Below are 57,671 nucleotides of genomic sequence, written 5' to 3' on the forward strand. Positions count from 1 at the left end.
CGGGGGCGTGGTCCACGGCGGACAGGCTAGCTCACCCCATCGAAACTCCCGTTCGGTCCACACCCCTCAAGATCGGAACGACAACAGCCTCTAAGGAGGCATCGCGGGCCAATGTAAGGAAGCCTCGCAGACTGCGGGCCCGTGCTACCCGCCCCCGTGAACCGGCTCGTTCTACCTGGCCGTGCGCTGCTGCCTGCACTTTTCCCGGCCTGCTCCGCCCGGGGCATGCCGCACCGCCGGAAGACGGCACTGCTTTCGGCGTCCTTCAGCCGAGAACAAAGCGTAAGGCAGAACGCAAGGCGGCCCGTGGGCAGAGCGTAAGGCAGCCAGATCTGTTGCGTTCTACGAGCAGGGAGCGCTCGAGCCCTCGCCGGCCTTCCGCCCAGCCGTGCACGCTGCCCGAAATGGGAAAGTAAGTCGGCTCCGACGCTGCTTCTCTGGCAATGACTGGAAGTGGATCTGTTCCCAACTTTTCCTCACTAAGTTGCGGGTTGTCGGCGCTCGCACTGCAGCTTCGTCCGATGCCTCACCCCGCGCACCACCCACAAGGACTGGCGCGGGCACACCGGTGCGGCGCTGCCAGCGGCCTGTGCCCTTCCAAGCACGGCGTCATCCACCTTTTCACCACGGTGACAGCCCCGCCTGTCCGTCACCGTGCACACCGATGAGACGAGATGAGGGAGAAGGACCAATGGGATTCGGGGAGTTGGGTGCCAAGGGCATCGAAGGAGGGCGTGCCCTGGCCGAGAGCCTGGACATCCGGGTCTTCGACGATGTCGAGTGGAGGCGCAGCGATGAGGAACTCCTCCACCAGGCGCTGGGCTATCTGGTGAAGAAGAAGTCCGCGGCAGCTGCGCTCCACGCCCATGGGATCGCCGCCGATGCCGACACCCTCGCAGCGTGGTGGTCAAAGACCCGCACCCCTGACCCCGAGCAGCAGCAGCTCCTGCAGCAGGCCTTCCGCGACCTGCGACGGCGCAACATCGCCCCCTACCTGACCCGACTGTTCAACGCGGACGGCGGCACCCGGATCGAGATCCACCCCGTCGACCAGGAGGCCGTCGAGGCCCGCCACCGACGCGACCTGCGGGTCCGGTGGAAGAACATCTGGCGCTGGAACCCGATCATCGCAGCCTGGGCGCGGCAGGACTCCCTGGAGATGGAGCACCTGTGGCAGGACCTCATGAGCGAGATGGAATCCGACCACCGCTCCTACTACTACGTGCAGCACATCGGCATCATCGGCTGACCCTGCCCCGGCCCTGATTCACCTGCCGTATCCACCACATCCTGAAGGGAGCGCCCCGGTGCCCTCGGCATCGACCCACGCCTCGTCCGACGAGCAGGACCGCGCACCGCGACGTCGGCGTGAAAAGAAGAAGCTGCTGGCGGCTGGAGTCCGCTCCCTGACGGAGCTGCGCCAGCGCGGTGAGATGACCACCGACGATGTGAAGACCGTCGCCCGCAGCGTGGGCGTCAACGAGCGCACGGTGTGGCGACGTCTGGCGAAGGCCCAGAACTTGGGCACCGCTGATCTCCCCGAGCGACCCCGGTTCACGATCACCGAGGACCTGCGGGTCAAGCTCGCCTACCACCACGGGAACGTCAAAGCCGTCCATCTGGAGCTGCTCGCCGAAGCCGACGACGAGCAGGACGTGCCGAGCCTGTCCACGCTGTACCGCGCGGTGAGGCTGGATCTTCCACCGGGCGACCTGGCAGGACTGCGCGAGGGTATCCCCGCCTCCCGGGCACACGACCCCCACCTGCGCCGGCCGCCCACCTGCCGCAACGAGGAGTGGGAAGGCGACCACAAACAGATTCCCGTCCTGGTCTGGGCGGACGGACGCCTCGTCAAACCGTGGGTCACCTGGTTCTGCGACTGCCACACCGGCATGACCATGGGCTGGGCCGTCACGCCGCATTACCCCCACCGGGCATCGATCCTGGCCGCCCTGCGCTCCTGCATCCTCACCGACGAGGTACACGGCCCCGCCGGCGGACTGCCCCGGCGGATCCGCATCGACCGCGGCAAGGACTTCCTCTCCCGGGCCGTCACCCAAGCCATGGGCAGCCTCGGCGTCCAAGTGGACGTCCTGCCGCCCTACACCCCCCGCCTCAAGGGCAGCATCGAAAACCTCAACCGGGCAGCGACCAGCATGTTCTTCTCCACCCTGCCCCGCTACACCAAGTCCCAGAAACTCGATACAAAACGGCGGGTGGGGGACAAGGACCCCGCGCTGACCTTCGAGGCCTTCGTCGACCTGTTCGCGACGTGGGTGCGCACCCGCAACGCCGAACACCGCATGCAGGGCTACGGCGACGTCACCCCACTGGAGAGCTGGCACAGCGACGACACCCCGCTGCGCGAGCCACCGCTGGAGGACCTGCACGTCTTCCTGCTGGAGGAGGAGCGCTCCACCCGCATCATCCACGGCCACGGCATCCGCTGGCAGAACCGCGACTACGTCGGCGCCTGGATGACCGGCCGAACAGGCACCCAGGTCCGTATCCGCTACCAGCCCCACCACCCCCGCACCATCGAGGTCTTCGACGCCCACACCGGCCAGCACCTGGGCACCGCACACCTGGCCGACGAGGCCAGCGAGGAAGAGATCCGGGCCGTCTACGAGGCCCGCGACGAACGGGTACGGCGCCTGCGCCGCGACCTGGCCGAGGCCAAACGCCGCCGCCGTCGCCGCTTCCAGGCCGTCACCCAGGCCGAGCCCGCACGCACCGCCGGGACCATGACCCGCGCCCAGGCCGCCGCCGAACTCTCCCTCACCCGACGCTCGCGGGCCAAGGACGACGGCGTACCCGCCGGATACATGCCCCGCCGCGTCACCCCCGGCGCCCGCTGGGCCATGCCCGCACCTGCCAGCGCCGAGGAGAAGAGCACCGCCCCATGACCCCCACCCCCTCGGGCGAGGTCCGCACCATCAGCCCGCACGGGCACATCCACTGGCGAGGCCGCACCTACAGCGCCCTCTTTGCGCTCGCCCACATCGGTGCCCGTGTCACCGTCGAACCCGGCCCTCACACCGAGGAGATCGACGTCCACGACCCGGCAGCCGACCGCCACCTCGGTACCGCCCGGGCACTGCCCAGTCCACCATCCCTGATCCCGTCCACCCCTCTTCCCCGTAAGGAGCAGACCTCCATGACCACCACCCCCGCCGACGACAGCTACCAAGAACCCGACTTCTACCTCGACCTGCCCGACGCCCGAATCGTCGCCACAGAAGCCCTCCTGGAGGCCGGCGAGAACATCGCCGACACCATCGACGCCCGCGCCATGTCCTGCATCTACGGCGACGCCGGACTGGGCAAGACCTTCTCCGTGCGGGCCGCACTGAAGGAAGTCGCCCCCGACCTCGTCCTGCTCCTACAGTTCCGGGCCCGCCCCACCCCGCGCGACATCCGCATGGAACTCTTCGACGTCCTGCACCTGGAAGGCAAGCCCCCCGCCCACCCCAGCGAGTTCGACCGGCTCCTCAAGCGCGCCCTGGCCCGCCGCCCCTACATCCTGGTCTGCGACGAAGCCCAGCAGTTCAGCCGCGAATGCTTCGAGTTCGTCAGGCACCTGTACGACACCGGCAAGGGAAAGAGCCGCCCTGCCGTCCTCTTCGTCGGCGGCGAGGAATGCTACAAGACCCTCTACAACGAGCCAGCTCTCGCCTCCCGGATCTATATCTGGCAGGAGTTCACCCCCATGGAGCCCGCGGAGGTGGCCAAGAACATCCCCCTGTTCCACCCCGTCTGGGCCAACGTCTCACCCGAGCTGATCAACTTCATCGACCTGGAAGCTGGCGGCGGCACCTTCCGCATGTGGTCCAAGGTCACCCACCATGTGCTCGAGGGCATGAAGCGCCGCGGCCTGAGTGACGTCGACGAGACCCTCGCGCGCTGGGCCATCCGCCGATCCCGCCCCGCCCGACCCGTCCGCCGCGACGACGACTGATGAGCACCACCGCCCTCTCCCGCCGGGCCACCCGTACCACCCCGGTTGCCACCGCCCACGGAACCGTCCGCTTCGCCCGCCACCACCTCGGCCTCACCGGCGCCCGCACCGTCGACACCCCCCAGGTCACCGCCACTGCCACCGCCCTTGAGGCCACCGTCACCGAGCAGGGCATGATGTGCCTGGCCGCCCCCGCAGGGGCAGGCAAGACCTTCACCCTGCACACGGTGCTCGACCAGCACCCCGCCTGGCACGCCATCCGTCTGCTGCCCCAGCCCCAGGCTCGCCCAGGCGACCTCCGCCACAGCCTTCACCACGCCCTGGGCCTGCCCGGACAGCCCCCCAAGGACCCCGGCACCAGCGACGACCTCATCCGCCACGCCCTCCACCACCCACCCCGGCTGCTGGCCATCGACGAAGCCCACCAACTCTCCGCCTCCTGCCTGGAATACCTCCGCTACCTCTACGACGACCCCCACACCCGCATTGCCATGGTGCTGGCCGCCGGCAGCCACCGCCTGCGCGCCCTGCGCACCACGGCCATGCTCGCCTCACGCGTGACCCGCTGGCACCACCTTGACCCCCTCGATGCCACCCAGATCACCACCGTCATCCCCGCCTTCCACCCGCACTGGAAGAACACCGACCCCGCCCTGCTCCTGCACCTCGACCAGATATGGGCCCACGGCAACTTCCGCCGCTGGGCCGCCCTCACCCACCGCACCACCACCCGACCCGCCCGCACCGACCCCGACGCACTCCTGCGCCACCTCACCCCACGCCCGGAGACGTCATGACCCCCCACCCGCCCCCGCCCGACACGGCCGGACCCGCCGGCTCAAACAACGCCAGCGAGTGGAGCCCGACCTGGCCGCCCCGCCAGAACACCCCGCTTCCCACCGTCACCCTCGTCGTCACCATGCGCGACGAACAGGACTACATGCGCCTGGCGTTCGCCGCCCACCAGCCCCGCCACCGACGCATCACCGTCCACCCCACCCCGCTCGCCGGAACCGGCCCCTACCTGGCACACGACCTGATCCGCGCCCTCGGCAAACACCTGCCCCTCCCCGACAAAGACCATGGCCTGCCCGCATGGGCCACCAACACCAACCGCAGCTGGTGCATCACCGCAGCCTGGATCCTCACCCTGGGCATCAGCCACCTGACCATCTGCCGCGCCCACCGGCTCAGCACAGGACAGTGGGAGCAACTACTGGCACTCAGCGCCCGAACCGGCATCCGCCTGACCCTGCTGTGCAACGGCCCCATCCCGCTGACGACCCTCAGCCTGCTGGACACCATCGACCACCGGCTCCTCGACAACCGACAGGCCGCAGCCGCCCACTGGTGCCCCCCACCCCACCCGCGACATCCCGCCGGCTACCCGTGGTGGCAGCACCGCGCACCCTTCCTGCCGCGCGAGGACGACCTCCAGTTCCGCATGCCACCCCAGCCTCTGAAGCCCGCCGCCGTCGTCTTCACTCCCTCGTCCCTGCCTCCCGGCCCCATCCCGGCCCTGCCTCTGCCCGGACCGCACCAAGACGACGTCCACCCCCACGCCGTCCAGATCGCCGACCGCATCCACACCCGCATCGCCCACCCTGTCCACGCCGCCTGCGTCGCAGTGGCAGCGCTGACCGGATACAACAGTCAGCAGATCAAGGCCCTTCACACCCAGCCGAGCAATGGCCTGCCCGAACTGCCCCCCTGGACAACGGTGCTGATGGACGCTGCCCGCCAACTCGCAGCCCTGCGCGGCCACCCCGACGCCCCCAACCCGCTGTCCGTCCCGCCCTGGGAACACGCCGACATCGACCAGGCTCTCCATGCCTGCCGGCTCCGGCCCACCCCACCCACCCGCCGACTCCGCACACCCTCCGCTCACGTCGCGCGGACGAAGACCGTCGACCAGCTGCGCGGCCGCCCAATTGCCTGAAGGACTCTGATGCTCGACCGACTCCACCTAACTCGGGGCAGTCCGTCGACTCCACCGATCCCGGATCGCTTCAAGCCGGTGCCCGGTGCCACGTGCTGGAAGGCGAGTCGACGCGGCGTTGGGCAAGTCACGGTCCGGGGATCGCGAATTCCACCCAGAGCGGGTAGTGGTCGGAGATGTGCCAGGACAGCTCCGTCAGGGTGCGTTCTCCCTTCAGGTCGGGCACGAAGTTGATGTGGCCGCCGACGGTGGCTTCCAGGGTCAGCACGGGGCGGTGTTTCTGTCCCTTGGTGAACCAGGCGATCTGGTCGTAGAAGTGCTCCGCGCCGGGGTCGTCGAAGATCGTGCGTGCCAGTCCGGTCAGTTGGGGTGCGGGGACCAGGCCGGTGGAGGTGAATGCCTCGAACAGCGGGTCTCCGGCGCGGTCGATGTTGAAGTCGCCCAGCGCGATGAGGTTGTGGTCCCAGCCGAACTCCCGCTCCGCCCACATGGCCAGCCACTTCGCGATGGCCTTCAGTTCCGGGACCCGGCCGGCGGCGCTCTCCCCGAACAGGACGTGCAGGGTGACCAGGGTGAAGGTCTGGCCCTGGGAGAGGAAACTGACGGCGTACGGAGTGCGGGCGAACTGCCGCTCCAGTTCCCCGGCGCTCACGCCCGCGTCCTGCTCGATCGGGACGACCAGCTCGCAGGCCAGGCCGGACGGCTTCACCCGTCGGGTGTCGAACAGGAACGCCAGCCGCTCCCCGTTGCCCTCCTTGCCGAGGGTGACGTCGGTGAGGATGAACGCCCAGTCGTCTCCGAGGACTTTGAGAAGGTAGCGCAGGGCGCGCAGGTTCCCGCGCGTCTCCTGCACCGCGACCACGTCGAAGCGGCGGATCACCGACGCGATCAAGTGGACGTCGGTGAAGTTCCGCTTCGGCGAGGCGCCGTCCGGGGTGGTCCAGGCCTTGGTCAGGTCGGAGAAGGCGCGCAGGTTCCACGTCGAGATCAGGAGGTTGGCGCCGACGCCGTCTTTCTTCGCCGGCACCACCCCGTCGAGGAATGTCTCCCAGCGGTCCACGCGTTCAGCCACCCGTTGCGGCGGCGCCAGAATGTCGGCTTCGGACGGCACGGATCCTCCTCAACACAGGGGGCGTCTTACGAGCCTCCAAGAACGCCCTTGGACGGGACAAGACCCGTTCCAGTGACCTGCCCCATCCAGCCCAACCCCGGCGCTCAACCGTGTCGCCGCGGCGCGACGGCACTGGGTGTGCAACAAGGAGCGTGGGTCCGGGCCGATATGACGAAGAGGGGCACCATTCTGCGCCCCTCCCCAGGGCGTCACTTGCTGGGTGGGACGACGTGCGGATAGCAGTCGTCAAGGCCCTCAACGGTCACGATGGTGATCCGGAACTTGTTCTCCGGGACGTAGTAGTTCCTGGGCTCGTTGGCGATCTTCAGGTACTCGGTGCCGTCTCGGTCAGCTGTCGCACACTCGACACCAACCGCGGTGCGGCGGGGGAGCGTGCCTACCGGTGTCATGCCCGAGGGATCTCTGGGCGTGAGCACATCGGTGTCGCGCGTGAAGGCCACTGTGAGCACAGACGTACGGGTATCCGCCGGAACGTAGAGGGGAAGCCGCGGAGAGGGCTGTGGTACACCCGGGTCGTAGGTTGGCGTCGGAGCTACATGGTGAGCCGACGATGGCGGTGCGGCACGCGGCGTGTCCACCGGGCCGCGGTCCGCTTCCCCACCTCCGGGAGCGCTGAGCAGACTCAAGAGCGAGCCTGCCAGGGCGACGGCCACCGCAAGGCCTCCTCCCAGCCGTAGGGCTCCCGGAACACCTGCCACCCGGCCCGCACGCCTTCCACCCCGCCGGCGATCAGGAGGGGGGCCACCGCCCAGAAGACCTCCCGGACCACCCCGGTGGCGCCGGTTAGTATTAGCGCCTTCACCAGCAGCAGGGCGAGCACCAGCACATACCCGCCCCCGAGGCCCCACCAGAGCAGGCGGACCCGGTTCGGTGCCGCCCGTTCCAGCGGCTTCTCGGTCACCAGCTCCGCCCCGCTCGGCAGAGTTCACCGCGGCTGACTGCCTCACAGATCAAGGTATGGGCCGATCGTGGCCGCGGTGGCGGCGGATCGGAGGTAGTTCTTGGCCTGGTGGAAGTCGAAGGGTGCGATGGCGGCCGTGTGATCCAGGGAGAGCCCCTTGAAGTAGCGGCTTAGCTGCGGGGGCACAGCCACAGGGTCGCCGGGATCGGCGACGTTCACCCAGCGGCCGACGCCTGGTGGGCGCTGGCCGTTCAGGTGCGGTGTTGCACCCTGGGGGGTGGGGCACAGCCGGTGGAACACGGCCTGTGGGAGGGCCAGCGGCGAGCCCAGTGTGAGGAACAGTTCCGGTTGCAGTTCGGGATGGGCGTGCAGCGCTTCGTAGGCAACGACCGAGCCGAGTGAGTGCGCGATCACGACCCTCGGCTGTTGCCGCGCGATACGCGCGGCGACCTCTTCGCGCGCTGCGAGACGGTTCGGGCAATCGTGCGCCCGCAGATAGGCGGCTACTTCGCGGAACAGCAGGCGGATGAAGACTCTGAGAGGGCCCTCGGCCAGGTCGAACCGTGTTGCCACCCAGGTGGTGATCTGGCGCAAGGGGATCGTGAGATGCCCCTGCACGACGTCCGCGGGAACGCCGAGTTGCGCGGACCATGCTGTCAGCATCTCCTGCTCCAGCGGATCGTTCAGGCCGTCAAGAGGGTCAGCTCCCTGCTCGGCGACGCCGGGGAGGAGCTTGTCGGCGTAGTACGCGAAGTCGAGGTTGATGTTCTCGGGAGCGACGCCCAGTCCATCCGCTAGGTGACGCGTCCAGGCCGCCCCTCGCACTGCTCTCAGCTCTTCCCTCATGCCGCTGGATACGTCTGCACCGAAACTGTTCCCGACTCCGTGAACGGCGACGACGGTAAGGCCGGACGCGGCGTCGCCGGTGAGGGGCGATTGAGCCTCCATCACTTTCTGCCTCTCTCGATGCTGGGCGAGTCAAGTGCATGATGGACCCGTCCGCCCCTTGCAACGCCTGGCTTTGAGCGATCTCGTATGCGGAAACGAACCCGGCGTCTAGGGTCGGTGGCAGGAACCGGCCGCGACAGGGGGGACTGGGCGCACGGATGGGGGAGACAGCCGGGGCGGCGCCTACTGGGCGCCACGAAGGTGCTCCGAGACGGCGTGTCGTACTGTCCTTCGGAATCCCGCTCACGCGTGACGCCGATGGTCTGTCCCCCAGACTGGGCCTTGACCCACTGGACAGCGCACCTGACCAGGCTCAGTGCGTCGCACAGGTTCTGTCTGAGTTCGGGTACGAGGAGTTTCCGCCCCAGCCGGAGCACACCGACTACGACGAGACGCTTGAGAGCCTGGTGACCGCGTCAGACATAGCGGTCTTGATTGTGCACGTCGTGGGGCACGGCGAACTGGCGGATGGCAGCAGCGAGAAGCTGTACCTCCTCGACCACGACGCGATGCGCCTTCGGCGACCTGTCAGCGGCTGGATCGAGAGGATTGAGGATCACCCCGACGACCACCGCCCCGTCACCTTGTTCGTCCTGGACGTCTGCTACGCCGGCGAGGCCGCTGTCACCGCATGGCACGCACGGATGGACATTGCCGAGCGTCGAGCTTGGGTCCTCGCCGCAACGGGACATCGGGACAAGGCATTCGGCTACCGGCTCAGCCGAGCACTGGTCCAGGTCCTCGAGCGCTACCTCCGCGGCGAGTTACGGATTGATCCATCGGTTCAGTACATCCCGGCGAACGCCCTCTGGAAGGAAGTCGAAGCCGCCGTACGCGAGCTCGTGGCCAAGGAGAGGGGCCTGCCGCAGCAGGTCCTGACGAGTCTGGTCCCCAGCCACGCCGACCTCTCGAACCTGCCGTTCTTTCCCAACCCGCGCTTTGCCGAGACTGCCCCAGAGGAGCGCCTGCCCGCGGCAATCGCCCGCCTGGCCGACCTGGCGGTGGACCCCCTGCACTTCATGCGCCGCGCCGGCGGTGCCCAGCCTGTCCAGCGGGACTGGCGCGAAGGGTACTTCAGCGGACGCAGGGAAGACCTGAGCCAGCTCTCGAGCTGGCTGGACGACGAGCACGCCGCTCCAACCCTGTGCGTCGTCACCGGCAAGCCGGGGGCCGGAAAATCGGCGCTGCTCGGCATGCTGGTCTGCGCCGCACACCCGGGCCTGCGTGAATACACCAAGCCGCTCTGGGGAGGCCTCGCCGACACGGTTCCGGGGACGAACGACCGGCTGCTCGTCATTCACGCTCGTCACATGGCGCTGAACGACATGGTGCGGGCTCTGTCCGAGCAGGTACGCCACGTCCTGGCCTTGCTGCCCGAACCGTCACCGGCCGGGGCGGTTCCCGGCCACGACTCGGCAGGCGCCCTTTTCACGCTGCTGCAGGAAAGCCAACAACACTCGGAACGCCCCATCACGATCATCATTGACGCCCTCGACGAGTCGAACGAGCCCGAATCGATCACCCAGGTGCTGCTCTACCCCCTGGCCCGCAGGTACAAAGGGCTCATCCGGCTGCTGATCGCTACACGAAAGGACACCCGGGTCAGCGTCCTGCTCACCCCACGGAACGGCCACGAGTGCCTCGACCTCGACGCCACTGTTCCGGAGGCACTCCGCGACGACCTGTTCGTCTACGTGAAGCGCCTGCTGGCAGCAGCCGGCCCCTACACCACCGGCCCCATGGGACAGGCCCGCAACGCTCTGGCGCAAGCCATCGCCAGACGACTGGCCGACGACCCTCAGGAGCAAGAGACCGATGTACCGGAGTACCTACGCCTGGGGGAGTTCCTCACCGCCGGCCTCTACGTGAACTTCATGCTGTCCAGCACCGAGCACAGCTCCGCCATCGAAGAAGCAGCGCGACTTGGCCACGCCGTCCCACGTAACCTGCCCGACCTGCTGGAGATGGATCTCCAGCGTCACGGTGACCAGCCTCTCCTGCGGGTCGTGCTGACTGCACTGGCCTTTGCGCAGGGACAGGGCATGCCCGAGCGCGTACTGGCCGACGCCGTGGCCTTCGACCCCACCGGCCAGGGCCAAAAGGTGCCGTTGAAGACCCTGTACCACCTCCTGGACAACGAGGCACGCCTCTACCTCAGCCGCAGTGTCGACGAGGACGGCACCACCCTCTACCGCCTCTTCCACCAGGGCGTGGCCGACTGGTGGCGCGAGTCCGCCAGCCACGAAGACCGCCAACAGCTCTACCGAGGCCTTTTCGCCTCAGTGCCGCGCGACGAGAAAGGACAGGCGCTGTGGCATCTTGCCGCGCCATACCTGCAACGCCACCTGCCGCAGCACGCCGCCGACGCAGGCTACCTGGACCAGGTCTTCGAAGACGCCGACTACCTCGTCTTCGCAGATCCGCCAGTCCTCCTTGAACTGCTGCCGCAGGCAAGGGGCGCCCTGCGACCACAAGCCGAGGCGAACGCAGCAACCTACGAAGGCGCCTTCGCCGAGCGAACCTCCACGCCGCTCGACGCCCGCCGCCAACTCTTGGCAATGAGTGCCGCATTCCGCAAGAACGGACCGCTGCAGACGACGCTCGAGCGCTCCACGGACTGGACGGTTCGCTGGGCGGCTCCTGCCAGCTCGCCTCCGACCGCCCTGGCGACCTACACGGCGCAGGGCCACCCCTACGCCGTCACCGGCAACGACCTGGGCTACATCGAAGTGTGGGACGCACACAGCGGAAAGGCCCTGGACCCCTCCCCGGAGGATCCGGGCGAAGCGCAGATGGCGGCGGAGATTCAGGCCCTCACCTTGGTCGACTCCGGGGGCGTCCCCCAGATTGTCACGGGCGGCTACGGCGGCATGCGGATATGGGACCCACTGACCGGCGCACTGGTCGGCGAAATGCCTGGCCACGTCGGATCCGCAACCTCCATGACGGCTGTACAGCTCGCCAACCGTAGCCGCCTCCTCGTCGGCGGCTACGGCGGCTTCAGCGTGTGGGACCTGGCTTCCGCCACACAGACCGGGGAGTTCGTCGCCCATGGAGCATGGGTCGATGCCCTAGCAGCGACGCATATGCACGGCCGCCCCTACGTCGTCGCGGGTGCCGACAACGGGCGTATCCAGGTATGGGACTTAAGCTCCGGAACCGTGGTCCACGACCTCACCGGCCATGCAGGCTGGGTTAAGGCGGCGGCGGTCATCCATCTTGACGGGCATCCCTACGCCGTCTCGGCCGGAGAAGGGGGCACCGTGTTTCTCTGGGACCTGGTCACCGGACACTGCAGAGGGGAGCTGACCGATCACCAGGGCGATGCCGTCACTGACCTCGCAGTGGTCGACCTGCCCGGGCAACCCCATGCGGTGACCGGCCACGTATCAGGCCGCGCAGTGCTGTGGAACCTGGCCACCGGGAAACGCACCGCAGCGTTCCATCTGCCCTCGGCCGTCACAGCCGTGGCCGCGAGTTCTGACGGCGCGATCCTCGCAGCGTCCGCAGACGGCATAGCGGCCTTCACACTCGACATCCTCACCGGCCAGAATGCAGGCCGCGACATGCTCGGCAACCCGCGAGGCCCTGCACCGTGCCAATGACTGGAGACCTCCAACCCCTCCTGGCGCAGGGAGGCGGCCAGCGCTGTGTCCGGAGCAGCGCACGGCCAAGGCGGCAAGCCCGCGGGAGGCTGCCGACTGGGGAAGGATGGCGGGAGTGGACGATGAGCCCTACGGGCACGCGCACGCATTCAAGCGCCACCACAGGCGGTAGCCAGTGACAGCGGGAAGCGAATCGGTTCTCGAACTGCTGCCGATGGTGTTCGCTGCACCACACGACGCCCTCGCGAGGGCGGAAGAGGTGCTCGACGCCGATCCCTCGCCCTTGGACGCCTCCGTGGCCCACCAGGTGATCGGCATCTGGCAGCGGGACTGGGGCGACATGCGGCTCGCCCTGAGCCATCTGCGGCGTGCCCGCGACCTCGCCGCACGCGCCGACTCACCCGACCGGGAGGCGGACGTCCTGGCGGCGCTCGGTGTGGCGCTGGTGCATGAGGGGCGCACACAGCAGGGGCTGGCCGCGCTGGAGCGCGGGATCGAGCGCGGCAGCGGACACACGCGCGCCCGGGTGCTGTTCCGGCGCGCCTACGCCTACTGGGTCCTGGGCCACCACCCGGAGGCGCTGGAGGACGTGCGCCGGGCGATTCCGGTGCTGCGGCAGGTGGACGACGTCATCTGGACGGCGCGGGCGCTGACGCTGCGCGCGACCGTGCATCTGGCGCTCGGCGCGGTGGACCGGGCGGACGCCGACTTCGCAGCTGCCGAGGCGCTGTGGGACGCCACGGGCCAGGAGCACGACAAGGCGGACGCGGTGGAGAGCCGGGGCCTGGCGGCGTTCAGGGTGGGTGACATCCCTGCAGCGCTCCGCCTGCTCGACGAAGCCGAAGAACGCTACGCCAAGCTCGGCACGCCGACGTTCATGCTGAACATCCGTCGCTGCGAGGTGCTGATGGCGGCCGGGCTGGCTCCGGAGGCGCTGGCCGAGGCGGACGCGGCGATCGCCGTGCTCGACAGCATCGGCGGCCATTCCACCCGCAAGGCCGAGCTGCTGCTCGCCGCCGCACGCGCGGCACGGCTCGCACACGACCCGCACACCGCGGTTGCACGGGCTGACACGGCCGTGCGGCTGTTCGCGGGCCAGCGGCGCACCTGGTGGGAGGCGCACGCCCGGCTGGTCCTGATCGACGCCCGCGCGGCTGCCGGCCGCAGTTCGGGGCGGCTCGTGGCCGAAGCGGCGGCGGTCGCCGACCGGCTGGCCTTCCTCGGCGCGCCGGCCGCGCCGGAGGCGTCGCTGCTCGCGGGCCGGATCGCGCTCGGGCTCGGCTGGACAGCGGACGCGGAGCGGCATCTGGGCGTCGCCGCCCGCAGCCGGCACAACGGGCCGCCGCTGGCGCGGATGACGGGCTGGGCGGCGCAGGCACTGCTGGCCCAGGCGGCAGGCTCCGGGCGGGGCGTCCTGGAGGCCTGCCGTCGCGGCATGGACGCTCTCGACGACTACCAGGCGGTACTCGGTGCCTCGGAGCTGCGCGCCACTGCTATCGCGCAAGGCGCGGAACTGGCCAGGCTCGCTCAGCAGGCCAGCCTTGAGTCCGGCAGACCACGCGGGCTGCTGGTCTGGAGCGAGCGCTGGCGGGCAACGGTACTCTCCGCGCCGCCGATCCGCCCACCGGCCGACCCGGAGCTGCAGCGCAACCTGACCTCCTTCCGGGAGATCGCAGCCCGCGCGGAGTCCGCCCGCATGGAGGGCCGTTCCGTACCGGCCCTGGAGCACGAACAGCGGCGCCTGGAGCGGGAGATCCGCTCCCGGACCCGCGAGCTGCGGACTCACGCACTCAGCGGCGGCCAGCGCTTCACCCTCGCCAGGCTGTTGTCCGAACTGGGCGACAAAACACACCTGATGCAATTCCTCGTGCTCGACGGACGGGTCCAGCTACTCCTCTGCGGGCAGGGACGGGTGCGCCGCTTCGAGGCCGGTCTGCTGGCCGAGGCGGAGACCGAGGCCGAGCACGTCCAGGCCGGGCTGCGACGGCTGGCCCACCCGGGCGCGGAGGGACGGCTGCCGGTGGTGGAGGCCGCAGGGCGGCGCCTCGAGGAACTGCTGCTCGGCCCGGCCGCGGCGCAACTAGGCGACGGCCCCGTCGTGGTCGTACCGCCACTCCCGCTGCACCGCGTGCCGTGGGCGCTGCTACCGTCGCTGCGGGAGCGGGTCCTCAGCGTGTCGCCGTCGGCGAGCAACTGGCTGCGCGCGCGGGAGACCGAGCCGCCGCCGGGCGGCCGCCAAGTGCTGGTCCGTGGGCCAGGGCTGGCGACCGGCGGCGCGGAGGTGCCCCACTTGGCCGGCCGAAACGGCGGTGCCGTCGTCCTGGAGCAGGCCGACGCACGCGTGCCGCGCGTGCTGGAGGAACTCGACGGGGCCGCGCTGGCCCACATCGCCGCCCACGGCACCCTCCGCACCGACAGCCCGATGTTCTCCTCGATGCGGATGGCCGACGGGCCGCTCGTCCTCCACGACTTCGAGCGCCTGGACCGCAGCCCGTACCGCATCGTCCTCTCCTGCTCCGACACCGCACGCTTCGCCTCGGCCGGCGCCGAGGAACTGCTCAGCCTGGTCACTGCGCTACTGCCGCTGGGCACGGCCGGGGTGGTGGCGAGTAACGCGCCGGTCAACGACGCCGCGGTAGTGCCCCTGATGCTGGCCCTGCACGAGGGCTTGGCTGCCGGCTCGTCCCTCGCCGAGGCTCTACGAGATGCCCGCGCCATCCTCCCCGCCGACTCGGTCCACCAGGCCACAGGTTGGGCGTTCACGGTGTTCGGCGGGGCCTGACACCGCCTGAGGAACGACCAACCGGGGGGCGAACCCGCCGCGGAGCGCCTTCAGGATTACGGGCCGAGAGGTCCCCCGCGGTGGCCGGGGCGCCAGGTTCGGCTCAAGCTCTACTTGAGCTACCTGTGGCTGCAGAAGGAGGGCACCGCCCGGCAGTTGGCCATCCGGCATAGCGCCTGGGCCACGCTGCTGGACCTGCCCGACCCCGAGAAGGCGGGGGCCCGCCGGATCAGCGACGCACAGGCCTGGCTGGAGGAGCACCGCTTCATCGACGTGCGGCGCACTGGCCGACTCAGCCTCGTCACCGTCCTGGACGAGAACGGCCGCAGAGAGTCCTGGACCGCCCCGGGCGCGGCCGCGAAGAAGGAGAAGGAGACCAGCGACCTCGGTGTGCTGCTGCACCGCTACATCCAGATCCCGCAAACGTTCTGGACCGCGGTCACGGCTTACGCGGCGGGCAGTGTCACCCGCGCCCAGACGGATTTCCCCCGGGCTTGAGCGTCTGTGGTCCAGCCCCAGGTGTTGCTGAGGGCGTTCACGATGGGCAGGCCGCGGTGGCGTTCGGCCAGGGGCTGAGGAGCGGTGAGTCTGGGGCGGAGTTGGCTGGGATCGCGGACGACGCACAGGAGAGTGTGCGGGCGCAGGGCCAAGGCCAGCCATACCCCGGCTTGCGGATCGTCCGTCGTGTCCGTGTCGGGCCGGCCGTGGCGGACGGCGTTGGCGACGAGCTCGGAGGCGATCTGGACCGCGTCGTCGCAGATGCTGTGCAGATTCCAGCGGCGCACGGTCTGCCGGGTGAACTGCCGTGCAATGTAGCAGCAGTGGATGGAGGCAACAGGGATCCGGCGGGCGGCGAAGGGCGTGCTGCCCAGGCCTGAACGGACGGCGAGGTTGGGCGTGGAGGCCAGGGGCTCGCCGAGAAACAGCAGCTCTGGTCTTCGGTCGTCAGTTACGGCAGACGTGGACTGTGGCTGGAATGTGCCCTCACGCCGTGGCGTCATCGTCCGTCCCCCGGAGTCTGGTGCCGTGCGTTTAAGCACGACATGCCGTCTTGACCGTCACTATTCCGGCCCGCTCCTCGTTCCTGCAAGCGCGGCTCTGCAATTGCAGAGCCGCGATATTCGCACGGACAGTCGAACCGACTGTCAGTCATGGAAGGGCAACCACTGGCTGGCGTCGGGCGCGACTCGGAGGGGCAGGGTGAGGTATGCAGCCGGTGGAAAACGGTGCCAGTGCAGGCGCGATCGAAGGGGCACGCTGGCGTAAGAGCCGTCACAGTGGGGGAAACGGCAACTGCGTGGAACTCGCCCGTCTTTCCAGCGGGGACGTGGCGATGCGCAATTCGAGGTTCCCGGACGGCCCCGTCCTCGTCTATACACGCGAGGAGATCGCGGCCTTCCTCGGCGGCGTCAAGGACGGCGAGTTCGACTTCACCCTCTCGTGACCGAGAGTAGAGATATGGCCACTTGCTGACACGTTCGAAGGTCGGCTGCCATAATCGGGCCACTCAACAGCACAATAGGAGTGCCCGTATGGCAGCCGACCCGAAGGCGCCGTCGATCCTCGGATTTCCCCACCGCCCAGAATGGGGCCCGGCAGCGCATCGCAAAGCCCTTGCCGGGCACCTGCGACGCTGCCGCGACCACGCAGGGATCGGGGCCCGGCAGGCCGCTCGGTGCATCCACGCCTCCGAAGCATCCATCAGCCGCATAGAAACCGGCCGGACAGCCCTGAAACCCGCTGAGGTCGAGCGGCTCCTGGACACCTACGGGATCAGTGATCCGCTCGAGCGCGCCAGGATTGCCGACCTGGTCCGGGAAGCAGCCAAACCGGAGGCGTGGCAGCCCTACGCCAATGCAGCCCCTCTCGACCTTCGCCCGCTGCTGGGCATGGAGCCTGCCGCTCGCCGCATCATCTCCTACGAGCCTCAACTGGTGCCGGGCTGGCTGCAGACCGAGGAGTACGCCGAGATTGTGATCCGGGCCGTCCATCCGACAAAGCCGGCGGGGGAAATCGCGGAACGCGTGGCCCTGCGGATGCAGCGCATCGAGATGCTGCGGCGAGCCGTGTCCCCGCCGATCCTGCTGGCCGTGATGGACTCGGAGGTGTTCCGCCGCCGGGTCGGCACACCCGGGGTGATGTACCGGCAGATCAAGCACCTGATCGCGTTGCTGGAGGAACTGCCCTACCGGCTCAACCTCCAGATCGCTCCGCTGACGGTGGGCGCTGCCGGGGCCATCGGGCACCCGATCGTGCATCTGCGATTCTTCACTCCGGAGTACCTGCCCGACATGGTCTACCTCGAGCAATACGAAGGAGCCCTCTACCGGGAGAAGCCCTCGGAGTCCGAGCGCTACCAGGCCATCCTGAACAATCTGTGCGGAGTGGCCAACCCGGCCGAGCAGACACCGGCGCTGCTGGAGCAGGCACTGGCCGCCTGGCGGTGATACGGCATGCGCCTGTGATGAGCGCGCGTCGGTGCGGGCTCAGCGCCTGACGAAGCCCACGCCGCCGTACTCCTCCCACTCCCAACTGAGCTGAGAGGGCACGTCGTCGTGGCCGGGCCGCCACGTGGAGACCTCCACCAGGCCCGGGTCGACCACATCCAAAGGCGTGCAGAAGTCGGCCACGTCCTGCTTCTCCCGCACCCGCCCCCAGTGGCCCTGGGTCTGCTCGTCCATGAAGCGGCTGACGAAGTCACGGACTTGGGCGGAATCGCTGACGAGCTGGCAGACCACCATCATGCTCCCGGCCGGCAGCCGGTCCGCGACCCGGGCGACCAGCTCCGCCGGCCGGTCGCTGTCCGGGATGCAATGCAGTACCGACACGAAGAGCGCCGCCACCGGCTCATTGAGATTAATGAGCCGGCCCACCGGTTCGCTGGCGAAGATTTCATCGGTGTCTCGCATGTCCGCCTGAAGAACGGCTGTGTTCGCATTGCTCGCCAGGAGCACGCCGCCGATGGTGCGGACGATGGGATCGTTGTCGATGTACACCACCCGGCTGGAGGGGTCCACTCGCTGGGCGATCTCGTGGACGTTGTCCTGGGTCGGCAGCCCTGAACCGTGGTCGATGAACTGCCGGATGCCGTATTCGGCGGCGAGTACATGCACCACACGGCGCAGGAACTCCCGGTTGTTCAGCGCGAGTTCCCGCATGCTGGGGACGTGTTTGAGTAGCTCTTCGCAGGCCGCGCGGTCCGCGGGGTAGTTGTCCTGCCCGCCCAGGAGGCTGTCGTACATGCGGGCCACACTCGGAATCGTGACGTCCACCCCGTACGGCAAGCTCACGCGCGTTCTCCCCCTGCCCCCACACGCCCCGGTAGCGTGCGCCCTCAATTACGGAGTGTAGAGATAGATCGCAGTGGCACACCGTGCAACGGTCGGAAAATCACTCCTCGGGGGAGCGCGGCGGCAGACTGGGAAGGTCCCCCGGGCGTATCCCGAGTACCTCGGCGATGCGGTCACGGCTCAGGTGCATCTGCTCGTGCAGGAAGTGCGCGTCATGCTGCAGCCCTTGCACAACCTGACTGTCCGGAACGGCGGTTGGACCACATCCCAGCGCGCGGTCGACGTGGTCGTGCAGGATGCGCCAGGCGCATGCGGCAGGGCCGGCACTGCCCAGAATCACCGTCCAGGACACCGCCAGCTCGGTGAACGCGGCGGTGACGGCCCCTTCGGCCGCCCCGCGTCGGCCGATCCGCAACGAGGCGTACTGCAGGTACGGCTCGTAGTGGCGTTCACGGAAGGCGGTATAGGCCGCAAGCGCAGTGCGCGGGGCCCGATGATCCTGCACTTGGGCGGAAGCGGGCCGCCGTGCGATGACGGTTGCCGGTGCTGACTCCCTGGAGCGGGGCGCAGGGCGGGGGTCGCTCACGGCCCCTCTTCCGGCACGGCGATGTGCGCCGTGCCTTCCGGTAGACGGGGGTCATCGCACATCAGGAACGTGTAATGCACCGCTTCCCACAACGGCTTGAAATCGAGCGGTCGACCCCCCAGCGCGTACACGAGAGCGGCCAGCACTTCCCATTCCGGGACGTCGATGCCTGCCAGGACACGGCGCGCCGTAAGCGCGCTCACCGTTTTCGAGCTGAGGCGCTCGATCCGTTCCGCAGGAGGAGACTTTGCCGCCAGGTACAGTCCCCGCACTGCGGCGTGCAACTGCGCGATGGCGGCCGCAACAGGCTGGCGCCCGGGCGCCGTCATATCGTGCGCCGCCTCGAACAGCACACGCAGTTCGGCCGGATCAGCACCGAAGAGGACCGCCAGCGAGCACGTGAGATCCCAGGTCGGCAGGCGGTCTCCCGACAAGACGCGAGAGATGAACGACGGCGAGAGCATCGTGGAGTCGGCCACTTCCCGGATCGACAATCCGCTGGCCGCGTGCAGATGCGTCAGTGCCGACGCCAACTGGCCGACGGGAGAGATCACTTCAGCGCCTGGGCCGCTGACCGTGTCCTCCGGGGCATCGGCGAGCCGTGCGGGCTGAGAACCACGCCACCGGGCGGGGGCGGCCCGTTTCTCGTTGGCGTGGAGGTCCATCATCCGGGTTACCCGCTCGGGTGCCCATCGTGCGCGCGCTGTCTCCGGAGCGACGTGTGCGTCTCTGGCTACCGACTCCCATTTCTCACCCCGGTGGCGGGCATCTTGCACCGCAGCCGCGGTATAGATATCCAGCTCCCGGCGAATCGCTTCGGCCCTCTCCAGCAGGGTGCCCAGTTCCTCCTGGCGCATCTCGCTGTCCAGCAACTGCTGTGCCAGGCGGCGGACTTCCGCCGCCACCGGACCGCCCAAAGGTCCCTGCAGGGCGGCGACGGCCGGGGTCTTGCGCGCCTGCCGGTTGCGCTGGGCCCGCCGACGGCAGGTCGTGCTGCAGTAGCGGCGACGCCGCCCGGCCCCGATGTTCTGCACCAGTGGGCCCTCACACACCGGACACTGCTCCGGCCGCTGCGACGGATCAGTCGTCACGTTCGAAATCCTTCTCCTGTTTCCCACAAGAGCGGGCAGCACCCGCTGACACTTCTGAACACCGGGTAGGGGCGGGCTGGCGGCGGCTTTCACGGACCAGCCCACCCGGAGGCCGGGTCAGTCCAGTTGTGCCCAGAGGAATTCGATCCGCGAGGTGCGCGCTGCTGCCGCTGCTACAGCGGCGAACGCCACGCATGCGGCAGCGGGCCACTGGCCGGCGGACGGCAGGACAAAGGACAAAGCCAGCACCACGACAGGGCCCAAGCTGACCGTGACAGCGAAGGCACGCAGGCGTGCGTAATGCCGGCCGGTATTGCTACCGTCCAGGCGCGTCCGGGACACCACGGTGCCGTGGACGACATTGGGGTCGGTCATCTTTCTCCTCACGGAATTGACGGCTGGTCAAAATGCGGAGGGGTCCTGGTCTGTTGGTGCCATCCTTAGGGCCAGGGCCCCCATTGGCGTGACCTTAGCGCGCCTGTGGATCGCACGGCCAACAGAGTGAGGCATTAACGGAAGATCCGGCCGCATCGATGTGCGAAAAATCCTCGGCAAGCAAGGATCTGCTCGAATAGGGCTGCACTGAACCGGAATGCGGCAATGCGTGATCGAAATTGACCGCTTCTGGCCGCGAGCTTTCTGATGCAGCGTTTCCCCGCGCGTGAAAAATCAGATGGGGCACACTCCGGCGCGCCCATGGGCGCACGCACGCCCCCGGTTGCATCCAACAGCTGACCGCGACGCAGGCGCGCCTGGGAAACCCTGTGGCGAGCAGTTCGTTGGCCGTGGGCCACGCAGCGACACATTGAGGGGGCTTTGCAAGGCGAGAGCCACCGGGCTGCGCGGTTCCGCACGCAGACGGCGGGCCAACGTCCGCCAGCCTGGTTGCAGGTCACCGGGAGCGGCGGCCAGCATCAGAAAGTCTGCTGCCGACCCGCTGGTGACAGGCTCGGGCTCGATGACAGCGGTTCCGTTGAGAACGTCGCGACACTCGGCTACCGCCTGCTCGTAGGCAGCAGTACGGCAGGTCAGCACCAGAGGGCTGCCGTCCCCAAGAGCCTCGTTGAGCATGCTGAAGACACGTGCCTGGAATCGGGAGGGAATCTCGTCGAGGCCGTCGAGGCCGTCGAGGACCGGCAGAACGCGACGGGAGGCAAGCAACTCACCTACGGCATCTGGCCCGTACGCCCCTGTATCGCGAAGGGCCGGATACTCGGAGACGATCTTCTGCAGTAACCAGGTTCTGAGGTGAGAGTGCTCCAGCACGTCCGAGGAGAGTGACAGGATCACGGGCACCGGTTCGCCCGGTTGGCGAGTGCGCAGCAGAACGAGGACGAGAAGTACAGCCAGCGTTGTCTTCCCCGATCCGGCAGGGCCCAGGATGGCAAGTCGACGCCGCGGCAACCGGCGAAAGGCCGCAGCCGCACCGCTGGCATCATCTGTGCCGCAAACCAGGCCCTCTCCGATCAGGGCGGGGTGATCGGACAGGCCACGCGGCGTGTCGTTCCACCGCACTTCCAAGGGCCGGGGATCTTCCAACTGGCGCAGGGCCACCTCCCGCGCCCAGACGTGTTCAACCGCACGGCCCAGTGCATGCTCGGCAGCGTCGAGTTGCTCCCCAGTCGGCGGGACTTGCGTGCCGGAGTTCTGCCGCGCCCACACGATCAGAGCGGCAACGGCGGCCCAGGCTCCCAGGACGGAAGCGGCGTTGCCGGCATACTCCACACCGCGCCACACCCACATAGCGGCCATACCGGCCGCGATCAGAAGCGACGCTCCCGCCGCAACACCCCAGCGTCACCCCGGCATTGTGCACCTCGATCTGCCCCACGCCCGCGAACACCTGGCACAACGAGCCGGAAAACGGCAGGTGGCGGCCCGGGGGCGGTCAGCACGCCCAAGGCGTCTGCCAGGGTGCAGCCTGACGACCACCAGACGCAGGTCACCGAGCATGCGCCGTAGAACCCAGAACACGGTCCGCAGATCGCAACGCCCGCCGCCCCATCGAGGCGGGGGCCTGCCAGGGGCGCGTTCTCCAGCGTCCACGGTGGGAGTTTGACGCCCTTTCACTGACTGAGTAATTTACATTCCGAATCGGATATCAGAGTTCGCATGAACAAGGGGGATGGTGCGGATGCTGTTGACGACCGGGCAGGCGGCCGAAGAGCTCGGCTGCGCCGTCACGACCTTCCGGCGCCTCGTGCATGCCGGACTGATCCCCGGCCTCTCCCGCCGCGGAGTGCGCGTCATGATCCCCCTCAGCGCCGTGCAGGCCCTCAGCGCGCGCCGCGACGCCCCCCTGCACCACCTGGACAGCCAGGAGGTCGCTGTCTTGCGCGTGGACACTGCCCAGCCTGCCGACGATCCTGACCGCGACTGGATCGGCTTCGCCGCCGGCCTCGCTCCCGACAGCCTTTTGAAGGCCCTGCGCGGCTGGTGGCGGTGCGACGCGGCGAGCGTCGCGGGCGGGGGAGTGCTGCCGGTCACCTTGTCCGGCTATGTGGTGGCGGTGCTGACCGGGCTCCAGCACTGGGAGAAGAACGCCGAGGGCCGTCATGCCTTCCCTGACGCCCGCCTGGCCGGCTACGTCACCGACCTGACCACCCCCCACACCTCGATCACTTCTACCCTCGACAGCGACCGCCGGCTCGCCGAGCTACTGCTGGGCACCAGACTCGCCTCCCACTCGGGCGGGGCCATCGCCTACGTCACCACCCACACCACCGCCCGCTGAACGGTCCGGACAAGGAACACCCGATGGACGCACAGAGCTACAGCACCGCGCTTGCCGATCTGCGCGCCGTGCGGGACCAGATCAAGAAGACCCGGGCCACCCTGGCGAAGCAGGAAGCGGACCGTGACAAGCGGATCATCCAGCTGGCCTCCTACGAGAAGGCGAAGGCCGAGCGGATCGCCCCCGCGGCCGGACTGGGTGTGGCCGACATCGTCGCTCTCGCCCCGGCCCTGGCCCCCGACAGCCTGGCCGCGAACGACCCGCAGCCGCAGGCGCCTACGCCGCCCGCCGCCCAGGCCACCGCCGAATCCGCACCGCGCCCGCCGCAGCCCACTGCTTCCGCCAGCCCCGTTCCACGACCGGACCCGGCCGAGACGAGGGCCCCGCAGCTGCCTGGAGCCTCCGAGACGCCGCGGGATCTGCCCTCCATCCCCGCGGACAGCACCGGCGATGCCTGGTTCTCCCACACCTCGGGTCTCGCCTCCACCCGGCCGAACTTCACCCAGCAGGCTCGCTCCACCGTCTTCCTGGACACCACCACCGGCGTCCTGGTCCACCGCAACCAGACCCACCACCTTGACCTCGCCGACCGGTCGGCCGCAGACATCCTCACCGCCGTCTTCCACACCATCCCCGAGGGCGTGGAACGTATCTACATCACCGCCGGCGACCCCTGGCACCGCGACACCGGCCGCTACCCCTACCTGCGCGACGCAGTCTCCGCCTGGCTGAACGCCCCCACCCCCGGCTGGCGCACCGACACCGGCCGCGGCCGCGACCGCATGGCCGGACACTTCGTCCACGCCCGCAACCCCGTCGGCCGCTACCAGCGCGACAAAGGCGAGCAACACGTGGAGATCCGCTCGGTGGGGGAGTGGTTCGACATCGACGGCGACGACCCGCACACGATCCGCGACGCATTCGTGCTGCTGTGGCAGGCCCTGCGCCGCCACTGGAACGACGCCGTCCTCATGGGCTCCCCCTCCCAGACCGGCCGCGACCTGTGGACCCGCACCATCCCGCAGCGCGGCCAGTACTCCGACGGCTTCCCCGTGCTGTCAGAAGAACTACGCGGCCTGCTGCACGCCACCGCAGGCCAGGGCCGCAACGAACTCATCACCCCGCCCCGGGTCCCGGAGCAGCTGCCCCAACTCGTCGAATACGACCGCACTTTCGCCTACGCCAAGCACACCTGGAAGTCCCCGGTCGGCACCCCCCGCCGCATCACCGCACACACCTTCGCCGCCTGGTCTCAGAAGGAGCAGATGCGCGCCCTTTACGGGTGCGGGCACTGGCAGATCCGCGTGACCGTCCCCGACACCTGGAACCACGTCGGCCTCCTCCCGGCCCCCGCACCCGGAGACCGCGCCTGGCACTACCCGGCCGAACCCGGCACGACCTTCACCACCTGGGCCGGCGGCCCAGAAATCCACACCGCCCTGACCAACCCCCTGACGCCGTGGAAGATCGAAATCCTCGACGGCATCCTGTGGGACGACGGCAAACCCCTGGACGACTGGGCCAAAAAGCTCAAGGAGACCTGGACCAACCTCTCCGCCCAGGCCCACTTCCACGGCGACGCCCAGCAAGCCCGCGCCGCCCACCTCGCCTCCCGAGCAGTGCGCTCCATCCTCCTGTACGGCATCGGAGCCTTCGCCCAGCGCCCCCGCATGGTCACCGGCACCACCCCCCGCAGCCTGGAACGCGACGTGCCGCCGGACGCCGAAATCATCGGCTTCAACGACGAGTTGATCACCTGGCAGAAGCCCACCGGCTTCGCCCGCGACCCCAACGCCCACCCCGAATGGGCCGCCGCGATCTGGTCCGGCGCCCGCGCCGCCCTCCTCTACCAGCGCCACCGCGACGACGACACCCACGCCGGAGCCCTGCACACCCCGCCCGGCACCGTCGTCGCCTTCCGCACCGACGCCCTCTACCTCACCCAGCCCCACAACTGGCCCTACCACCACCAGCCCGGCGACTACCTCCTGCGCGGCCACCTCACCGGCCCCGTCACCGCCCCCACCGCCGAAGAAGAACTCCTCACACTGCGCGATGCCGGACGCGCGGCCCTCACCACGGAACGGGAGGCCTGATGCCGCCCCGCCGCCGCAACCAGACAGGACGCCAGAGCGAGTTGAACGAGGCAGCACAGCTGGCCAACCGGCTCCAGCAGGCCGGCTACACCAAACGCGACATCGCCTGCATCATCAACCGCGACCCCTCCCTGGTCTCGCAGTTCTACACCAAGAACAAAGGCGCCGCCTTCGTCCCCGCCCTCCAGCAGGTCCTGGCCGCAGTCGAGACAGGCGGCATCACCGACCTGCCCGAACTCACCGCCATCGCAGCCCGCCACACCCAACGACGCACCACCGCCTCCGGCGCCCGCGCCCGGGTCCGCACCAAGGCCGTCCTCATCACCCCCGCCGGATCCGGCACCGGCCGCGTCAGCGCCCAGGCCATCGCCTCCGGCGCAGCCCGCCTGCGCCCCCTGATCGCCGAAGCCGCCCGCCTGGGCCTGCGCCTGGCCTTCACCGTCCGCCTAGCCAAGACCGGCTACATGCACCCCTCCGGCAGCCGCACCGACTCACCCGGCATCCGCCGCGACGTCATCCAGCGCGCCGACCACACCGAGGAACGCTCCTACGGCTCCGCCCAGACCGGCGGCTTCGACGCCGCCGACTTCGCCCGCCGCGTGGATGCCGCGGGCGGCGACGTCACCGCCGCCGTGCACCAGTGGCTGGTCGAGACCGGACGCATCCATCCGGACGCTCAGATCATCCACCTTGAGGTCCGCACCTGGCGCCCCCGCTGACAGCGCGAGGGGCAGCGCCACCCTGCATAGGCTTTCAGAGGTCAGCCTCTTCGGACTGCGAGTCGGCGTCAGACGCACCCGCTGACTCGGTTGCAGGGGCGGTGTAGAAGACGGACCTGCCCTGCTTGGTGCGCTCCGCCTGGCTCTTGGCCACGAGCCCTTCGAGCGTGACCCGCACGACCTTGGTCGCGATCTGACGCTCAGGGTGGGTCTGCTCGAGCGCCGCAGAGATCTCCGCAGCTGAGCGCGGTTCCTTCAGCTCGACAAGGTGGCGGCGAATGAGCTCGACCAGGGTGGGCTGGGCCGCCTTCGTGGCGCCCTCCGCCTTAGCCGCGGACTTCTTGACTGCTGCCTTTCCCTGCGCGGCTGTGGGCTTCCGCGTCCTGGACTTCCCGCCACGCGCGGCAGCAGCCTTCCGCCGCGGAGCGGGCACTGCGGCACTTTCGGACTCTGCCACAGGCTGAACCGGCGCTTCGGTGACGCCAAGCGCCTGCCGCATGTTCACCAGCACAGTGTGGTCGCGCTGCAGCGCGGCAAGCTGCTCCTGCAGGGAGGCGAGCTCCGCACTGATACGTTCCTGCTCCTTGGCGTTGCGTTCGAGATCACCGGTCACCTGGGCGACGTACTGCGATGTCAGTTCGGTGGCGGGAGCCGTTGACTCAGGCATGATGCTGACCTTTCCTCGGCGAATGACCGTGCTGCGGGGCTGCACCGCATGCGAGTGCTGCCCCTCTTGGGCGAGGGATCGGCGGCCCGGCGGGGAGCCGCAAGTGCCGCAAGATGCCTCGGCGTACAGATGGTACGGACAAACAGGGCCGGTTGTTCCTACCTAGTGCTGTCTTCTCGCCGTGAGACAGTCTCAGCGCTGCGGTGTTCTGTCCCGGCGAGGCAGTGCGGCGGGCCGAGTTGGTGCCTGCGGCTGCAGTTGCCAGAACACTTCGTTGGAATCGCGGTTGCAGCGCCAGGTGGACAGCGTGCGGATGCGCACGAGTTGGTCGAGTATGTCCGCGGTCTGCTGGGGGGAGTGCCCACACAGGCGGGCAAGGATGTCCATGTCGACGCCGCGGTGGTCATGAGCGCAGGTGTGAGCAGCGAGCACGAGTGCCGTCAGACCCATGGCTGGCGGTGCGGTGGCCGGCAAGGCCAATGGCGCGGGGTGCAGGGCCCAGTGAGCGGCGTGGCGGCGTGTGCGGCGACCGGGCACCTGGTCCAGGAGCGTGGCATCGCGCAGTTGCACCTCCACCGGCGCCGATTTGAGATCGGGCAGGTCGAGCCAGTGGGCCTGAGCCAGTTCCTGCCACAGTTCTCTGCACCCGTACAACCGCATGCCCCGCAGCAGGCCGTGCGGCACCCGCAGGTGCCCGAGGGCATCGGCGCGCAGGGCGCACTGCAGGGCGAGCAGTCGGGCGGCGGGAGAGGTGAACCTGGGCAGTGCAGTGGCCAGGTAGGTCAGCATCTCCTGTACACGCAGCCGCTCTTGGGATGCCGCTGGCCGCGGCCTGACGGGTGTGGGGGCCGACGCGCAGTTGGAAGGCCGAAGCCTGCGTGTCCCAAGGACCGTGTCCGGCACGATGGCAGTGTGACTGGTTGCAGCCGCGCAAGCGGCGCAGGCATCAGCCAGCCGCCATGTGCGGCCGCTGTGGTCGCGGGTGAGGGCAAGCAGAACGGGGCCGGCGCAACCGCGGTGACGCGGATGCCATGAGCACCCCCTTTCCCGGCACTGGCAGGTCCGCAGATGTCCCGGCAGCACATCGGTGCTGGCATGACAGGCCAGATGCGCCAGGACGGCGGACCTTGCGGACGCAGCCCTGAGGGGAGAGGTGTGCGCGGTGCAGTGGGCACAGACAAGACTTGGCCCACCTGCCCGTGAACGCAGTTCCACCGTCCAGATACGCCGCACTGCGACGTGCCCACCGGCAAGCCTCATCGGCTGGCTGCCCTCCTGTCGTTCAGCGCGACCGTGGCCGGTGCGCTCCATCGGAGGCACCTGAGACGGACGCACAGTAGTGCAGATTCCCACACCGCAAACCGCACCCTCCCACAGAGCCGAAAGTGCAGAAATTCGCACTGACAGGGCAGGTGGCTGCACCGTCGGATGATGGGGTGCCGATCTTGCAGCCCGAACCCGACCTCACCGCCCTGCGCGTAACGCTGGCGCGCCTGAGGGACGAACGCGGCTGGACCTTCGACCAACTCGCCGAACGCAGCGGCCTGGCCCGGCGCACCCTCATCGACCTCGAACACGGCCGCGCCGCCGGCAACGTCACCACCTGGCACGCCCTCGCGCACGCCTTCGACGTCCCCATCCAGGAACTGCTCGGTGCCCTCTGTGGCAACCACACCCCACCGGGTTCACAGGACGTCTGAAGACCGCCCCCTTCCCGCCGAGTACGGCACCGAAGAAATCACCCGAACGGCAAGCAGCCATAGAACGCGCGACCGTCACCTGGTTCGTGTGTTCGAGGGTGTAGGGCCAGTCGAGGGACACGACAGTCGCCATGTGCCCGATGACGAGTGCCGCCTGGCACCGTCCCCGCCATGTGCCCCAACCACACCCCCACCGGCTGCCACTGGGACGGCAGCCCACGTCTCCTGCATCCTCGCCGCCCCCTCCAAGTGGCCGCAAACAGCCCCAGCCGCCTGCTGCGCCACGGCCAAAACGGCCGCTGCCGCCAGTGCGGCAACCGCATCGACCTCTACCAGCGCGCCGACCAGCGGCTCATCGCCCTACACCCCGCCGAACTGACCGCCGCTCACGTCCCCGAATCCTGCCGCTGGCACCTCAGCAGCGGCATCGCCCACCCGCACGATGACGACAGCCCCTGGTGCCGCATCTCGCACGCCGTCCTCTGCCCGGCCCGCACCCCCACCTGCCAGACCAGCCCCTACCTCGAGGCGATCCGTCGCCAACTCGCCGTCCGCACCCGCCGCCTGACCGACACCGGCGCTATCACTCCCGCCCCGACCCCCGCATGCGGACAGGCAGACGACCCCGACACCCCCGAGCGTCCCATCGTGCAGCTGCTGCTGTGCCGCTACCTCGCCAAGCACGCCGTCGAACACATCCGCTGCGTGGCCCAGACCCGCCACCGTCACCGCTGCCCCCACCCCATCCGCGCCCTCACCGGACCCGCCGGCACCTGGAGACTGCTGCCCACCGGACCCCGCCACGGCCAGCTGGCCCTGCCCGACGTACTGATGGCCGTCTACGACCTGGGCCACCTGCCCTACCGCGAGCAACTGCGCTGGCGCGCCCAACGCTGCCCCCGACATGACGCCACCCCCGGCGCCGCCGACCTCACCCTGGCCGAATGGCAGCCCTTCGACCCCCTCCAGCATGCAGCACACATCCGAACCCGCCTGCCCCACCCTGAGGGCCGCCGACTCGGAAACCAGTGACGATGCCCCACCACGCCCTGGAAATCACGCTGACCCGGCCCCTGACATCGGCCGAACTCCGCCACGCTGCCCAAGCCTGGCCGCTCGCCGCCAACCACAACGCCACCCGCCTCATGGCCCTCGCACACGCCAAAACCGACGAACGCGCCGCCCACCGCCTGCGCCAGCGCCTCACCACCCGGCTGCCCATCGACGTGATCACCACCCACTACCCGGACGCCCACGGCCGCGTTCTGCTCAACGTCGCCTTCCCGCTCGCCGCTCACACCGCCCTGCAACGGAACGCCCGCCGCGCAGGCCTGACCTCCGAACGCTTCGTACGCGAGGCCCTCCACCGAGCCCTGGCTGAGCACGCCGACCGGGAGGCCGACCGACTCGACTACGCCGTACGCCAACTCCTCGCCAGTACCACTCCCGCGCACCTGCTGTCCGCCGTCGGGCACGCCCTCACCCTCCCCATGAAAGGACTCACCCCATGAACCCCACCGACGAACAGACCGCAGCAGCCGACGCCTTCCACGCCGGCAACCACCTCGCCCTGCAGGCAGGCGCCGGCACCGGAAAAACCACCACACTCACCCTGCTCGCCCACGCCACCACACGCCGCGGCCGCTACCTCGCCTACAACCGCGCCATCGCCCAGGACGCACGCGCCCGCTTCCCGAACACCGTCCAATGCAAAACCGCCCACGCCCTCGCCTACGCAGCCGTCGGCCACCGCTACACCCGCCGCCTGAACGCACCCCGCCGCCCGGCCTGGCAGACCGGACAGGCCCTCGGTATCACCAAAGCCCTCCGCATCGGAGAACGCGAAGTCACCCAAAAAGCACTCTCCAACGCCACCCTGCGCACCGTCACCCAGTTCTGCCACACCGCCGACGAGGCCATCACCCGCCACCACGTCCCACGCCTGCGCGGCCTGGACGACACCGACCTCCACGCCCAACTCGCAGCCCACATCGTTCCGTTCGCCCGCAAAGCCTGGGCCGACCTGCAGCACCCGGAAGACGGCGCCGTCCGCTACGACCACGACCACTACCTCAAGGCCTGGGCCCTCACCCAGCCGCGCATCCAGGCCGACTTCCTGCTGCTGGACGAGGCCCAGGACACCAACCCCGTCGTCGAACAGATCTTCCTCGCCCAGCGCGACCACGCCCAGCTCGTCATGGTCGGCGACTCCGCCCAGGCCATCTACCAATGGCGCGGCGCCAAAGACGTCATGACCGGCTTCGACGGCACCCAACTGACCCTGTCCCAGTCCTTCCGCTTCGGCCCCGACCTCGCCGCGGAAGCCAACCGCTGGCTGCACCTTGCCGACGCCCCGATCCGCCTCACCGGCACCCCTGCCGTGCCCACCGAACTCGGCCCCGTCACCCACCCGGACGCCGTACTGTGCCGCACCAACGTCGGCGCCATGGCCCAGGTCATGACCCTCATGACCGCCGGATGCCGGGTCGCCCTCGCCGGCGGAGGCGACAGCCTCCAAGCCCTGGCCCTCGCCGCCCGCGACCTGAAAGAAGGCCGCCGCACCCACCACCCCGAACTGATCCTCTTCCCCCGCTGGGGCGACCTGCAGGACTACGCAGCCCACGACCCGGCCGGAAGAGACCTGCAGCCCCTGGTCAACCTCGTCGACACCCACGGCACCGACGCCATCCTCGACGCCGTCGCCCGCCTCGCACCCGAACCGCACGCCCAGGTCACCGTCTCCACCGCCCACAAGGCGAAAGGACGCGAATGGGCCCGTGTCCTCATCGCAGACGACTTCGCCCGCCCCAACGACAACGCCGCTGACGAACAGACAGGCGCCACGAGACCACCCGACCCCATCGACGACGCAGAAGCCCGCCTGGCCTACGTAGCTGTCACCCGTACCCGCCAGCGCCTCGACCTGGGAGGCCTGTCCTGGATCCACGATCACCCCGACGGCGTACCGCCCCGCTAGAAGCTCGCGGACCCCGCCTACCCCGGGATCTCCTCCTTCAGCGAGTTCCGTATCCACGGAACGCGGGCGGAGGTGCCGCTGACGGGCTCGTGATCCGAGGCGTCCTGCGGGCCGCGCAACGCGGTCTGTCGGAAGGCCGGTTGAGATCTTTACGCTCTGCCCATGTCGAAACAGCAGCGGGGTAAGAAGCACCGGACACCGCAGAAGCGGGTCGCCCATCCCTCCTTACCGCGTCCGCGCAGGGCGGCTCCAGCGCTGCCGGGGAGCATGGATCACATGGCGCGGATGCTGGAACACGCCAAGCCGGACCAGATCGTGGAACTGGTGCTGCCCTTCCTGTGGGCGGCCCTCTCCGACGGCCGCGCGCCAGCGAACATCTGTGTCGATGCGTGCCTGACGCTGCGGAACGCCTACGGCCAGCTGGGAGTGCGGGCCGAACTGCTGCCGGTCACCGTGGCCATCCGGAAGAAGAACGGCGCCGGAACCCTCTACGGCTCGCTCACGCCGAGCTGGACGGGAACCTCGTGGAACGGGCACTGCGCCCTGGTGCTCCCCGACTCCGAGCGGTTCGTGGACCCGACGATCGAGCAGTTCGACGAGGTCCGGAAGATCGGCATGGGCCCGATGGTCGGCAAGGTGGCCATGTCGACCCGCGAAGACGGCTCGCTGGTGGAGCCGGGAGCGCAGGTGATGCTGCAGCGCGGTGACCTGGTGCTGACGTACACCGTCGCCGGTCCCGAGGCCCTGGCCTCCATCGTGGAACACCCGGAGGCGATCGCTCACGCCGACGGCCACCGACGTACCGGAGTGAACACCGCCTCCCTCACGCTGGCCGCCCTGCGCGCCGAGGGCGTACGCGGCCGGGCGATGCAGGCCCCTCACCCGAGGCTGCACGCTCTGCTGCGGGCTGTTGGAGACGCCCCGTACGAGTCGGACGAGGCGCAGGACGTGCGGTTCCGCCTGCCGGATCAGAGCGGCCAGGAACAGTGGCTGCGGCTGGACGAGATCCCGCTGCCGCCGAGCACTCCGGCCGCCTGGCCGCGCTGAGCCGGGACGGACCTACCGATCCCGAACGGCCTGTTTGTCGGCACCCCCAGTCACGATGGCCACACCCAACGATCTCCGGGAGGGGACAGCGTGACGCACGTCTGGATCATGCGGAAGAAGAACAGGCCGTCCGTCGGGACCTCCAAGTCCGCCCTGGTGCGGGCCGACGCCATCACCCACCTGAGCATGTACGAGAGCCAGGTCCGGGCCTCCGAACTCGGCTCCGACGAGGTCGCAGTGCTGGTCGACACCGCAGACGGCGGACACGAAGCCCCGCCGCTGCCGGACGACTTCCACCTCACCCTGCTGTTCGCGGTCAGCGAGGCGCGGCGCAATGCGCGGGATGCCACCGACGCGAACGAAGAGGATCGCGTCCTGGTCGCTCAGCTGGACGACGGGAACTGGGCCTGCGGGAGTTCCGGCCGTCCGAGCCGGAACCGGAGCCGAGCTGACGACGCGAACCGCACCCGTACGGAGCCCCAGGGTGGCCCCGGGGCTCCGTACGTGCAACGGTCGCCCTCCAGCTGTCAGAAGAGGGCGCCGGGTGCTGGCTCCCGCTCCAGCTCCGAGTACGGGATGGCGAAGGACAGCTGCTGCTCGGACGGTTCGGAGTACTTGCCGAGAACCCGTCCCATCTGAGGCGGCCGTAGGCGCCCCGGCACCTCGCGGCGCTTCACCACCTGGACGGGCATCCGGCGGCCCGAGCCGGCGCGGACGATGAGGATCTCCCCATCGGCGTCGGCGACGACGCGGTACTCCTTCTGGAAACGCTCGCGTAGCCGCTTGTCCACGCGCGCCGTCGCGAGGATGTCCTTCGGCGTTAGCGCCATCGCCTCGAGGATGTCCACGTCCGCTGTGGAACTGCCCAGCGCAGCGAAGTCGTCGTGCTTCTCGTGGCGCCATGCACGCGTCCAGGCGTTCTCCCAGTCAGGCCAGTCCGCCTCCGGCACCTCGCAGGCCCTCAAGTACGCCTGGAACTGCGACAGGCCGTGCGGCATCGCCTGCTTGGTCCTGATGCGGCGCGCAGTGCTGCTCGGTAGGGAGCCGAATCCGCCCGCCCGCTGTTCCATGGTGCGCAGCGCCGGGGAGCCTGCCTTCTCGTACAGGTCGACCAGGGCGGCACCCAGGTCGGCGAAGTCGCGGATGAGCTCTGGACGCGGGGCGGGCAGGCTGCGGCCGCCGCGCGCCAGGCGGGTCTCCTCATGGCGGGCCCGCTTCCACAGTCGCCGCGCTTCGTCGGGCGAGGCGTCGCACGCCCGGGCGTAGTTGAGCACCGTCGGCAATTTGGGCACGGTCTCGCTGGAGGCAGCCCGCTGCAGCGTCGTTGCGTGGCAGCCGGCCCGCACCGACAGGGCGCGGTAGCCCTGTCCGGTGCGGGCCCGCTGGTCGCGCAGCCACTCCTGCAGCTCGCGCAGCGCGGTGTTGCTGGTGGTGATCGGCTTCTCGGGACGGCACACGACCGTCACCTCACGCAGCCGGACCCAGCAGGGCGTGCAGCGCGGCGCGCAGCCCTCGGACCGGCGCCCCAGTGACCAGGCCGACCACCAGGACGGCGGTCAGCCCGGCGCCCGCAAGCACCTGCAGCACGACCGGCACGGTCATGCCCGCGACCGCGGCCAGGACCGCCGCCACGGTGACGATCACGATGATGACGATGGCCTCGGCGCCGCTCAGGCGACGGCGGGACGAGGATCCGGTCTCCACGCAGGAGACGGACTGGGACTTGGGCACGGGGCCTCCCTGCTCTTCGGGTCCGGCGACCCACGGGCCGCCGGACACCAGCTGCTGACTCCAACTCGGCGAACCACGCGGGCGGTTGCAGCCGCCCTCGGCGTGGTTCGCCGTGGACAAGATGGTGGCAGCCGCAAGAGGCTGTAAGTCCCTCCCCAGGGTCTTTCGGGGGGTGTTGATGCGTGCGCGTGTCAACGCATCCATAGATGCGTTGACACGGAATGTGTCACGTAGCGTCAACTCCTTGCCCCGTACGTAACGGTGACCTGGGGTTCTCTCACCCAAATCGAGATCGCCGACGGTGTCAGTCACCCGTGGTAGTGAACGAGTTGATGCAGCCGTGCGCCAATCGCGGTTGCGTTGATAAGAGACTCGCTGCGACTATCCGCGCACCTGGGCTTGCACTGAGAGGGGCGGGCCCTGCCCTGATTGCTGCTGACTCCAACCACAAGCCGAACAGGGACCCCACGGACTCGCGTTGCAGCGCGAGACCTGCCGAGAGCCGGTAACCGCAGCGCGGTGCCGGCTCTTTCGGTATGTACGGGTTCAGACGGCGGCGAGGGCGTCCACCAGCTGCCGCAGCGCACGCAGCGCGTCCCGTGCGCCGGAGGCGTCCACCAGTTCCAGGAGCGCCGTTGCTAGGGCGAGGACGTCGATCAGGCGCCCGGACCGGACGGAGGAACCTCGCGCAGCGCGGCCCAGAAGGCGGACCCTCGACGAGATCCCTGGCCTGACCGACCGCTATGCCCAGGCCCTCGTCGAGGTCGTCGATGCCAAGCTGCACGCCCGCGACCTCGCCCGCCCGGGGGCCGCATCCGGTCGACCTGATGGACATGCTCCAGCAGTCCGTACGCGAGGCCCACGTCGACCGCGTCGAGACCGAGGACACCCCGTCGACCTCGCAGACCAGACCACCACGGCATAGGCCGGGCGGGGGCCCACCGAGGGCGCGCGTGTAGAAGGGCGGCGTCACCAATCCGGGAGTCTGTAGGCCATTGAAGGGAATTCGCGTCCGCCACGCCTCTGTCGCTGTCCGGGCAAGTGGCACCGGACGGAGCGGAGACCCTGCTCCAGCGGGTGGCTGTCCGGTGAGTCGCCGAATCGTGTCCGAGAATCTGAAAAAGGCGCGAAGAGGCGTCACGGTGGAATCCGAGCCCGCGCCTTTAGCCTGGACGGGACTCACGGAGCGTGTTTGACGGCACGACTTCACGTGACCTATGTCACACGGCAGGCCCGCCCCCTTCGGGACGGGCCTCTGCTGTATCCCGTGATCGGACTTCGTTCGACAGTCTGCGGTGGATGAGCGGCCGCCGTACGCGCTGGCTCAGAACGGCGCGTCGTCGGCCCATGGCGCGGTGGATGACCCCCACGGTTCCGCTGTCGCGAACCGCCCCCTGGATCGTCATCCATGAGCCGCCATCCCAACGGCGATCGCGGCGGCGATGGCCAGGACGAGGACCCGGCGGACCGGCGGCGACCATCCCGACAGCAGGGATACGCGTCAAAGGAGCCATGGATGCTCTTGCTCGATGAGTGATCAGCCGAATTCCGATGTCCAGACCGGCTTTTGGGCCGTTGCCTCGTACGTCTGCGGGAGGCGTGGCGTCGTCGCCAGGCGGTGAGGCTGCCTCTGCACGAGGTCGCAGAGCGCGCCGCCGCGGATCTGGAGGGGCGGTAGGCGTCTGGTCCCGTCTCCCTGTACCCCTCAATGGCGGGGCCGCCAGCGGGTGAACATGCTCTGGCCGTCGCCTGGCCGATCTCGTTGAGCGCCGTACTGTGCGCCTTCGATCCGGTCGAGCCGCAGGTCGAGTGCGGCTACACGGTGGGCGTGGGGGCGTTGAACGGTTGTCAGGTGGCGTTGATGCGGTGGGCGAAGGCTTTGATGCCGTGAGTGGGGGCGGGGGTGGAGAGCATGGTGCGGGTGAGGGTGCGCACGGCGGGGCGGCGGACTTCCTGCGGTGCGATTCGCTCGATGGCTTCGAGTTCGGACAGGCACTGGCTCCAGCGGTTCCACTCGGCGTAGGCGCGCGCGGTCTCCCAGCGGACCCTGACCAGCCGTTCTTTGGGCAGGCCGAGGGGGGAGATGCTGCGGGCGATCCCGATGGCTTTGCCTGCATCCCCGAGCAGGTAGTGGACCGAGACCTCGTGCAGGGCGACCTGCGGTGGGCCGAACACCGTGCCGGGGGCGGCGGCGGGTGTGGCCAGCGTGCCGACTTCCGTGGCGTGGCCGCGGGCCTCGGTGATGAGTGCGAGGGCGCTGTCGCGGTCGCCGGCCTTGGCGGCGGCGTAGGCGGCGGTCGCGTACAGGTTGCCGCGTGCCGACAGCGTGGCGGGATCGTGTGCGGACGGCAGTGCGTCGGCGGCGCGTACCGCGATCACGGCGGACTTGGCGTGCAGGCCGTGGCGCCGGTACGCGCTGGCGACCATGCGGCGCGCCTCGGCCTGGATGAGGGGCGCGTCCACGGCGGTGGCCGCGGCGACGGCCCGGTCGGCGGTGACGGCGGTGAGCCGGTCGTCGCCAGCCTTGATACACACCCGGGTGGCGAGGCTCCACAGCTGCGCGAGCGCGGTCGCCCCCACGTCGCCTCCGAGGGCCTGGGCGAGCGCGAGGCGTTTCGGCAACGCGGTGGCGAGCCGGGTGTACTGGCAGGCGAGGAACTCAGTGCGGGAGGCCGCGACCGTGCCGCGCACTACGTCGGCGGTGACGCGGCGGGTGGGGGAGGGCGGCCCATACACCAGGAGGTCCTCAAGCCCGTCCAGAGGGCGGCCACTGGCGGCGGAGGCGGCGGGAAGACCGGTCAGGGCGGCGCCCACGGCCGTGGCTCCTGCGAGAAGAGTCCGACGTCGCACTGCGTCCTCCTGGTCCTGTGACGCCTCGTTGCCGGACACGATAGTGGTCTTGCCCGCCTCGCATGGGTGAGGCTGCGGGGTGAGATCGGCGGCCTGCAGGCCGAGGGCGTCCGCGAGCTTGACCAGCGCCGGCCAACTGGGCTGCAGCCGGTTCGCCTCGACCCGGCACACCCACGACGTCGAGTAGCCGACAAGACGGCCCAGTTCAGCCTGGTGCATCCGCTTGGCCTGCCGGCGGCCGCGAATGACCGCACCGAGGTCGGACACGAGGCTCAGGGGTGCTGGACGGGGCATCGCCACCTCCACGCCGCACCGGTCGGTGGGCGCACGGCCCGAAGAGTCGAGACCTTCCACCCTAGGCCGCCGCGTCAAGGCCTCGCGCCGCACACGCACCGCATTTGCGGATCCCGCAACCCGGTTGCCGCGACCCCCTGCCGCCGGGCCCAACAGCCGCTGTCCGCGCTGTCCTTGACCCATCCCCTCACCGGAAAGGACCACCCTTGTGATGGACAAGATCCTGGTGACCGGCGGAGCTGGGTTCATCGGCTCCCACTTCGTACGCCGCCTGCTGGCCGCACCCGACATCACCACCGTGACCGTGCTCGACAGCCTCACCTACGCGGGCCACCGCGAAAACCTGGGCGAGGCCTTCCTCAGCCCCAAGCTGGACTTCGTCCACGGCGACATCTGCGACGCCGCCCTGGTCGACACGCTCGTCGCCCACCACGACACGGTGGTGCACTTCGCCGCCGAGTCGCACGTCGACCGCTCCTTCCTCGCGGCCGGCCGCTTCCTGGCCACCAACATCACCGGAACCCACACCCTGCTGGCCGCCGCCACCCGCCACCACGTGACGAAGTTCGTGCACGTCTCCACCGACGAGGTGTACGGGCCCATGGCCACCGGGCGGGCGAACGAGGACGCGCCGCTGCGCCCCACCGTTCCCTACGCTGCCTCCAAGGCCGCCGCCGACCTGATCACCCTCTCCTACCACCGCACCTTCGGCCTGCCGGTGTGCATCACCCGCTCCTCCAACAACTACGGGCCCCGCCAGCACCCCGAGAAGATCATCCCGCTGTTCGTGACCCGCCTCCTGCAGGGCGAAAGCGTCACCGTGCACGGACACGGCCAGCACGTACGCAACTGGCTGCACGTGGACGACAACTGCCACGGCATCGAACTTGTGCTGCGCGCCGGCGAGCCCGGATGCGTCTACAACCTCGGCGGCGGCACCGACCTGACCGGCCTGGCGCTGACCGGCCGCATCCTCGCCGCCTGCGACGCCGGAGCCGACCGCATCGAGTACGTGCCCGACCGACCCAGCAACGATCTCCGCTACGCCATGGACTGCACCCGGGCCACCGCCCTCGGCTACCGCCCCGAGCGGGACTTCGACCAGGGCCTGACCGAGACCGTGGCTTGGTACCGCAACCACCCCGAACGCTGGGCACCCCTGCTGCACGCCGAGCAGGCGACAACTGAGGCGGGAGCCTGCCGTGTCTGAGCCCACCCTCGCTTCCGCGACTGCGGCGCACGCCCGCAACGCCCGGCCCCACCTGTTCGGCGACGAACTCGCCGCCGTCGAAGAAGCCCTGGCCAGCGGCCAGTTCGGGCACGGCCCGATCACCGAGCAGTTCGAACGGGACCTGGCCGACTTCCTCGGCGTCCCCGAGACCGTCGCCGTCGCCTCGGGCACCGCCGCCCTGCACATCGCGCTCCTGGCCGCCCGGATCGGCCTCGGCGACGACGTCGTCGTCCCCTCCTTCACGTTCTGCGCCACCGTGCGCGCCATCGAGGCCTGCGGCGCGAACATCCGCTTCGCCGACATCGACCCGACGACCCTGTGCACGGGCAGCACCCAGATCCGCGAGGCGCTCACCGAGAACACCCAGGCCGTGCTGCCCGTCCTGTACGGCGGCCGCCCCGTGCCGCTCGGCGACCTGGAAGACGAACTCGCCGAGCGGAACATCACGATCGTGGAAGACGCCGCGCACGCCTTCGGCTCCTACCAGGGCCCAGATAGGGTCGGCGCCACCGGACGCGCCACCTGCTTCTCCTTCGGCCCGATCAAGAACCTCACCTGCGGCCAGGGCGGCGCCCTGGTGCCCCGCACCCGCGAGGAGGCCGAACGAGCCCGCCGCATCCGGCTGCTGGGCATCGCCGAATCAGCCGCCCGCCGCCAGAACACCACCACCTACCGCGTGACCGGCCCCGGCCTGCGCGCCCACCTCTCCCAGATCAACGCCGCGATCGGCCGCGCCCAACTCCCGCACTTCCCCACCGTCCAGACCCAGCGGCGCGCCCTGTGGCACACATACGCCCGCCACCTGAGCGATCTGCCCGAGGCGGTCCGGCTCGTCGACGTCGACATCGACCATGCCGTGCCCTCCCTGTGCGCGATCGTCGTCGACGACCGCGACCGCGTCTTTACGACCCTGCGCGAGCGGGGCATCGGGGCCGGTGTGCACTATCCGCCCAACCACCTGCAAGAGGCGTTCGCTGCCTGGCACCGGCCGCTTCCCGCCACCGAGCACGTCGCAGCCCGCGTCATCACGCTGCCCTTCCACCACGCCATGACCGAGCGCGACGTCCACCTCGTCACCACGGCCGTGAAGGAGGCCCTGCGATGAAGCGCGCCGCCGTCCTGGGCAAGGGCCAACTTGCCGCGCACGCCTGCGATGTGCTCGCCGCCCTGCCGGACACCGTCCTGGACACGGTGATCCCCAACCGGTGCGAACCCGACTGGGACCTGCGCCTGTCGCAGCACGTCGCCGAACACCACCCCGACGCCCGGCTGATCTCCTCCGGCCGCTGGCACGACCTCGAACCCGGCCGATGTGACCTCGTCGTCAGCGTCCTCTACGACGAGATCATCGGCAACGAGCTGATCGACGCCACCGACACGATCGTCAACTGCCACCCCGGCCGCCTGCCCCAGTACCGCGGGGCGCGACCCGTCAACTGGGCGCTGCGCAACGGCGAACCCCTGCACGGCGCCACCCTCCACGTCATCGAGACGGGCATCGACACCGGTCCGATCCTCGGCGAAGTCGCCTTCTCGATCTGGCCGGACACCGACGAAGTACGCGACGTCTGGCAGCGCACCATGCGCCACGCGGCGCTCCTGCTCTCCGACACCCTGCCGCGCCTCAACGAGATCACGCCCCGCCCCAAGGACGAGGCCCTCGCCGTGACGCACTACCTGCGCGACAGCCACCAACTCGGCAGTCGCAGCAACTGGACCCGGGCCACCAGCACCAGTCTGTGACCCGCCGCCCTCCTACACGGCGGCGCCGGCGGCGTCCAGAAGGACATCGACGAGCCGTTGTGCCGCGTCAGGCCGCCCATGCGCGCGGGCGGCCCGCGCCATGTCCGCCCGCCGGACCGGATCCGTCAGCAGCGGACCGAGCGCAAGCCGCAACCTGTCCGCGCTCACCTCCCCGGCCAGAGCGACCGCGGCGCCCGCCTCCTCCAGGTGCCGGGCATTGTGGGTCTGCTCGTCGCCCGCCGACGTGGCGAGCGGAATGAACACGGCGGCCTTCCCGAGCGCGGTGAGCTCCGCGAGGGTACCCGCCCCGCTGCGGGAGACGACGACGTCGGCCAGGGCAAGCACATCCGGCAACTCGCTGCCGACATACCCGGTCAGGTGGTAGCGGGCCGCCGCACCCCGGGGCAACTGCGCGGTGAGCGAGGCCAGGTGCTCCACGTGGTCCGGTCCGCACTGGTGGATGACGTTGGCCCGCTCCAGCAGCCACGGCAGCGCCCCGCCCACCACGGTGTTGATCTGCTGCGCGCCCTGGGCGCCGCCGGTGACGTACAGGGTGGGCAGCCGCCGGTCGAAACCGGTGAGCCCCAAAGTTGTGACGGCTTTGTCCGCGTCACCGGTGAGGATCTCCGGCCGCACCGGATTGCCGGTGACCACGGCGGCTGCGCGTACCTCCTTGGGCAGCAGCTCCAGGGTGGATGGTGAGGACACGGCGATCCGCGAGGCTGATCCGGCGAGCTTGCGGTTCGCCAGCCCCAGGCGCACCGTCTGCTCGTGCAGCACGAGCGGTCGTCGGCACAGCCGGGCGGCCAGCCCGGCCGGGACCGCAACGTACCCGCCGGTGGCCAGGACCACGTCCGGAGTGAACTCGGCGATCTTCGACCGCGCTTGTGCGACCCCGAGCGGCACGCGCGCCATGTCCCTGACGTTCGCCGGGCCGAGCATCTTCAGCGGATTCGACGAGCGGCGGATTTTGCCCGTTGCCACGGTGGTGAACGGGATGCCCTCGGCCGGGGCGACCCGCGCCTCCAAACCCTCCGCCGTACCGATCCACAACACCTCCAGGCCGCGCCCCTGCCCGGTGAGCCGGTCCCGCAGTGCGCGGATCGCGGTGAGCGCCGGGTAGGTGTGGCCACCTGTCCCGCCACCGGTCACGATCAGGCGGAACGAAGCATGCGGAGCACGGTTGATGGCGCTGGTCACGAGACATCCCATCTGACTCAACTCCCGCCCGAGCAAGGACGGCCTGCGAGGTGCAGCCTTCCACACCGCCACCGAGCGATCGCCCCTCGCCGCTCAACGGATTCCCTTCTGCTTCCTAGGCGCGGAAGGCGTACACCTGCAGCGGGTCTGCATGGCTGTGTTCTCGCGGGATGGGATGGCCAGAAGGGGGTGAGGCTTTTGCAGTGGTTGGCTGGGCTGGCTCCTCCGTGTTGTCTGGTGGGCTGCTGACGATGGTGGGAACGGCGAGCCGCGGCTCCTCCGGGTCGCCCAGGCCGACGCGCGGGTCGGTGAAGAGATAGAGGCGTTGGGTTTCGTCGCGGACCATGTGGAGGCTGGGGCGGTACAGCTCGATTCCTGTCGCCAGCTTCGTGATGCTCAAGCTGGCATTGAGCAGGGAGGCGGCGACCTGCTCGGCGTGGCTGCTGCCGGCGTCGTCACACAGTGCCGTGGCCAGCAGGAGTGCCCTGTCCGCTGCCCGTTGTTCTCGCAGCCGCTCAGCCCGCAGGCGCCCACGAAAGGCTGAGCGTGCGGCTGCGGGCGTCGGTGATGTATCCATGCTGCCGCGCAGGTACGCATGGAAGGTGCGGTGCGTGAAGTCCGTGATCCGGGCAGGGCTTGAACGCGGATGCTGTGCACGCCCCGCCACAGGTGCCTCGGTGCTGAGGGCATGCGGATCGTCCCACAGAAGCGCGGTGTGAGAACCTCGCCCGACTCCACAAGACAGGGACGTCGGCTCATGGACGCATGTTGGGCATTCCCTCTGGCTCCCACCACGGACCCATGGCGTACTGGCCGCTTCGCAACGCGCGCACTGGCGGGACCACAGCACGATGGGATGGCGCATCGAGAACCACTGCTGCTCCCAAGCGTTGTCAGCGACGAGGGTGGCGTTGGCATGGGCCTGGAGGTAGGCCTGCTTGAGGCCCTCGCGGGCGCGGCTGGCGAGCACGCGCGTGCCGTTGGCGTCCAGCCCGAAGAGTGTGGCGACCTCGCTGGGCGACTCGTCCTCGACCTCGATGTGCCACAGCATGGCCTGCCAGCGCTCCGGCAGCGACCGGAAGGCCTGCATGGCCATGGACTGCTCGGCCTCGTGCATCGCGCACACGGCGGCACCGAGATTGCGTGTGTCGTCATCGGAGACCTCGGAGGAGTGCACGGCCTGCGCCGCGAACACCGCGAAGTCGTCGACCAGTTGCTCCCGCCGGGCCGACTTCGTCCAAGTGGCGGCCACGCGCCGCACGGAGGCAAGCAGATACGCGCGTACGGCGCGCTCGGGGCCGGAGTCCCCGCGCACCGCCTGGAGCATGCGGGCGAAGACCTCGGCGGTGAGGTCGTCCGCGGTGTGGGCGTCGCGGCAGCAGGTGCGGGCGTAGCGGCGCACGGCGTCCGCGTGGCGCCGGTACAGCTCCTCGTATGCGGTGTCGTCGCCGGAGCGCATCTGCTCGATCAGACCGGCGTCGGACAGCGGCAGCTTCCACGACGGCGGCAGGACGCCGTCCTCGCACCGGTCAAGCTGCGCGGGCACACCACCCGGTGCGGGGTCCTCCCACTGGCGCTCGGCCACGCCTGGCTGCCGTTCAGGGCATGTAGGCGGCTGCTTTGCGGGTTGGCGGGGGGCAAAGCACTGTCGGAGCAACGCCTGCGTGATGGGGTAGAACTCGGCGTCCTGCGGCGCGTAGGGGGCGGTGTCCGCCATCAGCACCATGCCAGTGAGGTCATCATCGGCAGTGACAGTCACCTCCCCGAGTGACGAGGCGGCGTCGGTGACACAGTGTCCGTTACCAGTACGCAGACGGCCGATGAGGTGCGCCGCGTCTGCGTGGCCCCACCTGGCGGCTGTTGTCAGAAGAATGAACGCGCGGGTTTTGCCGCTCCCAACCTGGCCACGGAGTATGCAGGTTGTGCCTCTCCTCGTCTGAGCGACCATCTGAGCAGCGACGGCATGGCTTTTACCGCTGCCGACCTGGCCGCGCAGGACGGTCGTGTCGGATGTCATGGCCAGCAGCCGCGCCAGTGCGGCCCGGAAGGCCGCACCGGGGTGCTGCTGATCGCAGGCGGCCGCGAACCACCCCTCGGCGCTGTCGAGGTCGTTGCGGCGCAGCGCCTTGGTTCCCAGCAGGTAGGCGGCGTTGGCATCCTGCCGTGCTTCTCGCACACCAGGCTGGATGCCAGCGGTAGCGCCGGTGCGCGCTGGCCAGTCACCGGCAGGCCGGTCCCAGAAATCAGCCGGCCCTGCCAGCAACGCGAGCAGCTCGTCGTACCCTCCAGACTTGTTCACACCCGTCGCCCCTTCCGGCCCGTTTGTCCTCCAGCTCTGCATTTCGTCGCCTGTCACTGCTCACCGCCCAAGGTCCGCCGCGGCTTCAGGTGCCCCGGCCGGATGTACTGCCCCAGTTGGGCCTGCACGGACTGCACCCCGCGTGCGCGGCCCTGGTAGGTCGCATTCTTCGTCCTACCGGTCTCTGCTGCGATCGTGTCGTCGTCTTGTCCCGTGCTCTGCCGCCGCAATACGTCCCGCTCGCGCGGTCTAGGGAGGCGGTCGATGATGTCATCGACGAGGTCCCACAGGTCCGCGTCCTGCGGGGCTCGGCCTGAACTGGCCCCCTGCTCGCTCACGGAACACGGACTCGGCATGGAGAGGCATTCCTCGGGGTAATCCCCGACAAGAACCTCTGGGGACTTCTTGTCTTGACGTTTCCGAGCTAGCCGAATTGCTGTCGCCTTACAGTACGCCAATGGCTGTTTAGAGGGATCAATTCGACCGCTGCGCAGGGCTGCGGCGATTGCAGCACCGGCGATCTCATAGCGCTCGTCTTCGCTGATATGAAAAGGAAGTGTCGCCAGACACTCGGCGATCTTGCGCTGGTATGCTTGGTACTTGGCGCGCCCGCCGTGGGGATCCAGGAAGCCGAGGGCTTGCGCGCTCGCATGCGCGGTGTCCGCCGGTGTCGCCTCCGGGATCCCGCGTTGAGCTTCGCTCACCACAGGGCGTATCCCTCCGACCCGCTGCCGGCAGCGGGCGGAGCCGTTATCCACCAGACCGTCACCTTGCTGCCGTCCGGCGCCTCGTAGTGTGCGGCGGCTCCCAGCGGCAGAGACCGCAGCAGCTCGGCCGCCACGCCGGCAGGCGATGTCGACGAGACCGAGGGGATCGGCTCGGACGGTGCCGGGGCCGGGAGGCGGCGCAGACGGGTCCGAAGCCGCGCGACACCGGGGAGGTTCCAGAGGTTGCACGCGACGGGGATCAGATTGACTGCACCCATCACGTACTCGGACAAGGACGTCATCTCGGTGGTACCTCGGCGGTCTGGTGGGCGGATGTGTGAGTGGCCTTCACCTCTTATAGGGACTGCGTGGACTGCTTCTTACGCGATCCGGGATTTTTCTTCGCCGGCGACTAGCGAGACACACGGGTATCCATGACCCAGCTGCCGGCCCTGCTCGTGCTGCAGGAGACCCGACGCCCGGGCCGCCCGATGTCCCGCGCCGATTGAAGGATGAGTGAGGTTCGGGGCGAGTGCGGTCGGGCACGAGGCCTGGGGCCTGGGATAGTCGCGCGTCGGCGGATCCTGATCGCAGCGCCAGACGCAGCTCGCCGACAGCCCGCTCGTCGCGACGTTCCGAAAGCTGCTGAATAACCGTCATTACCCTGCGCCAAATTTGGCTCGGGTCCGTGGGTGCAGAGAGCGGCTCGCCGGACTCCTCGCCCAAGCGTGTACATCCCTGTACACACCGAGGTACTCGTCCGTGGCTGCGCAGGTCAGTTCCCTCCGGAAGTGGTAGAAGTCGACCGTCCAGGAACCCGGTCCGTTTTCCAATGCAGCACTCTCTCCGCCCCAGAACCGACAGTTCAAGGAAGGCTAGAGAAGCGTTGGCCTGACGAGGCCCGTGATCCGGCCGCCGTCGACCCGCCCAGCGCGAAGGTGTCGGAGGAGGAGAGGGAAGGTGCGCTCGCCCTCATCGACCGCATGACCCGGGACCACCTTCAGGGCCCCGAGTTCACCGACGCCTACACCGACGCCATGGCGAAGATCATGGAGGTGAAGCGGGAAGACAAGCCCCTCCTCGAAGCCCCGGAGCCCGAGCAGCCGGGCCACGTCCTCGATCTCATGGCCGCCCTCAACGAGTCCGTCCAGCAGGCCAAGGCCTCCCGTGGCGAGGACGCCGACGTCCACGAGATGCCTCAGAAGAAGACTACGAAGAAGACCGCGGCGAAGAGCCGGGGCGTCGGCCACGCAGCGCCTGATGCACCTTGTCCGGCCGTACGGAGGGATACTGGCGCTGGGCTGCCGCCTCGAGATCCCCGAGCCGGGGCGGGAGCCCGCTGGCCAGTCCCTGCGCGCGCGGCCCGGCGATGTCCTCACCTGTTTGTGACCCGGCATTTGCGGATCACGTTGCGCCGGACATGGACGACTACAACCACCTCGATCTCGACGAGATCGACTTCGCGCCCCGCCACGGCACCGCCAAACGGCTGGCCCTGCTCACCCTGGAAGAGGCACATAACCTGCTCCGACTGCTGCTGGCCGTCGCGCAATCGACATGACCGTCGCGTCGGTGGGGCCGCTCAACGCCGCCCTGGCCATCTGACCGATCCTGCGCCGAGGTCGCCCTGGCGAGCCCGGCCCACCGCCGCACCGCACCGACACGATCTCACTCACACACATGGTGGGTCTCCGTGCAACCGGCGCGGGGACCCAAGGCGCCGTGCCTCAGGGGCGCTGGATCAAACGGCTGGCTGGCGCCGCGCGGCCGGTGGTCGCCCGACCGATTTGCGCGGACACCGGCCGTCTGTTTCGGCGTCTCACCGGAAGAGTTCAGGTGAGGTCTGCGAGGTTGTGGAAGTCGCTGCGGATGAGGGTGTGATGCTCTTGCGGGGTGAGCCAGCGGGCAGTAGATCCGGATGCGTCTTTCTCCACCCACAGGACGTCGTTGACACTCTCCGCGACGGGGCGGAGGTGGCTGATGACGGCCAGGAGCCTGTCGTTGCCGACGTGGGTGCGCAGCACGGACAGGGCGCTGTCGAGTGCTCCGGCATCTAGGGTGGCGAACCCTTCGTCGAGGAAGAGGCTCTCCAGTCGGGCGTTGGTGCGGCTGTGCAGCTCGACCAGGGCCAGCGACAGGGCGAGTGAGGCCTGGAAGGTCTCCCCGCCCGAGAGGGTCCGGGGGTTGCGGGCGGTGTTGTTGTCGAGAGCGGCGATGCCGAAGTCGTCACTGAAGCCGAACCGGCCCGCTGACAGGTCCATGAGTAGCTTGCTTCCCAGAATGAACAGGGAACGGGTCCGTTGCTCGGTCAGATGACGGGGGAAATGGGAATCGCTCAGCTGTTCGTATAGTCCGGCCCAGGCGGACCGCTCCTGCTTGCCGGCCGTGATCGCTGCCTGGAGCTTGAGAGCGTGGGGGATCTGGGACAGCGCCTCGTCGCGGCCTGCTGCTGCCTGGACAGCTTCCGCCTGTAGAGCCCCCTCGTATTTGTGGAAGGGGGTCATGACATCGGGATCGAACAGTAGATCCGTGGCGGCCGCGGGAAGTGTCGGCGCCTGAGGGGTGAGGGGGGCGAGGGCCTGGAATGCCGAAGTGGCTTTGGACGCCAGTGCGTTGATGGTCTCCTGGGTGCCCCGGTGTAGGGCGTCGAGGGCTTCGCGAAGCGCTGAGCAGGCCGTGTCGAGGGCGGTGGCGTAGGCCGCGACGTCGTGCGGGTTGTCCCATGTGCCGGGGGTGTCTGGCAGGCTGACCGCGTTGTCCGGGAGCAGCCGCACCGCTGTGGTGGCGGCGTCGGCGCGCAGTTCGAGCGTGGTCTGCTGCCGGCGTAGCGGTTCGGCGACGCGTCGGCGGTGTTCGCCGGTCAGTCCTTCCTTTTGTTCGGCCAGCTTCTGCAGGTCCGTGAGGGCCTGAGTGTGGTCGCGCTCGAGTTCGCCGAGGCGGCTGAGGTGGGCGGTCACCGCCGATGTGCAGGCGGCAATGGCTTCCAGGGATGGCAGCGTGTCCGGGTCCGTGACGCTGACCTGCACTGGGTGCGGCAGCGCTGCCAGCCGGGTGAGGAACTGCCGGCGTGCCTCATCGAGGCGCTTCTGTTCCCGCCGGGCCTTCCTACGGCCGGCCTCCAGGGTCTTGCGCCGCTCGGCGATCACCGACTGCTCGGCCTGGACCTCACCCGCGGCCGACCGGGCGGCATCGCCGGCGGCCTCGGCCAAGCGCTGTGCCTCCTCGATGCGCAGCCGGGCGTCCGGCAGCAGGGTGTCCAGCAGGGCCAGGCGTTCGGCGGCGCTCGGCGACTTCTGGGCGAGCAGTTCCTCTACGGCGGTGTTGACCGCGGCGAGCAGATGCGCGGCGAAGGACTCCGGGGCGGTGTGGCCGGTCAGGGCCGCCACGTCCCGGGCCTGCTGCTGTACGGGGGAGAGCTGGTCGGCCAGGCGGGCGCGGGCGGCTTCGGCCTTCCTGTGGCGCTCCTGTTCGTCCTGTTCGGCCTTGCGGATGTCGGCCTGGATCTCCTGCAGGGCGGCCAGGGCGTCGTTGGAGGCATCGGCGGCCGCCTTCTTGGCCTTCTTGGCCTGCCGCATGGCCCTGGGATCCTGCGGTTCGGGAGCGGTGTAGGCGGCATCGAGGGTGTGGGTGCAGACGGGGCACGCATCACCCGGGGCCAGTCCCATTCCCGCGGTGTAGGCGGCGTCACCGCGCTGGCGGTCCTCCACCGTCTGGGAGGCCTGCTCCAGCAGGCCGCGCTGCTGCTCGGCAGCGGCAGCGGCCTCGGTTTCCGCGGCGGCGAGTTCCTCCCGCCGCTCCCGGGCGGCAGCCTGCCCGGTGCGGTGCTCGGCGGCGGCTGCGCCTTCCTCGAGCAGGACACGCACAGCGCCCGTCAGCCGTTCCAGCGCTGCCTCGGCACCGTCCGCCTGAGCGCGGGCCTTGTCGGCACTCTCCTTGAGCCCGTCAAGTCCGGCCGCCAGTTCCGCGAGGCGTTCCTCGTCCTCCTTGACGGACCGTTCGTCCGTCTCGAGGCGGTCCAGGTCCTGCCGCAGGTCCTGCTGCTGCTCGCCGAGACCGTTCAGCACCCCCGGGGCGCTCTCGAGCACTTCCGCTGCCGCGGAAAGCGCGGCGACGGTCATGCCGGTGGCGCGGTCCGCGTCCAGCGTCGTCTGCAACCGGTCACGCCGCAGCGTGGCTTCCTCCTGCGCGCGGTCGACGTCGTCCAGCTGCTCCCGCAGGAGGTGGTCGTCGGCGACAAGCGCGGTGAGCGGTGCGTGGACATCGGCAATGGTGCGCTCGGCCAGGGCGGCCGCCGCGCGGGCGGTCTGCGTGCTGTGCTGCTGCAGGCCGTCGGCCTGGTGGCGCAGTTGGCGCAGCGTGTCCAGGTGCCCGGACAGGTCGGCTGTGGCCTTTTCGATCTCGGCCTGACGGATGCCCAGACGGTGGGCATCGCCTTCCGGATCCTTGCGCAGGTCGTTGCGGGCCTCGGTCGCCTTGAGCAGCAGGTCGTCGAGCCGCGTCCGCTGGTCGGCGGCGCGCTGGCGCACTCGCTGGAGTTCGTCGATGCCGAGCAGGGATCTCAACAGCTTGGTGCGGTCGGTGTCGTTGGAGTTGAGGAGGGTGTCGAACTTGCCCTGGGGCAGCACGACGGCGCTTTTGAAGCTCCCAAAGTCCAGGTTCAGCAGTTCCTCGATGCGCGCGTTGACCCTTGTGGCGCCGTTGACTGTCGTGCCCTCGGTGCTCAGGCTCACCTGGGGGGTGTTGCTGTTTTTGTGGAAGACGCGGGTCACGCGCCAGGGCGTGGCGTCGACGGCGAAGGTGAAGTCGACCGACATCTTTTCGCAGCCGTCGGCGATCAGCTGTGATCCGTACGCGCCCCAGGACGTCCTGCCGTAGAGGGCGTAGAGGATGACCTCGAGCAGCGTCGACTTGCCCGCGCCGGTGTCGCCGAGAATGCCGACCAGGTTCTTGTCGGTGAAGTCCAGGGGCCCGCAGGTGTCGGTGTAGCTGCGGACTCCGGACAGGGTGATGCTGAGCGGCCTCATGCCGTCTCCGATCCGGTGCTGCTGGGCGTCCAGGGGTGTGCGAGGGCTTCCTGCAGCCCGAGTTCGGCCGGGCAGGGCGGCGGCTCGTCGCTGTCGGGATGGTGCAGCAGGGAGGCGAAGGCGGCCAGGACCTCGTCGGCGACCCGGCCCGGTGTGCCGTGTTCGGTGAGGTAGGCGCGGAAGGATTCCGTGATTTCCGGCTCCTCTTCGGGCAGGTCGCTGGTGTCCAGTGGGGTGATTCGGGTCTCGGCGCAGTCTTCGGTCAGGTAGACGACGTCGGCGTCGGGTACCGCGGTGGCGACCTTCCGGGAGAGTTGCGGGATCAGGGTCTGGCTGGTGACGGTCACATCCAGGAAGGTGTTGCTGAACTCCTCTGCTCTGGAGGCGAGTTCTTCCAGCGTGCCGGTGAACTTCTTCAGGCGCCGCCCGGCCGTGAGCCGTTGGGGGTCGGTGCGGGTGGGGCGCTGCGGGTCGGCCTCGACCAGGACGACGCTCTTGGCGTCGTCGCATTCGCCGAAGTCGAATTGCAGGGGACTGCCGGCGTAGCGGGCGGTGGCCCTGCTGGAAGTGAGGGCCTGCGGCTTGTGGATGTGGCCGAGCGCGCAGTAGTCGACGGGCGGCAGATCGTCCGGTGCGGTGGCGTAGGCGTCGTTGACGTCGAGGTGGCGCTCGCTGCCGGACAGCAGCGCACCGCTGAGATAGAGGTGGGTGGCGAAGACGAGGACGTCCTGCTGCGGGGAGTAGCCCTCACGCAGCTGTGTGATGAGTTCTTCCTGCAGGCCGCGCAGGCCCTGGGCGTAGGCGCCGTGCGTGGTGCCGAGCCCCGGGAACAGGTGCATGAACCGGTTGGGGTGGATGAAGGGCAGCGCCGCCAGCCGGATGCGCTGGGTCTTGTCGCGGGTGGGGAAGTCGAGGACCCGGCCGCCGCCGGAGCCGTCCGCCGCGGTGTGCACGAAGGTGACCGTGTGGGCGCCGGGCTCGGCGCTGTTTTGGAAGACATGGTCGAGCACGTCGAACCAGTGCGGCGAGTCGTGGTTTCCGCCGACGACCACGACGGGAGCCGTCGACCGTAACGCGCTCAGGGACGTCATGGCCCGCATGAGGTCACCGGGGGAGAGGCTGTAACGGTCGAAGAGATCCCCGCTGTGCACGATCAGATCAGGCTGGGTCCGACGGGCGATCTCGACGATCTCGGCGAGGACGGCGTCGAACTCGCCGTCCCGGGAACGGCGTTGCAGCCTCTTTCCCAGATGCCAGTCGGAGGTGTGCAGAAGCTTCATGAGAGATGGATGTCTCCAGGCAGGGGGAACCAACACCCGCTGTCATCAGGGCAGTTGGTAGAGTGACAGGCACTCTACACGGCAATCTCAGGGAAACTTCGGGAAACTTGGGAACCTGCTAGGGTGCTCCGCATGCAGGAGCACCTGGACGCCCTCGAAAAGCACATGCAGCAGCTGCAGCAGGCCATGCGGCACGCCCAAATGCACCGCGACCAGCCCCTGCTGGACCACCTCCGCGCTGAACTGCGCCGGGCCCAGCGCTCCTACGACGCCCTCTTCGACACCGGCGACGCAGCGCCCGGCGGGGAAGAACCCGCCGCCGGGCGCACCCCGCCGCGGACCGCCCGGATGCCGGCACGCGAGCAGGTCCACCAGATCCTCACCCTGCTCACCGTGCCCGCGGCGCCCAAACTGATCAGCCAGGTCCACGACGCCCTCTTCGCAGGATCGCTGCCCACCACCCGCCTGGCCACCCTGCGCCGCGACGAGGAACGCTCCTACCGCTCCGCACCAGGGGCACGCCCCTACTACCTGTGTCCCGCCCTGACCTCGGATCACCTCTCGCCCGCCAGGGCCCTGTTCACCATCAGCGTCTGGCCGCTGGAAGACCGCATCGTGGGACCACTCAGCGCCCGTGTCCACTTCCTGACCGGCGCGATGAAATTCGTCGAAGCCGTCGAACGCCTCACCCCCGACCCCGAGACGATGACCCTCGGCACACGCCAGCTCCTGCACCGCTACGCCGCCAACATCCCCCACGCCCTGGCCGCAGACCACCCCCAAGGCCCCGACGCAGTCCCCGACCGGGAGCTACTGCACGACGCGGCCCAGCAGGAACTGGCCATCCACGCCACCCCCGACAGCGCCGACCGGCGCGAGGCGGCAGAGCGCGCCCGCACGCAACTCGACGAAGCGGGCCGCCTGTTCGGCTCCGCCCCCACCGAGACGGCCCGGCGCCTGCGCTCCGTCACCTGACCATCCCCTGTTCACCGCCGTTGCCCCTGCAAGGAACCCCGTGAGCTCGTTAAGCAGCAGACTCGACGCCCTGCGCGGCCCCGTACCCGCCACACCGCACAACGCTCGCAGCCTCGCCGCCCTCACCGCCAACCCCGGGTGCCGACGCCGCCTGCTCCTGGACGCCGCCGGCATCGACAAGGACGCCCTCGCCGTCCACCTCGGCCACCCGCTGCCGCCCGCCAAGTCCCCCCGCGCCATGACCCGCGGTGCCCAGTTCGAGGCCCAGGTCAAGGATCAGGGAGGCGCCGAACTGCTGAGCCTGCTGCGCGACGTGCTCGACCTGCCGCTGGCCGAAGCCGCCCACAACGACCTGTCCGTCGGGGGCACCAACGACAAGTCCCTGCCCCTGCGCCACGACCGCACCCGCCGCCTCGTCCTCGAGGCGGCCCGCGGCGACGGCACGAAACGGACGATGCTCGACCACCCGGTGCTCAAGCTGACCGTCGCCGGCCATCCCGTCTTCCTCGAACCCGACCTCGTCGCCTTCCAGTCCCAAGGCGTCTTCCACGTCGTGGAGATCAAGTCCTTCGCCGTGATCGACGGCCAGGCACCCGGCGACAAAATCGCCGGTGCCGTCCTGCAGGGCGCCGCCTACATCATCGCCCTGCAAGACCTCCTGGCCGACGCCGGACTCAGCCGCAGCCACGTGTCCACCACCCTGCTGCTCATCACCCCCCACAACTTCTCCCGCCGTCCCGTGGCCTCCACCATCGACGCGCGCCAGCACATCAAGTCCCTACGCCGCCAGCTCAATCGCCTGGAACGCGTCGAGGACCTCCTCGCCCAGCTCCCGGACGGCACCACGTTCGACCTCGTCTACGACCGCAAGGACCCCCGCACCCGCACGGCCACTCGGGACCGGGACGAACTGACCAAGGCAGTGAACACCACCGAGGCCCGCTACCGGTCCACCTGCCGCCTCCACTGCCAGCTGACCTACTTCTGCCGGGCCCAGGCACGTGATGGCCAGCTGGTCGACGTCCTGGGCAGCACCGCCCGCGAGAACCTGGGCAGCGTCGAGGCGATCCCCACCGCCCTCGGCTTGGCCGAGGGACGGCTCGCGGCGGCCCCCGACCAGGAAGACCTCGCCGCGGCCCTGCGGCACGCCGAAAACATCCGCAACGAGCTGTTCGGAGACGCAGCATGAGCCTGCTGACCACCCTCCAGCAGCTACGGGCCGCCGAAACCCAGTACGCCCAGCCACTCAGCCGCCTGCGCTACCTGCACGTCGCCGATCAGCCACTGGTGTTCCTGCCTCTGAACCGGCCGGGGGAGACCGCCCGCCCCCTCGCCGTCATGGCGGGCAGCGACCCCCACCACCCGCACCTCTTCCTGGCGCCCCCCGGCGGCGACGACCTGTTCCTCGCCGCCCTCGCCGAGTACCTGCACGCCTACATCCGCGGCTTCCAGAAGGACAAGCGCATCCGGCCAGCCAAGGATGACCGGCCCGAGCGCCGCGAATACGTCGATGCCCCGCAACTCGTGGTCACCGGTACCGCCTCGGTGGACTACCTCAAAATCCTCGGGCGCCGCCTGCGCTACCGGCCCATCCCCGACGACACCGACCCCGCCACCAGCGTGGCCCACATCGGCCGCTGGCTCACCTTCTTCACCGAACGCGCCGAGTACACCGCCTCCTCCCTCCTGCTGAACCTCACCCGCCTGCTGAGCACACACTGGGCCACCGGGCAGAGCCCGCTGGAAGATGCCCGCCTGGCCCCCCTCATGGCCTGGATCTTCCCGCCCGCCGGCCAGACCGGCCTTGAGGCGGCGCTGGCGGCCGAAAACCCCCTCGTGCATCCGCCTGACGGCCCCACCATCGACCCCTCCTTCGAGACCGCCCGGCTCACTGGCCTGTTCGCCGGCCTCAAGTCCGCCCGCGGTGCGCGCCGACACCAGCACGTCGAACGCCTGCGGCAGGCCGCGGACGACTATCTGACACCCACCTGGAAGCTCACCTGGCAGGCGCTGTCCACCCTGCGGGGCATGTCTCCCATCCCCAGCACCACGGCCCGCTGGGGCACCGACATCCGCCAGTTCACGCACCACAGCGACCGCCTCGACGCCGGCGCCCCGCCCCAGCCCAAACGGGACAACGCCGTCGCCGCGGCCATCGGCCTGGCCGAACTGGAACACGCAGCCGCCGCCCTCGAATCCCACCGCGCGCTGGAAGACTCCTTCGTCATGGCGGAACGGCGCACTACAGGCGAAGCGTTCAGTGGCCTCGTCACCCATACCGAGCCCGACCGCATCATCGAACCTCAAGGCCCTAGACAACGGGCCAAGCTCCGGCCCCGGTTCACCATCCACACCACCGACCCGGTCCGGCTGGAGGCCAACCGCCGCCTCGCAGGCCCCCACGATCCGGCAGTCCATATGAGCGTCTGCGACATCACCTACACCCCCGACGGCACCGACATCGTCCTGGAAGTCATCACCCGCACCGGAACCGGGACCAAGCCCAACCGCCGCTCGGTCCCGGCTGTCGGCACCACCCTGCTGCTCACCACCGCACCCGAGCATTTCCCCCGGCCCCAGTTCCCCGACTGGGACCAGATCCCCTGGACCCACGCAGGCCCCGACGCCGCAGCGGCCGGACAGGAGCAGCCGGCATGACCGAGACATCCGCCGCCGACCTCTCCCGCCAGGCCGTCGACCACATCCTCACCGCCCTGACCGCCACCTCCCACCGAGGTGTCGTGGTCGACTCGCCGCCGGGCGCCGGCAAGACCACCCTGGTCGTCGACGCGGCCCAGAACCTGATCCGTCCGCGCCACCCCTGCATGATCGTCGCCCAGACCAATGCCCAGGTCGACGACCTCGCCACCCGCCTCGCCCGGCGCGCGCCCGAGCTGACCGTGGCCCGCCTGAGCGGCCAGTCCTACCGGCTGCCCGCCCGGCTGCACGACTGGCTGCACGTCCTACCGAACCTGACCATCACCACCGACGCCCCCCGCGCCGCGTCCGCCGACGTGGTGGTGGCGACCGCGAGTAAGTGGGCCACCGTCCAGGGCTGGCACCGGGAATGGGCCATCGTGGACGAGGCCTACCAGATGCGCTCCGACGCCCTCCTGAAGATCGCCCACCTCTCTGACCGGTCTCTCTTCGTCGGCGACCCCGGCCAGCTCGACCCCTTCTCCGCCATCCCCACCGAGCGCTGGATGGGCCTGCCGCACGACCCGATGGCCAGCGCCGTGGCGGTGCTGCTGAAAATGAACCCCGACCTGCCCGTCCTGAGCCTGCCCGTCTCCTGGCGCCTGCCCGCCTCCGCCGCCGCCCTGATCTCCGACGCCTTCTACCTCACCCCCTTCCGCGCCGGCACCGATGCCGGTACCCGCCGGCTCACCTTCGCCATCGCAGGTGTGCGCGGCGGCGCCGTCGACCAGACCGTGGAGCTCGCCGCCCGCACCGGATGGGCCCTGCACGAACTACCCGCCTGCCACACTGGCCGCATCGACTCCCAGGCAGCCCACGCCGCGATCAGCATCGCGCAGCGCCTGCTGGCCCGCGAGGCCACCGCCTACTGCGAAGACCACCCCGCCGGCCGGCCTCTTGAGGCTCGCGACATCGCCATCGGCACCGCCCACCGCGACCAGGCCGGATACCTTCAGCAACTCCTGCGCGCCGATCCCCGCCTGGACGGGATCGACGTCGACACCGCCAACCGTCTCCAGGGACGCGAGTACGCCGTCACCATCGTGCTGCACCCGCTGTCCGGACGCCGCGACACCTCAAGCTTCCACCTCGAAGCCGGCCGCCTGTGCGTACTGACCTCACGCCACCGGCATGCCTGCATCGTCGTCGCCCGCGCCGGCATCGACCGCCTCCTGGACGACCACCCCACCAACGAACCCGTCCACCTCGGCGTCGACGCCAAATTCCCCGACGGCTGGGAAGCCCACCAGCACGTCCTCCACCACCTCACCGGCCACCGCATCCGCGCCTGACCACCGGCGGGAGACCATGCCCACCCCACCCCTAGTCCTGCGGCCCCATCAGAAGGAAGCCGTCGGCGCAGCCGTCCGCACCCTCACCCAGCACCCCCGCGCGAGCGTGATCGCGGCCTGCGGCACCGGAAAGACCCTCATCGCGGCCCGCACCGCGGCCCGCATCGCCCCGCTCGGACGCATCCTGGTGCTGCTGCCGACCCTGGACCTGTTGTCCCAGACGATCCGTTCATGGCGCCTGGCCGGCCGCAAAGGCACCGCCATCGCCGTGTGCTCCCAACGCCAGGCCCTGGCCCACGAGCCCTTCGGCAGCGACATCCCCCTCACCACTGACCCCACCGAACTGGCCGCCCTGGTCGGGCAGTCCAGTCCCGGCCCGGTCACCGTCTACGCCACCTACGCCTCCCTGCCCGCCGTCATCGCCGCCCACCGCGACCACCGTCTGCTCGCCTGGGGCCTGGTGGTCGTCGACGAAGCCCACCGCACCGCGGGCCGCCTGGGCAAGGCCTGGGCCGCCGTCCACCACGACGACCAGGTGCCCGCCGCCCGCCGCCTCTACCTGACCGCCACCCCCCGCATCTGGGACCCCGACGACGCCCCGGACGGTGACGAAGCACAGGCAGCGGCCTCCATGGACGACGAAACCATCTTCGGCCCCGTCGCCTACCACCTCAACCTCTCCGACGCCATCGATCTCGGGCTGCTCGCCGACTACCAGATCCTCGTCCCCGTCGTCACCGATGCGGATCTGCGTGACTGGCTGGCCACCGGAGCCGGCGCGGGCGTCGACGGCCTGCACCTGGCCGGCCGCCAGGTCGCCGCCCTGCGCGCCATCCACGACCACAAGCTGCGCCGCATCCTGACCTTCCATCACCGTGTCGCCGACGCCCGAGCCTTCGCCACCACCCTGACCGAGACAGCCGCCGCCCTCCCCGCACTCCTGCGCCCCCAAGGGTTGTGGGCGGACTGGGTCAGCGGCAGCCACGCCCCGCAGGTCCGCCGCCGTCTCCTGCTCGAATTCACCTCCCACACCAGCCCCGACACTCCGGCCGTCCTGTCCAACGCCCGCGTGCTGGGGGAAGGCATCGACGTCCCCGACATCGACGCCGTGGTCTTCGTCGACCCCAAGAACAGCCCCGTCGACACCGTCCAGGCCGTCGGCCGCGCCCTGCGCCAGCACCCCGGCGCCGGCAAGAAAGCCACCCTCGTCGTCCCCGTCTACCTCACCCCCGACGAAGACCCCGACGACCTCCTCGGCGCCGACGCCTACACCCCGCTCTGGCGCACCATCCAGGCCCTGCGCTCCCACGACGACCGCCTCGACGCCCGCCTGTCCGACCCGCGCACCCACCGCCCCACCATCCTTGCCGAGGACCCCGAAGCCTGGCTGCGCTTCGATCACCCGGTCCAGGCCGAGGAAGTCGCCCTCGCCCTGTCCCTGCGCGTCCTGGCCCCCAAGAGCGCCGAATGGCGCCGCGGCCTCACCGCGGCCCGCCGCTTCCGCCACACCCACCACCACCTCGACGTCCCCCAGACCTACGAAGACCCCACCGGCTACCCCCTGGGACGCTGGCTGACCTGGCAACGCCACCTGCACACCAAGGACACGCTGGACGCCGTACGCGTCCAGGCCCTCGAGCGCCTCGGCATCATCTGGGACCCCCGCCAGCAGGCCTTCGACCGCGCACTGGCCCACGCCACCGCCTACGCCGCCCGCCACGGCCACCTCGCCGCCCCCGTCGACGAGATCCACGACGGCTTCCCCCTCGGCCGCTGGCTGGCCACCCAGCGCACCCGCGCCGAGACCCTCACCGACCAGCGCGCCACCGCCCTCACCGCCCTGGACCGGTGGTGGAACCCGCCCTGGCCGATCACCTGGCAACGGGCCTACCACGCCGCCCGTCAGAGCCGGGCAGCGAACAAGACGACCGCCGAGACAGAGAGATGGCTGGCCACCCAGCGCGCCCGCTCCGACCGCCTGCGCCCTGAACAGAAGTCACTGTTCAAGGAGTTGGGACTTCTCGAACTGCCCGACACGTCCGCCCTCCCGGCAACGGAGAGCCGCCTGCCGGCGCGCGAGCGTGCCTTCCAGCGCGGGCTGGCCGCCGCACGGGCTTTCCGCGCACGCGAAGGCCATCTCAACGTCCCCCAGCGTCACATCGAGAAGATCGAGGGC

General features: G+C 69.6%; 50 protein-coding genes (1 of these 50 running past the window's edge). 28 read left to right on the forward strand and 22 right to left on the reverse strand.

Annotated features, from left to right (window positions below; translation table 11 throughout):
- The first annotated feature begins 691 nt into the window (after positions 1-691).
- From ACFU95_RS38845 to ACFU95_RS38865, 5 genes are read left to right on the forward strand one after another with little or no spacing between them, the layout of a single operon-like run.
- The gene (locus tag ACFU95_RS38845; RefSeq protein WP_383838453.1) at positions 692-1,249 is read left to right on the forward strand and encodes a hypothetical protein; all 558 of its coding nucleotides are present in this window, start codon (positions 692-694) and stop codon (positions 1,247-1,249) included.
- Between the two features lie 58 nt (positions 1,250-1,307).
- Complete coding sequence (locus ACFU95_RS38850; RefSeq protein WP_383838456.1) at positions 1,308-2,906, forward strand: Mu transposase C-terminal domain-containing protein; 1,599 nt, start codon at positions 1,308-1,310, stop codon at positions 2,904-2,906.
- The gene (locus ACFU95_RS38855; protein WP_383838459.1) at positions 2,903-3,958 is read left to right on the forward strand and encodes an AAA family ATPase; all 1,056 of its coding nucleotides are present in this window, start codon (positions 2,903-2,905) and stop codon (positions 3,956-3,958) included. The genes ACFU95_RS38850 and ACFU95_RS38855 overlap by 4 nt, the downstream gene beginning before the upstream one ends.
- Positions 3,958-4,755: an AAA family ATPase gene (locus ACFU95_RS38860; protein ID WP_383838462.1), complete on the forward strand. Its 798-nt coding sequence runs from the start codon at positions 3,958-3,960 to the stop codon at positions 4,753-4,755. The genes ACFU95_RS38855 and ACFU95_RS38860 overlap by 1 nt, the downstream gene beginning before the upstream one ends.
- Positions 4,752-5,897 (forward strand): hypothetical protein, encoded by a 1,146-nt coding sequence (locus tag ACFU95_RS38865; protein ID WP_383838465.1) that lies wholly within the window; start codon positions 4,752-4,754, stop codon positions 5,895-5,897. The genes ACFU95_RS38860 and ACFU95_RS38865 overlap by 4 nt, the downstream gene beginning before the upstream one ends.
- Positions 5,898-6,024: 127 nt before the next feature.
- On the opposite strand, the gene ACFU95_RS38870 is transcribed toward ACFU95_RS38865, so the two are convergent.
- From ACFU95_RS38870 to ACFU95_RS38885, 4 genes are all read right to left on the reverse strand, one after another.
- Positions 6,025-7,008 carry an endonuclease/exonuclease/phosphatase family protein gene (locus ACFU95_RS38870; protein WP_383838468.1) on the reverse strand — a complete coding sequence of 328 codons (984 nt, stop codon included), beginning with the start codon at positions 7,006-7,008 and terminating at the stop codon, positions 6,025-6,027.
- 209 nt (positions 7,009-7,217) lie between these two features.
- On the reverse strand, positions 7,218-7,478 hold the full coding sequence (locus ACFU95_RS38875; RefSeq protein WP_302004027.1) for a hypothetical protein: 261 nt from the start codon (positions 7,476-7,478) through the stop codon (positions 7,218-7,220).
- Between the two features lie 173 nt (positions 7,479-7,651).
- A complete protein-coding gene (locus tag ACFU95_RS38880; RefSeq protein WP_383838471.1) occupies positions 7,652-7,930 on the reverse strand; it encodes a hypothetical protein in 279 nt (92 codons plus the stop codon).
- Positions 7,931-7,972: 42 nt separating this feature from the next.
- Positions 7,973-8,878, reverse strand: coding sequence for a serine peptidase (locus ACFU95_RS38885; RefSeq protein WP_302004025.1), 906 nt, complete (start codon positions 8,876-8,878; stop codon positions 7,973-7,975).
- A 407-nt stretch (positions 8,879-9,285) separates the two neighbouring features.
- Between ACFU95_RS38885 and ACFU95_RS38890 the strand changes: the two genes are divergently transcribed.
- The 3 genes from ACFU95_RS38890 (at position 9,286) to ACFU95_RS38900 (ending at position 15,763) form a co-directional block, all read left to right on the forward strand.
- Positions 9,286-12,483: a hypothetical protein gene (locus tag ACFU95_RS38890; RefSeq protein ID WP_302004024.1), complete on the forward strand. Its 3,198-nt coding sequence runs from the start codon at positions 9,286-9,288 to the stop codon at positions 12,481-12,483.
- 214 nt (positions 12,484-12,697) lie between these two features.
- Positions 12,698-15,265, forward strand: coding sequence for a CHAT domain-containing protein (locus ACFU95_RS38895; RefSeq protein WP_302004089.1), 2,568 nt, complete (start codon positions 12,698-12,700; stop codon positions 15,263-15,265).
- A 114-nt stretch (positions 15,266-15,379) separates the two neighbouring features.
- Positions 15,380-15,763: a hypothetical protein gene (locus ACFU95_RS38900; RefSeq protein ID WP_383838474.1), complete on the forward strand. Its 384-nt coding sequence runs from the start codon at positions 15,380-15,382 to the stop codon at positions 15,761-15,763.
- On the opposite strand, the gene ACFU95_RS38905 is transcribed toward ACFU95_RS38900, so the two are convergent.
- Entirely contained in the window at positions 15,712-16,266 is a 555-nt protein-coding gene (locus ACFU95_RS38905; protein ID WP_302004019.1) for an ATP-binding protein, read from the reverse strand. The genes ACFU95_RS38900 and ACFU95_RS38905 overlap by 52 nt on opposite strands.
- 206 nt (positions 16,267-16,472) lie before the next feature.
- Here ACFU95_RS38905 and ACFU95_RS38910 point away from each other — a divergent pair, with 206 nt between their 5' ends.
- On the forward strand, positions 16,473-16,709 hold the full coding sequence (locus ACFU95_RS38910; RefSeq protein WP_302004018.1) for a DUF397 domain-containing protein: 237 nt from the start codon (positions 16,473-16,475) through the stop codon (positions 16,707-16,709).
- A gap of 88 nt (positions 16,710-16,797) precedes the next feature.
- Positions 16,798-17,712 carry a helix-turn-helix domain-containing protein gene (locus tag ACFU95_RS38915; RefSeq protein WP_383838477.1) on the forward strand — a complete coding sequence of 305 codons (915 nt, stop codon included), beginning with the start codon at positions 16,798-16,800 and terminating at the stop codon, positions 17,710-17,712.
- Positions 17,713-17,751: 39 nt separating this feature from the next.
- Here ACFU95_RS38915 and ACFU95_RS38920 read toward each other — a convergent pair whose 3' ends face one another.
- From ACFU95_RS38920 to ACFU95_RS38940, 5 genes are all read right to left on the reverse strand, one after another.
- On the reverse strand, positions 17,752-18,555 hold the full coding sequence (locus ACFU95_RS38920) for an SAM-dependent methyltransferase (RefSeq protein WP_302004016.1): 804 nt from the start codon (positions 18,553-18,555) through the stop codon (positions 17,752-17,754).
- Positions 18,556-18,655: 100 nt separating this feature from the next.
- Positions 18,656-19,141, reverse strand: a complete 486-nt coding sequence (locus ACFU95_RS38925) for a hypothetical protein (RefSeq protein WP_302004015.1) — start codon at positions 19,139-19,141, stop codon at positions 18,656-18,658.
- A complete protein-coding gene (locus tag ACFU95_RS38930; protein ID WP_302004014.1) occupies positions 19,138-20,232 on the reverse strand; it encodes a helix-turn-helix transcriptional regulator in 1,095 nt (364 codons plus the stop codon). Before ACFU95_RS38930 ends, ACFU95_RS38925 begins: the two co-directional genes overlap by 4 nt.
- A gap of 117 nt (positions 20,233-20,349) precedes the next feature.
- Entirely contained in the window at positions 20,350-20,607 is a 258-nt protein-coding gene (locus ACFU95_RS38935) for a hypothetical protein (protein ID WP_383838482.1), read from the reverse strand.
- Positions 20,608-20,901: 294 nt separating this feature from the next.
- Positions 20,902-21,984 (reverse strand): NACHT domain-containing protein, encoded by a 1,083-nt coding sequence (locus ACFU95_RS38940; protein ID WP_383838485.1) that lies wholly within the window; start codon positions 21,982-21,984, stop codon positions 20,902-20,904.
- Between the two features lie 382 nt (positions 21,985-22,366).
- On the opposite strand from ACFU95_RS38940, the gene ACFU95_RS38945 reads away from it, so the two are divergent.
- From ACFU95_RS38945 to ACFU95_RS38955, 3 genes are read left to right on the forward strand one after another with little or no spacing between them, the layout of a single operon-like run.
- Complete coding sequence (locus tag ACFU95_RS38945) at positions 22,367-22,966, forward strand: helix-turn-helix domain-containing protein (RefSeq protein WP_302004011.1); 600 nt, start codon at positions 22,367-22,369, stop codon at positions 22,964-22,966.
- A gap of 23 nt (positions 22,967-22,989) precedes the next feature.
- Positions 22,990-25,062, forward strand: coding sequence for a hypothetical protein (locus ACFU95_RS38950; RefSeq protein ID WP_383838488.1), 2,073 nt, complete (start codon positions 22,990-22,992; stop codon positions 25,060-25,062).
- Positions 25,062-25,781, forward strand: coding sequence for a helix-turn-helix domain containing protein (locus ACFU95_RS38955; RefSeq protein ID WP_302004008.1), 720 nt, complete (start codon positions 25,062-25,064; stop codon positions 25,779-25,781). Before ACFU95_RS38950 ends, ACFU95_RS38955 begins: the two co-directional genes overlap by 1 nt.
- Positions 25,782-25,815: 34 nt before the next feature.
- Here ACFU95_RS38955 and ACFU95_RS38960 read toward each other — a convergent pair whose 3' ends face one another.
- Both ACFU95_RS38960 and ACFU95_RS38965 read right to left on the reverse strand, forming a co-directional pair.
- Complete coding sequence (locus ACFU95_RS38960) at positions 25,816-26,448, reverse strand: hypothetical protein (protein WP_302004007.1); 633 nt, start codon at positions 26,446-26,448, stop codon at positions 25,816-25,818.
- A 192-nt stretch (positions 26,449-26,640) separates the two neighbouring features.
- On the reverse strand, positions 26,641-27,237 hold the full coding sequence (locus tag ACFU95_RS38965) for a hypothetical protein (RefSeq protein ID WP_383838492.1): 597 nt from the start codon (positions 27,235-27,237) through the stop codon (positions 26,641-26,643).
- A gap of 647 nt (positions 27,238-27,884) precedes the next feature.
- Here ACFU95_RS38965 and ACFU95_RS38970 point away from each other — a divergent pair.
- From ACFU95_RS38970 to ACFU95_RS38995, 6 genes are all read left to right on the forward strand, one after another.
- Positions 27,885-28,148, forward strand: a complete 264-nt coding sequence (locus ACFU95_RS38970; RefSeq protein WP_302004005.1) for a helix-turn-helix transcriptional regulator — start codon at positions 27,885-27,887, stop codon at positions 28,146-28,148.
- A 171-nt stretch (positions 28,149-28,319) separates the two neighbouring features.
- Entirely contained in the window at positions 28,320-29,180 is an 861-nt protein-coding gene (locus ACFU95_RS38975) for a DUF6083 domain-containing protein (RefSeq protein WP_383838495.1), read from the forward strand.
- Complete coding sequence (locus ACFU95_RS38980; protein ID WP_383838498.1) at positions 29,177-29,659, forward strand: hypothetical protein; 483 nt, start codon at positions 29,177-29,179, stop codon at positions 29,657-29,659. Before ACFU95_RS38975 ends, ACFU95_RS38980 begins: the two co-directional genes overlap by 4 nt.
- Positions 29,656-31,125 carry a UvrD-helicase domain-containing protein gene (locus tag ACFU95_RS38985; protein WP_383838501.1) on the forward strand — a complete coding sequence of 490 codons (1,470 nt, stop codon included), beginning with the start codon at positions 29,656-29,658 and terminating at the stop codon, positions 31,123-31,125. The genes ACFU95_RS38980 and ACFU95_RS38985 overlap by 4 nt, the downstream gene beginning before the upstream one ends.
- Positions 31,126-31,401: 276 nt before the next feature.
- On the forward strand, positions 31,402-32,172 hold the full coding sequence (locus ACFU95_RS38990; RefSeq protein ID WP_383838505.1) for a hypothetical protein: 771 nt from the start codon (positions 31,402-31,404) through the stop codon (positions 32,170-32,172).
- A 90-nt stretch (positions 32,173-32,262) separates the two neighbouring features.
- Positions 32,263-32,811, forward strand: coding sequence for a hypothetical protein (locus ACFU95_RS38995; RefSeq protein ID WP_383838508.1), 549 nt, complete (start codon positions 32,263-32,265; stop codon positions 32,809-32,811).
- Here the strand turns inward: ACFU95_RS38995 and ACFU95_RS39000 are convergent.
- The 3 genes from ACFU95_RS39000 to ACFU95_RS39010 all read right to left on the reverse strand — a co-directional run bounded on the left by ACFU95_RS39000 (position 32,700) and on the right by ACFU95_RS39010 (position 37,047).
- A complete protein-coding gene (locus tag ACFU95_RS39000) occupies positions 32,700-33,629 on the reverse strand; it encodes a helix-turn-helix transcriptional regulator (protein WP_302003998.1) in 930 nt (309 codons plus the stop codon). The two genes, ACFU95_RS38995 and ACFU95_RS39000, sit on opposite strands and share 112 nt — an antisense overlap.
- A 10-nt stretch (positions 33,630-33,639) precedes the next feature.
- Complete coding sequence (locus ACFU95_RS39005) at positions 33,640-33,903, reverse strand: hypothetical protein (protein WP_383838511.1); 264 nt, start codon at positions 33,901-33,903, stop codon at positions 33,640-33,642.
- 1,848 nt (positions 33,904-35,751) lie between these two features.
- Complete coding sequence (locus tag ACFU95_RS39010; protein WP_383838513.1) at positions 35,752-37,047, reverse strand: multiprotein-bridging factor 1 family protein; 1,296 nt, start codon at positions 37,045-37,047, stop codon at positions 35,752-35,754.
- Positions 37,048-37,258: 211 nt separating this feature from the next.
- Between ACFU95_RS39010 and rfbB the strand changes: the two genes are divergently transcribed.
- From rfbB to ACFU95_RS39025, 3 genes are read left to right on the forward strand one after another with little or no spacing between them, the layout of a single operon-like run.
- Positions 37,259-38,257 (forward strand): dTDP-glucose 4,6-dehydratase, encoded by a 999-nt coding sequence (rfbB, locus tag ACFU95_RS39015; RefSeq protein ID WP_302003990.1) that lies wholly within the window; start codon positions 37,259-37,261, stop codon positions 38,255-38,257.
- The gene (locus tag ACFU95_RS39020; RefSeq protein WP_383838517.1) at positions 38,250-39,383 is read left to right on the forward strand and encodes a DegT/DnrJ/EryC1/StrS family aminotransferase; all 1,134 of its coding nucleotides are present in this window, start codon (positions 38,250-38,252) and stop codon (positions 39,381-39,383) included. The genes rfbB and ACFU95_RS39020 overlap by 8 nt, the downstream gene beginning before the upstream one ends.
- Positions 39,380-40,021, forward strand: a complete 642-nt coding sequence (locus tag ACFU95_RS39025) for a formyltransferase family protein (protein WP_383838520.1) — start codon at positions 39,380-39,382, stop codon at positions 40,019-40,021. Before ACFU95_RS39020 ends, ACFU95_RS39025 begins: the two co-directional genes overlap by 4 nt.
- A 12-nt stretch (positions 40,022-40,033) precedes the next feature.
- Here the strand turns inward: ACFU95_RS39025 and ACFU95_RS39030 are convergent, their stop codons facing one another.
- The 5 genes from ACFU95_RS39030 to ACFU95_RS39050 form a co-directional block, all read right to left on the reverse strand.
- Positions 40,034-41,233, reverse strand: a complete 1,200-nt coding sequence (locus ACFU95_RS39030) for a glycosyltransferase (protein ID WP_383838522.1) — start codon at positions 41,231-41,233, stop codon at positions 40,034-40,036.
- 103 nt (positions 41,234-41,336) lie between these two features.
- Positions 41,337-43,520: an RNA polymerase sigma factor gene (locus ACFU95_RS39035; RefSeq protein WP_383838525.1), complete on the reverse strand. Its 2,184-nt coding sequence runs from the start codon at positions 43,518-43,520 to the stop codon at positions 41,337-41,339.
- Positions 43,521-43,573: 53 nt separating this feature from the next.
- Positions 43,574-44,224, reverse strand: coding sequence for a hypothetical protein (locus tag ACFU95_RS39040; RefSeq protein ID WP_383838528.1), 651 nt, complete (start codon positions 44,222-44,224; stop codon positions 43,574-43,576).
- On the reverse strand, positions 44,221-44,529 hold the full coding sequence (locus ACFU95_RS39045) for a hypothetical protein (protein ID WP_302003984.1): 309 nt from the start codon (positions 44,527-44,529) through the stop codon (positions 44,221-44,223). The genes ACFU95_RS39040 and ACFU95_RS39045 overlap by 4 nt, the downstream gene beginning before the upstream one ends.
- A gap of 573 nt (positions 44,530-45,102) precedes the next feature.
- On the reverse strand, positions 45,103-45,477 hold the full coding sequence (locus ACFU95_RS39050) for a hypothetical protein (RefSeq protein WP_383838531.1): 375 nt from the start codon (positions 45,475-45,477) through the stop codon (positions 45,103-45,105).
- A 170-nt stretch (positions 45,478-45,647) separates the two neighbouring features.
- Between ACFU95_RS39050 and ACFU95_RS39055 the strand changes: the two genes are divergently transcribed.
- Positions 45,648-45,788, forward strand: coding sequence for a DUF6417 family protein (locus ACFU95_RS39055; protein ID WP_383838534.1), 141 nt, complete (start codon positions 45,648-45,650; stop codon positions 45,786-45,788).
- Positions 45,789-46,059: 271 nt separating this feature from the next.
- Here ACFU95_RS39055 and ACFU95_RS39060 read toward each other — a convergent pair whose 3' ends face one another.
- Both ACFU95_RS39060 and ACFU95_RS39065 read right to left on the reverse strand, forming a co-directional pair.
- Positions 46,060-49,251: an AAA family ATPase gene (locus ACFU95_RS39060; RefSeq protein WP_383838537.1), complete on the reverse strand. Its 3,192-nt coding sequence runs from the start codon at positions 49,249-49,251 to the stop codon at positions 46,060-46,062.
- The gene (locus ACFU95_RS39065) at positions 49,248-50,531 is read right to left on the reverse strand and encodes an exonuclease SbcCD subunit D (RefSeq protein ID WP_302003980.1); all 1,284 of its coding nucleotides are present in this window, start codon (positions 50,529-50,531) and stop codon (positions 49,248-49,250) included. Before ACFU95_RS39065 ends, ACFU95_RS39060 begins: the two co-directional genes overlap by 4 nt.
- Before the next feature lie 132 nt (positions 50,532-50,663).
- Here ACFU95_RS39065 and ACFU95_RS39070 point away from each other — a divergent pair, with 132 nt between their 5' ends.
- The 5 genes in view from ACFU95_RS39070 to ACFU95_RS39090 are tightly spaced (at most 40 nt apart) and all read left to right on the forward strand, a layout consistent with a single transcriptional unit that may run on beyond the window.
- The gene (locus tag ACFU95_RS39070; protein WP_302003979.1) at positions 50,664-51,506 is read left to right on the forward strand and encodes a hypothetical protein; all 843 of its coding nucleotides are present in this window, start codon (positions 50,664-50,666) and stop codon (positions 51,504-51,506) included.
- A 40-nt stretch (positions 51,507-51,546) separates the two neighbouring features.
- On the forward strand, positions 51,547-52,695 hold the full coding sequence (locus tag ACFU95_RS39075; RefSeq protein ID WP_383838540.1) for a hypothetical protein: 1,149 nt from the start codon (positions 51,547-51,549) through the stop codon (positions 52,693-52,695).
- Positions 52,692-54,164 (forward strand): hypothetical protein, encoded by a 1,473-nt coding sequence (locus ACFU95_RS39080; RefSeq protein ID WP_383838543.1) that lies wholly within the window; start codon positions 52,692-52,694, stop codon positions 54,162-54,164. The genes ACFU95_RS39075 and ACFU95_RS39080 overlap by 4 nt, the downstream gene beginning before the upstream one ends.
- Complete coding sequence (locus ACFU95_RS39085; protein WP_302003976.1) at positions 54,161-55,495, forward strand: AAA domain-containing protein; 1,335 nt, start codon at positions 54,161-54,163, stop codon at positions 55,493-55,495. The genes ACFU95_RS39080 and ACFU95_RS39085 overlap by 4 nt, the downstream gene beginning before the upstream one ends.
- 16 nt (positions 55,496-55,511) lie before the next feature.
- Positions 55,512-57,671: the 5' portion of a Helicase associated domain protein gene (locus ACFU95_RS39090; RefSeq protein WP_383838547.1), read on the forward strand. It continues 117 nt past the right edge of the window; 2,160 of the gene's 2,277 nt are visible here — the first part of the coding sequence; its start codon is at positions 55,512-55,514; the stop codon falls past the right edge of the window.

Origin of the sequence: Streptomyces sp. NPDC057623 (assembly GCF_042800355.1) — a bacterium.
GTDB lineage: Bacteria > Actinomycetota > Actinomycetes > Streptomycetales > Streptomycetaceae > Streptomyces.

Coding starts and splice junctions, on each gene's coding strand:
- ACFU95_RS38845 (WP_383838453.1), top strand. CDS start 692: ATGGGATTCGGGGAGTTGGGTGCCAAGGGCATCGAAGGAGGGCGTGCC.
- ACFU95_RS38855 (WP_383838459.1), top strand. CDS start 2,903: ATGACCCCCACCCCCTCGGGCGAGGTCCGCACCATCAGCCCGCACGGG.
- ACFU95_RS38860 (WP_383838462.1), top strand. CDS start 3,958: ATGAGCACCACCGCCCTCTCCCGCCGGGCCACCCGTACCACCCCGGTT.
- ACFU95_RS38865 (WP_383838465.1), top strand. CDS start 4,752: ATGACCCCCCACCCGCCCCCGCCCGACACGGCCGGACCCGCCGGCTCA.
- ACFU95_RS38885 (WP_302004025.1), bottom strand. CDS start 8,878: ATGGAGGCTCAATCGCCCCTCACCGGCGACGCCGCGTCCGGCCTTACC.
- ACFU95_RS38895 (WP_302004089.1), top strand. CDS start 12,698: ATGGTGTTCGCTGCACCACACGACGCCCTCGCGAGGGCGGAAGAGGTG.
- ACFU95_RS38905 (WP_302004019.1), bottom strand. CDS start 16,266: ATGACGCCACGGCGTGAGGGCACATTCCAGCCACAGTCCACGTCTGCC.
- ACFU95_RS38910 (WP_302004018.1), top strand. CDS start 16,473: ATGCAGCCGGTGGAAAACGGTGCCAGTGCAGGCGCGATCGAAGGGGCA.
- ACFU95_RS38915 (WP_383838477.1), top strand. CDS start 16,798: ATGGCAGCCGACCCGAAGGCGCCGTCGATCCTCGGATTTCCCCACCGC.
- ACFU95_RS38935 (WP_383838482.1), bottom strand. CDS start 20,607: ATGACCGACCCCAATGTCGTCCACGGCACCGTGGTGTCCCGGACGCGC.
- ACFU95_RS38940 (WP_383838485.1), bottom strand. CDS start 21,984: ATGGCCGCTATGTGGGTGTGGCGCGGTGTGGAGTATGCCGGCAACGCC.
- ACFU95_RS38945 (WP_302004011.1), top strand. CDS start 22,367: ATGCTGTTGACGACCGGGCAGGCGGCCGAAGAGCTCGGCTGCGCCGTC.
- ACFU95_RS38950 (WP_383838488.1), top strand. CDS start 22,990: ATGGACGCACAGAGCTACAGCACCGCGCTTGCCGATCTGCGCGCCGTG.
- ACFU95_RS38955 (WP_302004008.1), top strand. CDS start 25,062: ATGCCGCCCCGCCGCCGCAACCAGACAGGACGCCAGAGCGAGTTGAAC.
- ACFU95_RS38960 (WP_302004007.1), bottom strand. CDS start 26,448: ATGCCTGAGTCAACGGCTCCCGCCACCGAACTGACATCGCAGTACGTC.
- ACFU95_RS38965 (WP_383838492.1), bottom strand. CDS start 27,237: ATGCTGACCTACCTGGCCACTGCACTGCCCAGGTTCACCTCTCCCGCC.
- ACFU95_RS38975 (WP_383838495.1), top strand. CDS start 28,320: ATGTGCCCCAACCACACCCCCACCGGCTGCCACTGGGACGGCAGCCCA.
- ACFU95_RS38985 (WP_383838501.1), top strand. CDS start 29,656: ATGAACCCCACCGACGAACAGACCGCAGCAGCCGACGCCTTCCACGCC.
- ACFU95_RS38990 (WP_383838505.1), top strand. CDS start 31,402: ATGGCGCGGATGCTGGAACACGCCAAGCCGGACCAGATCGTGGAACTG.
- ACFU95_RS39010 (WP_383838513.1), bottom strand. CDS start 37,047: ATGCCCCGTCCAGCACCCCTGAGCCTCGTGTCCGACCTCGGTGCGGTC.
- rfbB (WP_302003990.1), top strand. CDS start 37,259: ATGGACAAGATCCTGGTGACCGGCGGAGCTGGGTTCATCGGCTCCCAC.
- ACFU95_RS39025 (WP_383838520.1), top strand. CDS start 39,380: ATGAAGCGCGCCGCCGTCCTGGGCAAGGGCCAACTTGCCGCGCACGCC.
- ACFU95_RS39030 (WP_383838522.1), bottom strand. CDS start 41,233: ATGGGATGTCTCGTGACCAGCGCCATCAACCGTGCTCCGCATGCTTCG.
- ACFU95_RS39045 (WP_302003984.1), bottom strand. CDS start 44,529: ATGACGTCCTTGTCCGAGTACGTGATGGGTGCAGTCAATCTGATCCCC.
- ACFU95_RS39055 (WP_383838534.1), top strand. CDS start 45,648: ATGGACGACTACAACCACCTCGATCTCGACGAGATCGACTTCGCGCCC.
- ACFU95_RS39060 (WP_383838537.1), bottom strand. CDS start 49,251: ATGAGGCCGCTCAGCATCACCCTGTCCGGAGTCCGCAGCTACACCGAC.
- ACFU95_RS39065 (WP_302003980.1), bottom strand. CDS start 50,531: ATGAAGCTTCTGCACACCTCCGACTGGCATCTGGGAAAGAGGCTGCAA.
- ACFU95_RS39070 (WP_302003979.1), top strand. CDS start 50,664: ATGCAGGAGCACCTGGACGCCCTCGAAAAGCACATGCAGCAGCTGCAG.
- ACFU95_RS39080 (WP_383838543.1), top strand. CDS start 52,692: ATGAGCCTGCTGACCACCCTCCAGCAGCTACGGGCCGCCGAAACCCAG.
- ACFU95_RS39085 (WP_302003976.1), top strand. CDS start 54,161: ATGACCGAGACATCCGCCGCCGACCTCTCCCGCCAGGCCGTCGACCAC.